The 57671-nt window shown below is 44.8% G+C and carries 54 protein-coding genes (1 of these 54 running past the window's edge); 48 read left to right on the top strand and 6 right to left on the bottom strand.

All coding sequences use genetic code 11. The features are described from left to right. From PCH02S_RS05875 to PCH02S_RS05745, 27 genes are all read left to right on the top strand, one after another. Nucleotides 1–2513, top strand: the 3' portion of a protein-coding gene (locus PCH02S_RS05875; RefSeq protein ID WP_127450974.1) for an FtsK/SpoIIIE family DNA translocase. Its footprint begins 52 nt before the window's first position; only the last 2513 of its 2565 coding nucleotides appear in the window; the start codon falls outside the window, past its left edge; its stop codon occupies nucleotides 2511–2513. A 140-nt stretch (nucleotides 2514–2653) separates the two neighbouring features. Continuing rightward, entirely contained in the window at nucleotides 2654–3475 is an 822-nt protein-coding gene (gene sleB / locus PCH02S_RS05870) for a spore cortex-lytic enzyme (protein ID WP_127450972.1), read from the top strand. 99 nt (nucleotides 3476–3574) lie between these two features. Then, complete coding sequence (gene yfmF / locus PCH02S_RS05865) at nucleotides 3575–4855, top strand: EF-P 5-aminopentanol modification-associated protein YfmF (RefSeq protein WP_127450970.1); 1281 nt, start codon at nucleotides 3575–3577, stop codon at nucleotides 4853–4855. Between the two features lie 3 nt (nucleotides 4856–4858). After that, nucleotides 4859–6148, top strand: a complete 1290-nt coding sequence (yfmH, locus tag PCH02S_RS05860) for an EF-P 5-aminopentanol modification-associated protein YfmH (RefSeq protein ID WP_127450968.1) — start codon at nucleotides 4859–4861, stop codon at nucleotides 6146–6148. Further along, nucleotides 6145–6900, top strand: coding sequence for an elongation factor P 5-aminopentanone reductase (gene ymfI, locus PCH02S_RS05855; protein WP_127450966.1), 756 nt, complete (start codon nucleotides 6145–6147; stop codon nucleotides 6898–6900). Before yfmH ends, ymfI begins: the two co-directional genes overlap by 4 nt. Before the next feature lie 93 nt (nucleotides 6901–6993). Beyond that, nucleotides 6994–7245, top strand: a complete 252-nt coding sequence (locus tag PCH02S_RS05850) for a DUF3243 domain-containing protein (protein WP_127450964.1) — start codon at nucleotides 6994–6996, stop codon at nucleotides 7243–7245. A gap of 92 nt (nucleotides 7246–7337) precedes the next feature. After that, entirely contained in the window at nucleotides 7338–8189 is an 852-nt protein-coding gene (locus PCH02S_RS05845) for a hypothetical protein (protein WP_127450962.1), read from the top strand. Between the two features lie 120 nt (nucleotides 8190–8309). Next, on the top strand, nucleotides 8310–9053 hold the full coding sequence (locus PCH02S_RS05840) for a DUF3388 domain-containing protein (protein ID WP_379171917.1): 744 nt from the start codon (nucleotides 8310–8312) through the stop codon (nucleotides 9051–9053). 49 nt (nucleotides 9054–9102) lie between these two features. Beyond that, nucleotides 9103–9981, top strand: a complete 879-nt coding sequence (locus PCH02S_RS05835) for a helix-turn-helix domain-containing protein (RefSeq protein WP_127450958.1) — start codon at nucleotides 9103–9105, stop codon at nucleotides 9979–9981. Nucleotides 9982–10127: 146 nt separating this feature from the next. After that, complete coding sequence (locus tag PCH02S_RS05830) at nucleotides 10128–10619, top strand: YajQ family cyclic di-GMP-binding protein (RefSeq protein WP_127450956.1); 492 nt, start codon at nucleotides 10128–10130, stop codon at nucleotides 10617–10619. A 127-nt stretch (nucleotides 10620–10746) separates the two neighbouring features. Then, nucleotides 10747–12075 (top strand): 30S ribosomal protein S12 methylthiotransferase RimO, encoded by a 1329-nt coding sequence (rimO, locus tag PCH02S_RS05825; protein WP_127450954.1) that lies wholly within the window; start codon nucleotides 10747–10749, stop codon nucleotides 12073–12075. Then, complete coding sequence (gene pgsA / locus PCH02S_RS05820; protein ID WP_127450952.1) at nucleotides 12072–12659, top strand: CDP-diacylglycerol--glycerol-3-phosphate 3-phosphatidyltransferase; 588 nt, start codon at nucleotides 12072–12074, stop codon at nucleotides 12657–12659. Before rimO ends, pgsA begins: the two co-directional genes overlap by 4 nt. Before the next feature lie 41 nt (nucleotides 12660–12700). Next, nucleotides 12701–13951 carry a competence/damage-inducible protein A gene (locus PCH02S_RS05815; RefSeq protein WP_127450950.1) on the top strand — a complete coding sequence of 417 codons (1251 nt, stop codon included), beginning with the start codon at nucleotides 12701–12703 and terminating at the stop codon, nucleotides 13949–13951. A gap of 171 nt (nucleotides 13952–14122) precedes the next feature. Next, complete coding sequence (recA, locus tag PCH02S_RS05810) at nucleotides 14123–15166, top strand: recombinase RecA (protein WP_127450948.1); 1044 nt, start codon at nucleotides 14123–14125, stop codon at nucleotides 15164–15166. An 80-nt stretch (nucleotides 15167–15246) separates the two neighbouring features. Then, nucleotides 15247–15936, top strand: coding sequence for a regulatory protein RecX (locus PCH02S_RS05805; RefSeq protein WP_127450946.1), 690 nt, complete (start codon nucleotides 15247–15249; stop codon nucleotides 15934–15936). Between the two features lie 387 nt (nucleotides 15937–16323). After that, complete coding sequence (rny, locus tag PCH02S_RS05800; protein ID WP_127450944.1) at nucleotides 16324–17865, top strand: ribonuclease Y; 1542 nt, start codon at nucleotides 16324–16326, stop codon at nucleotides 17863–17865. Nucleotides 17866–17982: 117 nt separating this feature from the next. Beyond that, entirely contained in the window at nucleotides 17983–18777 is a 795-nt protein-coding gene (locus PCH02S_RS05795; protein ID WP_127450942.1) for a TIGR00282 family metallophosphoesterase, read from the top strand. A gap of 113 nt (nucleotides 18778–18890) precedes the next feature. Then, nucleotides 18891–19151, top strand: coding sequence for a stage V sporulation protein S (locus PCH02S_RS05790; RefSeq protein ID WP_028558349.1), 261 nt, complete (start codon nucleotides 18891–18893; stop codon nucleotides 19149–19151). A 125-nt stretch (nucleotides 19152–19276) separates the two neighbouring features. Next, nucleotides 19277–20218: a dipeptidase gene (locus PCH02S_RS05785; protein ID WP_127450940.1), complete on the top strand. Its 942-nt coding sequence runs from the start codon at nucleotides 19277–19279 to the stop codon at nucleotides 20216–20218. 205 nt (nucleotides 20219–20423) lie between these two features. Beyond that, nucleotides 20424–22172 carry a 2-oxoacid:acceptor oxidoreductase subunit alpha gene (locus tag PCH02S_RS05780; protein WP_127450938.1) on the top strand — a complete coding sequence of 583 codons (1749 nt, stop codon included), beginning with the start codon at nucleotides 20424–20426 and terminating at the stop codon, nucleotides 22170–22172. Further along, on the top strand, nucleotides 22160–23026 hold the full coding sequence (locus PCH02S_RS05775; RefSeq protein WP_127450936.1) for a 2-oxoacid:ferredoxin oxidoreductase subunit beta: 867 nt from the start codon (nucleotides 22160–22162) through the stop codon (nucleotides 23024–23026). Before PCH02S_RS05780 ends, PCH02S_RS05775 begins: the two co-directional genes overlap by 13 nt. 96 nt (nucleotides 23027–23122) lie before the next feature. After that, nucleotides 23123–23692, top strand: coding sequence for a phosphate propanoyltransferase (gene pduL / locus PCH02S_RS05770; protein ID WP_127450934.1), 570 nt, complete (start codon nucleotides 23123–23125; stop codon nucleotides 23690–23692). Between the two features lie 147 nt (nucleotides 23693–23839). After that, nucleotides 23840–25309 (top strand): tRNA (N6-isopentenyl adenosine(37)-C2)-methylthiotransferase MiaB, encoded by a 1470-nt coding sequence (miaB, locus tag PCH02S_RS05765; RefSeq protein WP_407670032.1) that lies wholly within the window; start codon nucleotides 23840–23842, stop codon nucleotides 25307–25309. Between the two features lie 29 nt (nucleotides 25310–25338). Continuing rightward, a complete protein-coding gene (locus PCH02S_RS05760; protein ID WP_127450930.1) occupies nucleotides 25339–25806 on the top strand; it encodes a RicAFT regulatory complex protein RicA family protein in 468 nt (155 codons plus the stop codon). A 116-nt stretch (nucleotides 25807–25922) separates the two neighbouring features. Continuing rightward, nucleotides 25923–26657 carry a phosphonate ABC transporter ATP-binding protein gene (locus tag PCH02S_RS05755; RefSeq protein ID WP_127450928.1) on the top strand — a complete coding sequence of 245 codons (735 nt, stop codon included), beginning with the start codon at nucleotides 25923–25925 and terminating at the stop codon, nucleotides 26655–26657. Continuing rightward, nucleotides 26654–27139 (top strand): low molecular weight protein-tyrosine-phosphatase, encoded by a 486-nt coding sequence (locus PCH02S_RS05750; protein ID WP_127450926.1) that lies wholly within the window; start codon nucleotides 26654–26656, stop codon nucleotides 27137–27139. Before PCH02S_RS05755 ends, PCH02S_RS05750 begins: the two co-directional genes overlap by 4 nt. Nucleotides 27140–27336: 197 nt before the next feature. Continuing rightward, complete coding sequence (locus PCH02S_RS05745) at nucleotides 27337–32283, top strand: family 43 glycosylhydrolase (RefSeq protein WP_127450918.1); 4947 nt, start codon at nucleotides 27337–27339, stop codon at nucleotides 32281–32283. 49 nt (nucleotides 32284–32332) lie between these two features. On the opposite strand, the gene PCH02S_RS05740 is transcribed toward PCH02S_RS05745, so the two are convergent. Both PCH02S_RS05740 and PCH02S_RS05735 read right to left on the bottom strand, forming a co-directional pair. Beyond that, nucleotides 32333–32731: a hypothetical protein gene (locus PCH02S_RS05740; protein WP_127450916.1), complete on the bottom strand. Its 399-nt coding sequence runs from the start codon at nucleotides 32729–32731 to the stop codon at nucleotides 32333–32335. A gap of 90 nt (nucleotides 32732–32821) precedes the next feature. Continuing rightward, complete coding sequence (locus PCH02S_RS05735) at nucleotides 32822–34069, bottom strand: sensor histidine kinase (RefSeq protein WP_127450914.1); 1248 nt, start codon at nucleotides 34067–34069, stop codon at nucleotides 32822–32824. A 225-nt stretch (nucleotides 34070–34294) separates the two neighbouring features. Here PCH02S_RS05735 and PCH02S_RS05730 point away from each other — a divergent pair, with 225 nt between their 5' ends. The 9 genes from PCH02S_RS05730 (at nucleotide 34295) to mgrA (ending at nucleotide 43360) form a co-directional block, all read left to right on the top strand. After that, nucleotides 34295–34474, top strand: coding sequence for a hypothetical protein (locus PCH02S_RS05730; protein ID WP_127450912.1), 180 nt, complete (start codon nucleotides 34295–34297; stop codon nucleotides 34472–34474). Nucleotides 34475–34589: 115 nt separating this feature from the next. After that, entirely contained in the window at nucleotides 34590–35600 is a 1011-nt protein-coding gene (locus PCH02S_RS05725; protein WP_127450910.1) for a 2-oxoacid:acceptor oxidoreductase family protein, read from the top strand. 35 nt (nucleotides 35601–35635) lie between these two features. Beyond that, nucleotides 35636–37939 (top strand): thiamine pyrophosphate-dependent enzyme, encoded by a 2304-nt coding sequence (locus PCH02S_RS05720; RefSeq protein ID WP_127450909.1) that lies wholly within the window; start codon nucleotides 35636–35638, stop codon nucleotides 37937–37939. Nucleotides 37940–38009: 70 nt separating this feature from the next. Further along, nucleotides 38010–38303 carry a hypothetical protein gene (locus PCH02S_RS05715; protein ID WP_127450907.1) on the top strand — a complete coding sequence of 98 codons (294 nt, stop codon included), beginning with the start codon at nucleotides 38010–38012 and terminating at the stop codon, nucleotides 38301–38303. A 148-nt stretch (nucleotides 38304–38451) separates the two neighbouring features. Continuing rightward, complete coding sequence (locus PCH02S_RS05710; protein ID WP_127450905.1) at nucleotides 38452–39405, top strand: C40 family peptidase; 954 nt, start codon at nucleotides 38452–38454, stop codon at nucleotides 39403–39405. A 171-nt stretch (nucleotides 39406–39576) separates the two neighbouring features. Continuing rightward, a complete protein-coding gene (locus PCH02S_RS05705; protein WP_246068962.1) occupies nucleotides 39577–40107 on the top strand; it encodes a ribonuclease H-like YkuK family protein in 531 nt (176 codons plus the stop codon). 170 nt (nucleotides 40108–40277) lie between these two features. Beyond that, entirely contained in the window at nucleotides 40278–40784 is a 507-nt protein-coding gene (locus PCH02S_RS05700) for an ADP-heptose synthase (protein ID WP_127450904.1), read from the top strand. 24 nt (nucleotides 40785–40808) lie between these two features. Continuing rightward, a complete protein-coding gene (locus PCH02S_RS05695; protein ID WP_127450902.1) occupies nucleotides 40809–41849 on the top strand; it encodes a phosphotransferase enzyme family protein in 1041 nt (346 codons plus the stop codon). 521 nt (nucleotides 41850–42370) lie between these two features. Continuing rightward, nucleotides 42371–43360, top strand: a complete 990-nt coding sequence (mgrA, locus tag PCH02S_RS05690) for an L-glyceraldehyde 3-phosphate reductase (protein WP_127450901.1) — start codon at nucleotides 42371–42373, stop codon at nucleotides 43358–43360. Between the two features lie 3 nt (nucleotides 43361–43363). On the opposite strand, the gene xerS is transcribed toward mgrA, so the two are convergent. Further along, complete coding sequence (gene xerS / locus PCH02S_RS05685) at nucleotides 43364–44446, bottom strand: tyrosine recombinase XerS (protein ID WP_127450899.1); 1083 nt, start codon at nucleotides 44444–44446, stop codon at nucleotides 43364–43366. A 196-nt stretch (nucleotides 44447–44642) separates the two neighbouring features. Between xerS and PCH02S_RS05680 the strand changes: the two genes are divergently transcribed. The 8 genes from PCH02S_RS05680 (at nucleotide 44643) to PCH02S_RS05645 (ending at nucleotide 51038) form a co-directional block, all read left to right on the top strand. Next, nucleotides 44643–45152, top strand: a complete 510-nt coding sequence (locus PCH02S_RS05680; protein ID WP_127450897.1) for an RNA polymerase sigma factor — start codon at nucleotides 44643–44645, stop codon at nucleotides 45150–45152. Nucleotide 45153: 1 nt separating this feature from the next. After that, complete coding sequence (locus PCH02S_RS05675) at nucleotides 45154–46038, top strand: DUF3298 and DUF4163 domain-containing protein (RefSeq protein WP_127450895.1); 885 nt, start codon at nucleotides 45154–45156, stop codon at nucleotides 46036–46038. Nucleotides 46039–46125: 87 nt separating this feature from the next. After that, on the top strand, nucleotides 46126–46383 hold the full coding sequence (locus PCH02S_RS05670) for a hypothetical protein (RefSeq protein ID WP_127450894.1): 258 nt from the start codon (nucleotides 46126–46128) through the stop codon (nucleotides 46381–46383). Between the two features lie 229 nt (nucleotides 46384–46612). Continuing rightward, nucleotides 46613–47632 (top strand): ABC transporter ATP-binding protein, encoded by a 1020-nt coding sequence (locus tag PCH02S_RS05665; protein WP_127450892.1) that lies wholly within the window; start codon nucleotides 46613–46615, stop codon nucleotides 47630–47632. Further along, a complete protein-coding gene (locus PCH02S_RS05660; protein ID WP_127450890.1) occupies nucleotides 47607–48410 on the top strand; it encodes an ABC transporter permease in 804 nt (267 codons plus the stop codon). Before PCH02S_RS05665 ends, PCH02S_RS05660 begins: the two co-directional genes overlap by 26 nt. Further along, nucleotides 48394–49239: an ABC transporter permease gene (locus PCH02S_RS05655; protein ID WP_127450888.1), complete on the top strand. Its 846-nt coding sequence runs from the start codon at nucleotides 48394–48396 to the stop codon at nucleotides 49237–49239. Before PCH02S_RS05660 ends, PCH02S_RS05655 begins: the two co-directional genes overlap by 17 nt. 77 nt (nucleotides 49240–49316) lie before the next feature. Next, nucleotides 49317–49907 carry a DUF3892 domain-containing protein gene (locus PCH02S_RS36325; RefSeq protein ID WP_246068961.1) on the top strand — a complete coding sequence of 197 codons (591 nt, stop codon included), beginning with the start codon at nucleotides 49317–49319 and terminating at the stop codon, nucleotides 49905–49907. Nucleotides 49908–50126: 219 nt separating this feature from the next. Continuing rightward, entirely contained in the window at nucleotides 50127–51038 is a 912-nt protein-coding gene (locus PCH02S_RS05645; RefSeq protein ID WP_246068960.1) for an RNA polymerase sigma-70 factor, read from the top strand. A gap of 43 nt (nucleotides 51039–51081) precedes the next feature. Here the strand turns inward: PCH02S_RS05645 and PCH02S_RS05640 are convergent, their stop codons facing one another. From PCH02S_RS05640 to PCH02S_RS05630, 3 genes are read right to left on the bottom strand one after another with little or no spacing between them, the layout of a single operon-like run. Further along, the gene (locus tag PCH02S_RS05640; RefSeq protein WP_164819457.1) at nucleotides 51082–52101 is read right to left on the bottom strand and encodes a GerAB/ArcD/ProY family transporter; all 1020 of its coding nucleotides are present in this window, start codon (nucleotides 52099–52101) and stop codon (nucleotides 51082–51084) included. Next, the gene (locus PCH02S_RS05635; protein ID WP_127450884.1) at nucleotides 52038–53096 is read right to left on the bottom strand and encodes a Ger(x)C family spore germination protein; all 1059 of its coding nucleotides are present in this window, start codon (nucleotides 53094–53096) and stop codon (nucleotides 52038–52040) included. Before PCH02S_RS05635 ends, PCH02S_RS05640 begins: the two co-directional genes overlap by 64 nt. After that, nucleotides 53093–54541: a spore germination protein gene (locus PCH02S_RS05630; protein ID WP_127450882.1), complete on the bottom strand. Its 1449-nt coding sequence runs from the start codon at nucleotides 54539–54541 to the stop codon at nucleotides 53093–53095. Before PCH02S_RS05630 ends, PCH02S_RS05635 begins: the two co-directional genes overlap by 4 nt. A gap of 144 nt (nucleotides 54542–54685) precedes the next feature. Between PCH02S_RS05630 and PCH02S_RS05625 the strand changes: the two genes are divergently transcribed. The 4 genes from PCH02S_RS05625 (at nucleotide 54686) to PCH02S_RS05610 (ending at nucleotide 57572) form a co-directional block, all read left to right on the top strand. Beyond that, nucleotides 54686–55165 carry a carboxymuconolactone decarboxylase family protein gene (locus tag PCH02S_RS05625; protein ID WP_127450880.1) on the top strand — a complete coding sequence of 160 codons (480 nt, stop codon included), beginning with the start codon at nucleotides 54686–54688 and terminating at the stop codon, nucleotides 55163–55165. 29 nt (nucleotides 55166–55194) lie between these two features. After that, a complete protein-coding gene (locus PCH02S_RS05620; RefSeq protein WP_127450879.1) occupies nucleotides 55195–55947 on the top strand; it encodes an SDR family oxidoreductase in 753 nt (250 codons plus the stop codon). Between the two features lie 97 nt (nucleotides 55948–56044). Continuing rightward, nucleotides 56045–57040, top strand: coding sequence for an oxidoreductase (locus PCH02S_RS05615; RefSeq protein ID WP_127450877.1), 996 nt, complete (start codon nucleotides 56045–56047; stop codon nucleotides 57038–57040). Nucleotides 57041–57128: 88 nt separating this feature from the next. Beyond that, nucleotides 57129–57572 carry a hypothetical protein gene (locus tag PCH02S_RS05610; RefSeq protein WP_127450876.1) on the top strand — a complete coding sequence of 148 codons (444 nt, stop codon included), beginning with the start codon at nucleotides 57129–57131 and terminating at the stop codon, nucleotides 57570–57572. Nucleotides 57573–57671 lie beyond the last annotated feature (99 nt).

The raw sequence follows: 57671 nt of genomic DNA, 5'->3' as shown, positions 1-57671 counted from the left end.
AATTGTACGGGATTCTCATTTTGATTTTTTCCGTCATTGCCCTTGCCCATCAAGGACATGTCGGAAACTCATTGATTTACCTTTTCCGTTTTTTTGTTGGAACGTGGTATTCGTTAGTGCCTCTCATTTTCATATATGTGGCCTTATATGCCATGATCAAACGAGCCTGGCCACAGATGGTGACGCCTAAGAAAGCAGGCATTTTGCTGTTTATTCTTGGACTGTTGATAAAAAATCACATTGATTTATTTGCTCAATTGTACCCGGATGACGGATTTACGTCAGGCAAAATCATTTCGTCGACATGGAACGCCATGTTGGAAGGGCTGCATCCGACGGAAGCAGGACAGGCTGCGCTTGAGCACGGGATTGGCGGCGGCATGATTGGCGCTGTACTGTATAGTATCTTGTACTTCTTATTTGACTACTTAGGTGCAAGATTAATCCAGTACGCCTTATTTGTAATTGGTTTTATTCTGGCTACCGGCATCTCTTATGTGGATATCGGGAACGTAATCCGCGGACGGTTCAGCAATGTCGGGCAAAATTTCAAAGACAGAATGAAAGAATGGCTTCAGGATCGAGAAGGGCGACAACCCGCACAAGTTGCAACAGCCACAGCCTCTGGTGCCAACGACAAGAAAGTAAAGAGGCAGGCTTATGTCCCTGTTGACGATGAGTTCGATGAAGAAGTATTCCAGCCTGTGAAACGGAAGAAATCACCGCTTATCATGGAGTTGCTGCGTCCTATTAAAGAAGGGCGCAAGAAAGCAACTGCAGCGGCAAGTGATGAGAATGATGATGAATTTGTACATAATGCAGAAGAAACGGAAGCTTCTGAGGAAGTGGTTTATAAATCGAATGAAGTGCGACCGGCTGAAGAGATTCCACCGGAAGATCAGCCTGTCACACCGATTATCCGCGATTTTCAGGAGCAAGTGTTTCAAGAAGCCCAACAATCGGTTAAACCTGTTTCGGCTTCATCAACAACGGCGTTGCCTAAGACTAAACCAGCTTCAGCGAGTGATGAACCTGGGGATGATGAACCTGTTACTTTAGAGTTTCAAGATCATGTACCGGCCGTTCAAACCCGTCCTTATGAGATGCCTGCGCTCGACCTGCTGGCGAAGCCGGCTGTCGGCAAAGGCAGTGAGATGTCGGACTACAAAGCGAATGCCCGAAAGCTGGAGGCCACCTTGGAAAGCTTCGGTGTGCGTGCCAAAGTGCTCGAGGTTGTCAGGGGACCTGCTGTTACACGGTATGAGATTCAACCTGACGTAGGCGTGAAGGTAAGTCGAATTGTTTCCTTAACGGACGATATTGCGTTAGCGCTTGCCGCTAAGGATATTCGGATGGAAGCTCCGATTCCGGGTAAATCGGCAATTGGGATTGAGGTTCCGAATCTTGAGGTTTCCGTTGTAACAATGAGAGAAGTGATGGAAACATCAGCTTTTCAAGAATCGAGTTCTCGCCTGTCTGTTGTACTCGGGAGGGATATATCCGGACAACCTATCGTCGGGAATTTGGCTAGAATGCCTCACTTACTCGTAGCTGGTGCTACTGGTTCAGGTAAATCCGTTTGTATTAACGGGATCATTACGAGTATCTTGTACAAAGCTAAACCGAATGAAGTCAAGTTTTTGATGATTGACCCCAAGATGGTTGAGTTAAATGTCTACAATGGAATTCCGCATCTTCTCGCACCGGTTGTAACTGATCCACGAAGAGCATCTCTGGCTCTTAAGAAAATCGTTGTCGAGATGGAGAAACGCTACGAGTTATTTTCAAAGAGCGGAACGCGAAATATTGAAGGTTACAATGCTATGTTGACGGAAAGCGGCACAGCGGCTCCATTGCCTTATTACGTTGTCATTGTAGACGAGTTGGCGGATTTAATGATGGTTGCAGCTAATGACGTAGAAGATTCGATCTGCCGATTAGCGCAGATGGCTCGCGCAGCAGGTATTCACTTGATTATTGCTACGCAAAGGCCATCCGTTGATGTCATCACGGGTGTTATCAAAGCCAATATCCCTTCGCGTATTGCATTTGGAGTTTCATCCCAAGTCGATTCACGGACCATTTTGGATATGGTAGGCGCCGAGAAGCTGCTAGGCCGAGGCGATATGCTTTATTTACCTGTTGGCGCATCCAAGCCGGTACGTGTACAAGGGGCCTTTTTATCTGACCAAGAGGTCGAGCATGTCGTCACGTTCGTCCGTACGCAAGAACAAGCCAATTACCAAGAAGAATTGGTACCGCAAGTGGAAGAAATGCCGGAACAACAAAATGAATTCGAGGACGAGCTGTATGATCAAGCCGTTCAAATCGTTTTGGAAGCGAAACAAGCTTCCGTTTCCTTGCTTCAAAGACGCATGAGAGTTGGCTATACACGTGCAGCAAGGCTTGTTGACGCCATGGAAGCCAAAGGCGTTGTCGGCCCTTATGAGGGAAGCAAACCCCGCGAGGTACTGATGTCAATTGAGCAATACCAACACAATCGAATTAGTTGATAACGGATGCAGGATGATTACATGGAACACTCTCTTTCTAGAGAGTGTTTTTGTTTGCATAAACCAAGACCCCCTTTCTCATAATAAGCTAAGAAAAGTAAGAAAAGGCTCTTATTTGAAAAGTGAGGTTGAGAAGGGGAATGAATAAACGATTAATTGTATTAACCTTTTGCATTGTTTTCGTATTGGTTGTTGCCTTCCAATTGAAAGGAAAGTTCAACCCGCCGGCGGAAGAAACGTTCAGTAAAAATGAGATACGTTATGGAGCTACGGGTGCAGACGTCAATGAGTTGCAAGGACGTTTGAAATTCATCGGTTTTTATGGCGGCAATATAGACGGTGATTATGGGTATAAGACTTTAACAGCCGTGAAACGTTTCCAAGGCGAATTTGGGATGATCGTAGATGGTATTGTTGGGCCAAAAACAAAACTTAAACTATGGGAAGCAACGAAGAATTGGAAACCTACTGCTCCTGCGACTGGAGGAAACACAGGTGGTGGCAGTGGAACTGCTGGTGGAACTGCTGGTGGAACTGCTGGTGGAACGGAGAATGCTGCTTCGGATCAAAAGCCGGCCAATCTTACTCCATCTAATAACCTTGGCCTCTCGGAGCAGGATATTAACTTGATGGCGAATGCTGTGAATGGTGAAGCACGCGGCGAGCCCTATGTTGGACAAGTAGCAGTGGCCGCAGTTATTTTGAATCGCGTCAAAAACCCGAGCTTCCCCAATACGGTTTCGGGCGTTATCTTTCAACCAGGAGCTTTCACTGCTGTAGCTGATGGTCAAATTTGGCTTACACCTAGCGAATCAACGAAAAAAGCGGTTAAGGATGCATTAAGCGGCTGGGATCCTACAGGTGGGTGTATCTATTATTTTAACCCGGAAACCGCAACATCCAAGTGGATTTGGAGTCGACCACAAGTTAAGAATATTGGCAAGCATATTTTTTGTAAATAATTTCGAAATGGACAAGGAGAAGGAACCGGCATTGGTTGCTTCTCCTCTTCGTATAGGAATATAATGGTACTATTACGATCTTAGAAGGGAGACAGACCTTTGAAGCATATACAATTTGAGCGCAGTACATTAAATCATATTCGTTTGCATGTGCTGCCGACAGATCGGTTCAAAACGTTTGCAATTTCCGTGTACATAGGCCGTCCCTTAGATGAAGATACGGTCACGAATACCGCCCTTACTCCTTTTGTATTACGCAGAGGAACAGAATTACGTCCGGAAACGAAGCAATTTCGAGAGTATTTGGATGATCTGTACGGTGCAGGTTTTGGTTTTGATATTTACAAAAGAGGCGATTATCAAATTGTGCAGTTGCGGATGGATATCATTAATGACCGTTTCGTAAAGTCGGCGCAATCACTCTTGAAGCAAGGGCTTGATTTTGTTGGAGAAACATTGACACGCCCTGCTCTGGAAGGTAATCATTTTCGCAGCAAATATGTAGATTCCGAGAAGCAAACGCTTCAGAAGCGTATTGAATCCGTTATTAACGATAAAATCCGCTATGCCGCTGAGCGCTGTATCGAAGAAATGTGCAGTGACGATCCGTATCGTCTTCACCCATTGGGTAAAATAGCGGATCTTGACCGCATTAATTCCGAGCAGCTTTACGAACAGTATAGACAGTGGCTTCAATCACAGCCGATAGATATTTATGTAGTAGGTAACACTACGCTCGCTGAGGTTGAAGGAATTGTCGCTTCCGCCTTCAAGATTGAACGCAAGCAAGATGTTGGTTACGTAGCTTCGGCTCCGCGGGGCGCTTCAGGTGAAGTGAAAACGGTTGTCGAGCGATTAGACGTTAATCAAGGTAAATTGAACATGGGACTGCGCACGAATATTTCCTATGGGGATGAACTTTATCCTGTAGCTCTTATGTATAATGGGGTTCTAGGCGGATATCCGCATTCCAAGTTGTTTATTAACGTCCGTGAGAAAGCAAGTTTAGCTTATTATGCATCATCTCGATTTGATGGGCACAAAGGCATATTAACGATCCAATCCGGAATTGAAATGGCTAATTATGAGAAAGCGGTTGATATTATCCGCAAGCAGCTAACGGCAATGGAGCAGGGAGATATTAATGATATCGAACTAAGCCAGACGCGAGCGATGATTGCGAATCAGCTCCGCGAAATTCAAGATTCCGCTTTTGAATTAATTTCTTTTGATTTTAATGCGATTTTGTCTGGTAAAGAGCGCACAGTAGCGGGGTTAATCGAGTCCGTGGAACAAATCGACATTCCGGCGATTGCTGAAGCTGCTAAGCGAGTTCAACTGGATACGATTTACTTTTTACGGGATCGGGAGGGAGAGTAGGCCATGAAAGTTATTCCTTATCCACACCTGGGTGAAACGATTTATCACGAAGTGCTCGATAATGGGCTTCATGTGTTTGTTCTGCCCAAAGAAGGTTTCCAGAAAACCTATGCGACGTTCACGACGCAGTATGGTTCTATCGATAACGATTTTCAAGTTGAAGGGAAAGCGGCTGTTCAAGTTCCGGACGGTATTGCCCATTTCCTGGAGCACAAAATGTTTGAGGAGCCTGAGGGTGATATTTTCGCAACTTTTGCTTCGAACGGGGCATCAGCGAACGCTTTCACAAGTTTTGACCGGACCGCGTATTTGTTCTCGTCAACGGACAATTATTTAACCAATTTAACGACATTAATTAATTTCGTGCAAAATCCTTATTTTACAGATGAAAATGTGGAAAAAGAAAAAGGGATTATCGGGCAAGAGATTAAAATGTACGAAGATAATGCGGACTGGAGAAGCTATTACGGTTTAATTGAATCCTTATACGCCAAGCATCCCATTCATATTGATATCGCGGGGACTGTTGCCTCGATTTCCAAGATTACAAAGGAGACTTTGTATGAGTGCTACAACACCTTCTACCACCCGAGCAATATGAGCTTGTTTGTTGTAGGCGGGGTGAATGCGGAAGAGGTAATCAAACTAGTCAAGGAGAACCAAGCTGCCAAAACATTTCCGCCGCAAGGAGAAATCAAAAGATTTTTCCCGGAAGAGCCGGTAGAGGTGAAGGAAGCACGCAGAGTTACCTTGCTTCCAGTATCGATGCCGAAGTGTTTAATTGGCTTCAAGGAGCAAGCACCGGCTGTGAATGGCAAAGATTTGCTAGTTAGAGAGTTGACAACGAAACTAATGCTGGATGTCTTGTTCAGCTCAAGCTCAGATATTTATCAAGCGCTTTATGATGAACAGCTCATCTCTGATAATTTCGGACATGAATATAATTGCAGTGATGGATATGCCTTCTCTATCCTTGGCGGTGACACCAAAGATCCTGATCAGCTTATTGCTCGTATCCGTGAAGAAGTTGAAAAAAGGAAGAGTTCAGGGCTTGATGAGGTTACCTTTGAACGCAGCCGGAAGAAGAAAATCGGCAATTTCTTGCGGATGATGAATTCCCCGGAATCGATTGCAAATGAGTTTACGAAATATCGGTTTAAAGGCATTGATTTGTTTGACATTTTGCCTGTATATGAGCAAATTTCGCTTGAGGATGTTAATCGACGCTTCAGAGAGCATTTCGATTGGAGTAAGCTTGCTGTTTCGATTGTCCAAAGTCGTGAGAAGTCGTGACCTTTTCCAAGCCATTTAGTGAGCAAACGGTTCTTATTACGGGCGCCAGCCGGGGGATTGGAGCAGCGATTGCTGAGCGCTTTGCCGCGGTAGGAATGAAAGTGGTCATCCACTACCGCGATTCTCATGAAGCGGCGAATGAAGTTGCCCGAACTTGCATGAAGCATGGCGCGAAGGTGCTCACCGTATCTGCGGATGTCAAATCCCGAGAACAAATTCTTTTGATGAAGGAAAAGCTGGAGCAAAAAGATATGGTTCCTGATATCATCGTGAATAATGCCGGCATCGCTCATTACGGGCTGCTGTCAGATGTTAGCGAAGAAGAATGGGATTCTGTCATGGACGTTAATTTAAAGGGAGCATTTCTTTGTTCGCAAACCTTTATGCAAGCGATGATTTCCCAGAAGTATGGTCGAATCATTAATGTATCCTCGATCTGGGGGATATCAGGAGCATCTTGTGAAGTGGTTTATTCCACGGCAAAAGGTGGGCTGAATGCGTTCACCAAGGCATTAGCTAAAGAACTTGCTCCATCCGGCGTTACCGTAAACGCAGTTGCACCGGGTGCTGTTGAAACCGACATGATGTCCGGGTTTCAAACGGAGGAGCGGGATGCGATTGCCAGTGAAATTCCGGCAGGCCGCTTTGCAATGCCTTATGAAGTGGCTTCGCTCGTTTATTTCCTGGCATTGCCCGAATCCGGCTATATCACAGGTCAAATCATTAGCCCTAATGGCGGATGGTTAACTTAATGTCATTGTAAGAAGCGCGAATAATTCTAGTGGGAGAAGTGAATATTACTTATGTAATGACCATCTCTCATAACTCAAAGGAGGCTTCTTACAATGGCTACAGTACTTAAAGTATTTGACAAATGGAAAGAGTTTCTGGCTGAACGCGTTAGTCAAGCTGGACATGCGGGGATGAGTGATGAAACCATCTCGAAGCTCGCTTTTCAAATTGGCGAATTCCTAGCTGATAAAGTTGATCCGGAAAATGAGCAGGAACGTGTGCTCAAAGAGCTGTGGGATGCCGGGGATGAGCAGGACAAACGTACGCTTGCCCGCCTCATGGTAAAATTAGTAGACAAAGGTTAATAACCGTTTTACAATTCAATAGGGTACTATGTGAAAGCCTCCTCTTTCGGAGGCTTTTGCACGCTTTCTTAGGTAGAAAGGAATCGAATTTCATGATGATCAAACGTTCTATGCTTATGATTTTGCTCTTATCTTTTATTGTTGCAGGGTGTGGAAATCGAGGTATTCCTGTTATCAAACAGGAGTTATTGGATAAGAAATTGTCTGTCTTGATGCTTTCCAGCGTTAATTTATCTCAAACCGCTAAGGACTCCATTGGGAGTGCGCTTCAAAAGTGGAGAGACGCCAATTTTATCGCCTATGATTGGATTAACGATTTGAGCGCAGTGGATGATCGTGCGCTCACGAAATTGAAAGCAAGCTCGTACGATTACATATATGTTATCGGCAACGATTTGTTCCCATCGGCAAATGCAGTGATTCAGCAAGGGTTAAATCCGGGTAAATGGACATTATTACAGAGCCAGTTGGATGTTAACGGGAGTGCGAGCACAACCCTTGAGCAAGCTGCTTTATTGCAAATTGATTCTCAACAAATTGATAACTTGAAGAATCAGTGGATTCAAAATCTCATGGCTCAGAATGTTACGGTGGAATGGGTAACGAGAAGCGATCGTCCGATTCCTTCGGCATGGGCACCTTCGGAAGAAGCGGACCACATTGTTTTGCTTGACAATAATGAGCAATGGTTTCAGCAGTTAGCTTTCCAAACGAGACAGCACTATGCGACTTGGATTATTTTCTACTCTCCAGCGACAGAAGCGCAGCTGCAAAAAGCAAAAACGCTAGGAACCTCTGTCATTGATGTTTCAAACTCATTATCAGCCGAGCTGAACTGGCCGCAAATTCTCGATGACCGGCTTCTTGCCATGACAAGTAAGTCATGGCAGAAAGGCGCTTTGAATTACAATGAAAAAGAGCTTACTGAACTCAAAATGAAATAAATTCGTGTCTCTTTATAGAAGGAAATTGGCGAAAATTGTAGAATTTATTTGAAGAGCTAACAAAAGGAACGTTACAGATATAGTGATGAGGTGGAAGGATTGGACGTTAAAGAATGGTATATGGAGTATAAGATTCACAAAAACCGTCCCGGGTTATTAGGGGATATCGCTTCCTTAATGGGGATGTTGGATATTAATATTGTAACCATTAATGGGGTTGAAGATCGTACGCGTGGTATGCTTCTTCAAACTAACGATGAAGAAAAAATTGACTTGATGGGTAAAATGCTGAAAAAAGTAGATAATATTACTATTACAGCATTACGTCCACCTAAGCTCGTGGATATTTTGGCTGTGCGTCATGGTCGTTATATCGAACGCGATTCGGATGATCGCAAAACATTCCGGTTTACCCGTGACGAGTTAGGGTTATTGGTTGACTTCCTTGGCGAGGTATTCAAACGTGAAGGCAATCATGTGATCGGGCTTCGCGGTATGCCTAGGGTTGGTAAGACGGAATCGATTATTGCAGGAAGTGTATGTGCAAATAAACGCTGGACTTTCGTTTCTTCCACGTTGCTTCGTCAGACGGTTCGCAGCCAATTATCCGAAGATGAGATGACTCCTAACAATGTGTTCATTATTGACGGAATCGTTTCCACGATTCGTTCGAATGAGAAGCATCATAGTCTTTTACAGGATATCATGGCCATGCCATCTACGAAGGTAATCGAGCATCCGGATATATTTATTCGCGAATCTGAATACACTTATAATCACTTTGATTATATTATTGAGCTTCGTAACAGCCCGGATGAAGAAATCAATTATGATTCGTTTACGTATACGTCCGAACCATTTTAAGGTTTGTAACGTCATTAACTAATGAGATTCCCGTGAGGAGGTGACCATTATGTCTGATCTTGGATACATTTTACGCAAGACACGATTGGAAAGAAAGATTTCGCTAGATGATTTGCAGGAAGTTACAAAAATTCGTAAACGCTACCTTGAAGCCATTGAAGAAGGAAACTATAAAGTGCTGCCAGGAAGCTTTTATGTACGAGCTTTCATCAAAAGCTATGCCGAAGCGGTAGGCTTGGATCCAACTGAAGTGTTGAATATGTACGAGACAACGAATCCTTCTCCAGTCGTGGAAAAACCGGTAGTAGAAACAATTCGTAAAAATCGGACGAGCGTTCGTAATACGGAGAAAATGAGCCGTTGGGCGTCAAGCGTGATGTTTATATGTTTCATTTTGCTCATTTTCGGAATTGTGTACTATTATACATATAAGAACTATAAGGGAACACCGGCAGGGGAAAAGCCTTCTCAAACACAGTCTCCGCGAATTACGGATACCACGAATCCCGGGGCAGGAACGACTCCGACAACTTCAACGAATGCCTCCAGTGAAGGTAAAGTGGAGCCTCTTCCGACCCCAACACCGGCACCGACACCAACGCCACCAGCGGTCCAAGTTAAATTTAGCAGCAACGAAAAAGGTGTAGATAACTACACGATTACCGGCACCGCGAATTTAAACATACAAATGAAAATAAACGGTTCTTGCTGGATTCGTATTGATGCCCTTACAGAGGGTGGCGGTAAAGACATGTTAAGACAAAAGCTTTACAAAGCTGGCGATACCGACGCCTTTGATTTGACAAGTTCCGCCTATCTGAATGTAGGAGCAGCAAGTGCGCTAGAGCTTACTGTGAACGGCACCGTGGTACCTGTTGGTGATACGCCTAATCCAAAGCGTGTACAGCTGAACTTGCAAAAAAACTAGCATTTTGGCATTTCCTGCGCTTTCCCGGGTAATGAAATTATTTCCTCAAGAAACATCCTAGGCCGTTGGGCTGCGGGATGTTTCTTTTTATTAGACTTCTTGCTATAATGCTATTGTAATTTGATGGAAAGGGTGTTATGTCTAAGATGAGTTCAGAAAGTTCGTTCGATATTGTATCCAAGGTGGATATGCAGGAGTTAAATAACGCCATTCAACAGGCTGAAAAAGAGATTGCAACCCGCTTTGATTTTAAGGGCAGTAAAAGCAGCATTAAATTAGAAAAAGATCAATTAGTCGTTACTTCGGATGACGAGTTCAAGCTTCAGAATGTTCTAGATATCCTGCATGCCAAAATGACAAAACGCGGGATTTCGATCAAAAATCTCGATTACAGCAAGGTAGAACCAGCGGCCAGCTCGACCGTAAGACAGAAAATCAGTATGAAACAAGGTGTTGATCAAGAAAATTCGAAAAAGATCAACGTCCTGATTCGTGATTCGAAACTTAAGGTGAAAACGCAAGTACAAGGAGATCAAATTCGGGTAACGGGCAAGAGCCGTGATGATTTGCAGGCTGTTATCGCTCTGCTTCGCAAGGCGGATATTCCTCTTGATCTACAATTTGTAAACTTAAAATAGGCATACATACCCTGTTATTGAAAGAGAAGCCCCCTGCTGCGAGGGGGTTTTTACATTTTGACACCCTATAGGGCTTGTATTATACTTGTAGGGAGCGTTTTTAGGACTATTGGAGGTTGTTTCTTTCATGACAGAAAAGGTTAAAGTAGTAACCCTCGGATGCGAGAAGAATATGGTCGATTCCGAGATTATGGCTGGATTAATACATGGGCGTGGTTTTCAGCTTGTAGATAACAAGGAAGATGCCACTGTCATTATCGTGAACACTTGCGGGTTCATTGATGCAGCGAAAGAAGAATCCGTAAATACAATTTTGGATATGGCAGAACTCAAAGAGACAGCGAATTTGAAGGCGCTTATCGTTTCAGGTTGCTTAACCCAGCGTTACAAAAAGCAGCTCCTCGATGAAATGCCGGAGATTGACGGGATCGTGGGAACGGGAGATTTTGACAAAATCAATGATATCGTTGATGAGGCTCTGCGCGGGAAAAGACCGATTCTTGTTGGGAATCCGGTATTTAACTATGATGCGGACCTGCCGAGGCTTGTTACAACGCCTAGATATACAGCGTATGTAAAAATCGCCGAAGGCTGCGATAATGCTTGCACATTCTGCAGTATTCCGATCATGCGCGGCAGCTTCAAGAGCAGAAGTATGGAGTCCATTGTAGCGGAAGTAGCTAACTTGGCTTCCCAAGGCGTGAAGGAAATTAGCTTAATTGCACAGGATTCTACGAACTACGGGACAGATTTGTATGATAGCTTTATGCTGCCTACGCTTCTGAATAAAGTAAGTGAGGTAGAAGGCATTGAGTGGGTACGTCTGCACTATGCATATCCTGGTTTCTTTAGCGATGAATTAATTGAAGTGATGGCGACAAACCCGAAAGTGTGTAAATACATCGATATGCCGCTTCAACACAGCGAAGATTCCATTCTTAAACGTATGCGTAGACCTGGCCGTCAAAAGGATACCCGTGAGCTGGTTCGCAAAATTCGCGAATCGATCCCGGATGTTGCGCTTCGGACTTCCCTTATTGTAGGGTTCCCGGGAGAAACGGAAGAAGATTTCGAGAACTTGAAACAATTTGTTCGTGATGTACAGTTCGATCGCCTTGGCGTTTTTGCTTATTCCAAAGAAGATGATACGCCGGCGGCACGTTTGCCGAATCAAGTGCCTGATGAAGTGAAAGAGTATCGTGCGAATGCGATTATGGAAATCCAGAGAGAAATTTCGAATATCCGCGGCGGACGCCGTATCGGTCAAGAAATTGATGTACTGATTGAGCGGTACGATGGCAGAAGTGATGTGTATATTGGACGTTCTCAATTTGATGCTCCCGAGATCGATGGGGAAGTATTTGTTTCGAATGGTAAACTGACGATCGGTGAACTTGCCAAAGTTCGTATTACCCACTCTTATGAGTTTGACTTATCTGGGGAGGTAATTGCATGAACCTGGCCAACCGCATCACCGTGGCGAGGATTTTACTAGTACCGATCATCATGTTTTTTCTGTTGATTAAGGTAAAATTCCCTCATATACGGATTGAGGAATTTAGCATTACGTATAATCAAATTATTGCTGCTACTATTTTCATTATTGCAGCGAGCACAGATAGTTTAGATGGTTATATTGCCAGAAAACGCAATTTAGTAACCAATTTAGGCAAGCTGCTTGATCCCTTGGCGGATAAGCTGCTTGTTACGGCTGTGCTCGTTTCTCTAGTGGAAATGGGTAAAGTAGATGCTTGGATCGTCATTGTTATTATCAGTAGAGAATGGGCTGTAACTGGTCTTCGCCAGATTGCTCTGCTGGAAGGCACAGTGATGGCGGCTAGTAAGTGGGGAAAAGCAAAGACGGCAGCTCAGATTACAGCCATCATAGCGCTACTTATCAATAATTTTCCGTTTACGTTTGTGGATTTCCCTTTTGATGTTATAGCAAGTTGGGCAGCGGCCATCATAACGGTCTACTCAGGTATTGAGTATTTTGTAAAAAATAAACATGTCATAGACTTTTCAGAAAAGACACAATAGGGCTTCCTATTGGTTTTTTTCTATTCTAGGAGGATGCTGGGATGAAAGCAGAAATCGTTGCTGTTGGAACAGAGCTCTTGCTTGGACAAATTGTTAATACGAACGCTCAATTTCTTTCCAGGGAGTGCGCCGCAATTGGTGTGGACATCTATTTCCAGACCGTGGTGGGCGATAATGAGCAGAGATTGCTGGAAAGCCTTAAATTAGCCGCCTCCAGAGCCGATGTGGTCATCTGCACAGGTGGTTTGGGTCCTACACAGGATGACCTTACAAAAGATGTCCTAGCGGCTTACGTAGGCCGTCAGTTAATCATTCATGAGCCGTCGATGAACGCAATCACCCAGATGTTTCAATCACGCGGCATACATATGGTAGAAAGCAACAGGCGCCAAGCGTTAATGCTTGAGGGCAGTGATCCATTACATAACGAAACAGGATTGGCCGTAGGTGTTGCCTTCACGTTTGAAGGAACTCATTTCATACTTCTGCCTGGGCCGCCCAAAGAAATGAAGCCCATGTTTACCAATTATGCGATTCCTTGGCTGCGTGCGGTTATGCATGATGAAGTTCCGCTGTATTCCAAAATGCTCAAATTTGCCGGCATCGGTGAATCTAATTTAGAGCATCAACTAATTGATTTGATTCAAGCACAATCGGACCCAACCATTGCTCCATATGCCAAAGAAGGCGAAGTGACGATTCGTCTGACGACCCGTGCACAAACGGCGGAAGAGGGCGAACGCAAGCTGTTTGCGACGGAACAAGAAATTAGAAGCCGTCTAGGCCAGCATATTTACGCGGATCAAGACGTACCGATTGAAACAATGGTTTTGAAAATGCTGGATGAACGCAAACTGTCGCTTGCGGTTGCTGAGAGCTGCACAGGCGGTTTGCTCAGTGATTTAATAACTTCAATCCCCGGGAGTTCGAACTCGTTCCTAGGGGGCATTATCTGTTATTCCAATGCGCTGAAACATAAGCTTCTCGGTGTTCCTATGGAGGTGCTGGAAGGCGAGGGTGCGCCAGGTGCTGTTAGCAGTGAAACAGCGGTTATCCTAGCAGAGAATTTGCTCACGACTACGGGAAGTGACTTTGGCATTTCCGTAACCGGTGTAGCCGGTCCTGGCTCGTCTGAAGGCAAGCCTGTCGGGCTTGTATATATTGGATTTGCGCAAAAAAATGCGGAGACACAAGTCATTACGCTGCAGCTTTCCGGCAATCGGGAATCGATTAAACACAGATCCGCGAAGAGCGCGCTCTACCACCTTTGGAAACAGTTGAAAGAAAGCTAGAGTTCGCATATAATCAAAGAAGTGTTAACGGAAGAACCGTAACAAAGCGATAACTTTGTTGCGGTTTTTTGTTTGTTCGCGAAAAAAACGAATGTATGTTCGAAAAAGTACTTGGCAAACACCCCGAAACAAGTTATCATATACCTATAATGATAGAAGGAAGTGAGTGTTTTGACAGACCGTCGCGCAGCACTTGATAATGCATTACGACAAATTGAGAAACAGTTCGGTAAAGGCTCCATTATGAAGCTTGGAGAATCAACGCATATGCAAGTTGAAACAATTTCAAGCGGGGCGTTAGCCCTTGATATTGCTCTAGGAATAGGTGGATTCCCACGCGGAAGAATTATTGAAGTATATGGACCTGAATCCTCAGGTAAAACAACAGTAGCGTTACATGCGATCGCTGAAGTCCAAAAGGTCGGCGGACAAGCTGCATTTATCGATGCAGAGCACGCGTTGGATCCTTCTTATGCAAGTAAGCTCGGCATTAACATAGATGAGTTGTTGCTCTCTCAACCTGATACGGGTGAGCAAGCTCTAGAGATCGCAGAAGCGCTTGTAAGAAGCGGCGCGGTAGATATTATCGTTATTGACTCGGTAGCGGCGCTAGTGCCTAAAGCAGAGATCGAAGGCGAAATGGGAGACTCTCACGTGGGTCTGCAAGCCCGTCTGATGTCTCAAGCACTTCGTAAGCTGTCTGGTGCAATTAACAAATCAAAGGTTATCGCGATTTTCATTAACCAATTGCGTGAGAAAGTCGGCGTTATGTTTGGAAACCCGGAGACAACTCCTGGCGGCCGTGCACTGAAGTTCTACTCCTCCGTCCGATTGGATGTTCGTCGCGTAGAAACGATCAAGCAAGGTAATGATATGGTCGGTAACCGGACGAGAATTAAGGTCGTTAAGAATAAAGTAGCTCCTCCGTTCAAACAAGCGGAAGTAGATATTATGTACGGCGAAGGCATTTCACGTGAAGGCAGTATTATTGATATCGCAACTGAAATGGATATCGTGAATAAGAGCGGAGCCTGGTATTCCTACGAAGGCGAGCGTTTAGGCCAAGGTCGTGAAAATGCCAAGCAATTCTTGAAAGATAACAAGGCAATCGCCGAAACGATCGAACAAAAAATCCGTGAAAACAGCAATTTAATTATTGCCGTCGGACCTAATGTGGACGAGGAAGACGATGAGTTAGAAGCGGCTTTCGAGTAAGATTCGATTATATATCATACCGTGAAAGCACCTTAAACCTTAGGTTAGGGTGCTTTCGTGCATGAAAGGGGCTAGAAAGCTTGGAGCAGGAAGAACAACAAATTTCTATCATCACATTAGTGGAGAAACAGAAGCGGGGGAAGCACCGCTATAACATATTTTTGAATGAAGAGTATGCGTTTTCCGTTCACGAAGACATTCTGATTAAGCATCGACTAGTCAAAGGAGAGAGCGTAGATCTCCAAGATATTGAGAGAATCATTCAAGATGAAGAACGGAATAATGCGTACATGAAAGCTTTACGAGCGATTGGCCGGAGACCGCATTCATCGAGCGAGTTGAAACGCAAGCTCAAAGAATCAGGTTATGAACCACCCATTATCGAATGGGTGATTGAGAAGTTAGCTTCGCAAAATTATCTGAATGATGAAGAATTTGCCAAAATGTGGACGGACAGCCGGATTATTTCTCAAAAGAAAGGCCGCAACCTCGTCCGTCAAGAGCTGCAGCAAAAAGGCATTGATAAAGAGTTGGTTAAACATGCAATGGAGAATATCAATCAAGAAGATGAGATAGCTGGAGCCATGAAACTTGCTCAAACGAAATGGAAGCAAACCTCTGGCGAGGTTTTTGATAAGAAGAGAAAGACGGCAGCATTTCTAATGCGCAGAGGGTACACGGGTGCCGTAGTGACGAAGGTACTTGGGCAGTTGAGCAGCGAGCCAAGTGAAGATGATTTTGAAATCCATGATGATTCTTTCGATGATTAATGTTGTTAAATAATAACTGAAATTACTTAACAATATGAATGAATAAAAGGGGACGCAGTTGGGCATGATGATCTTCTCATGGACTATCGCTTGACAAGCTTCTTCGACAAAAGATAAAATAACAGTGTATATTTTCATAATGTGTTCAAAATCATACTTATTTCATTGATTTTGAGGGGACAGATGTAAAAACCGCCAATTTTTACTCTGTTGATTATGGATTATTAGCACTATAGTGCCTCTTACGCACAGTGCGCATTCATTTAAAAGCCATACTCTTTTTACTTTAGGGTATGTATGACTAGTCAAACAATTAAAAATCGGATTAAAAAACCGAACGGAATCCCAGGCTAACACCTTGGAGAAACCAACGAGGAGGTGAACAAGATGATGACTTTCATCTGGATCGCGATCATTCTCATTGTTGGAGCTGCATGCTTAGGGATTGGTTATTTTATCCGTAAATCTCTTGCAGAAGCGAAAATTTCCAGTGCTGAAACAGCCGCTGAGCAGATTAGAGAAGCTGCTAAGAAAGAAGCAGAAGCACTGAAAAAAGAAACGGTTCTGGAAGCAAAGGACGAAGTGCATAAACTTAGGTCCGAAGCTGAAAAAGACATTCGTGAGCGTCGGAATGAAATTCAACGACAAGAAAGACGATTGTTGCAAAAAGAGGAATCGCTGGATAAAAAATTAGAATCTCTCGAGCGTAAAGAAGAGCAAGTTGCCAACAAAGAGAAGCGGATCGAGGATACCCAAAATCAAATTGATCAGCTTTATAAAAGCCAGGTTTCGGAGTTAGAGCGTATCTCAGGACTTACAATGGAAGAAGCGAAAAGCATCATTCTTACCAATGTGGAGCAGGAAGTACGACACGAGACCGCACAGCTTATTAAAGAAATCGAACAACAGGCCAAAGAAGACGGCGATAAAAAAGCCCGTGAAATCATCACGCTTGCTATCCAACGTTGTGCCGCAGATCATGTTGCTGAAACGACCGTTTCAGTTGTCTCATTGCCAAATGAAGAAATGAAAGGCCGGATTATCGGTCGTGAGGGACGTAATATCCGTGCACTGGAAACATTAACGGGTATTGACCTTATTATTGATGACACGCCTGAAGCAGTTATTTTATCAGGATTTGATCCAATTCGTCGCGAAATTGCTCGTACATCCCTAGAGAAGCTTGTTGCCGATGGACGTATTCATCCAGCACGTATTGAAGAGATGGTTGAGAAATCCCGTAAAGAAGTGGATGAACGTATCCGCGAGTATGGGGAGCAAGCCACGTTTGAAGTTGGAGTTCACGGATTGCATCCTGACTTGATCAAGATTTTGGGTCGTCTGAAATTTAGAACAAGTTATGGTCAAAACGTATTGAAGCATTCCATGGAGGTAGCTTATCTGGCTGGTCTGATGGCCGGGGAGCTCGGGGTAGACGTAACTTTGGCGAAACGTGCCGGGCTGCTTCATGACATCGGTAAGGCGCTTGACCACGAGGTTGAAGGATCTCATGTCGAGATTGGTGTTGAGATTGGTAAGAAGTACAAGGAGCATCCAGTCGTCATTAACAGTATTGCATCACATCATGGCGATGTAGAGGCAACATCCGTTATTGCGATGTTAGTCGGAGCAGCAGATGCCTTATCCGCGGCGAGACCTGGAGCACGCAGGGAAACGCTCGAAACATATATTAAGCGTTTGGAGAAGCTCGAAGAAATTTCGGAATCTTTTGAAGGTGTTGAGAAATCATACGCCATTCAAGCAGGCCGTGAAGTACGTGTTATGGTTCAACCTGAGAAAGTGGATGACACCGAAGCGTTCCGTCTGGCCCGCGATATTACCAAAAAAATCGAGGGTGAACTCGATTATCCAGGACATATTAAGGTTACCGTCATTCGTGAAACACGAGCTGTTGAATACGCTAAATAAGAGTAACCAATGCGAAAAGTGGCTGATACAGCCACTTTTCCTTATTTTATAGGGGGACGTTTCATTGTATGACTACCCTCCATGCATCTATGTTAATAAAGGAGCTACAAAATTGTTATGAAAATTGTATTTATTGGAGATATTGTTGGATCCGTTGGACGCAAAGCACTAAAAAATATTATGCCTCGTTTAAAGCAAGCGCACCCTCACGCCGTGTTCATCGCTAACGGAGAGAACGCTGCAGCGGGGAAAGGGATTACTTCAGCCATCGCGAAAGAAATCTATGAGATGGGCATTCAGGCGCTTACAATGGGCAATCATACATGGGATCAAAAAGAAATTTTCGACTTTATCGATCGGGATGAGAAAATGGTTCGTCCAGCCAACTTTCCGCCGGGTACGCCGGGTAGGGGACATACTGTCATTAAAGTGAAAGATCAGGAGCTGCTGATCATCAATTTACAAGGGCGCACATTCTTGCCGCCAATTGATTGTCCATTCCGGAAAGTGGATGAGATCCTTGAAGCAGATAAGAAAAAACACAAATTTATATTTGTTGATTTCCATGCTGAAGCGACATCTGAGAAAATTGCGATGGGTTGGCATTTGGACGGGAGAGTATCGGCAGTTGTCGGCACGCATACTCATGTGCAAACAAATGATAACCGCGTATTGCCGCAGGGCACAGCTTATGTGACAGATGTGGGAATGGTTGGTCCTCGTGATGGCATTCTTGGTGTGGAGCGAAATGCTGTGCTTCAGAAATTCAAAACACAATTGCCTGTGAGATTCGTAACAGATGAAGGAAAATGGCACTTCCACGCTGTCGTTATCGAGTTGAATGATCAAACAGGTCAAGCGAAAGCCATACAGCTAATTCGCTACGATGAAGACCAAGTTTTCATGGATTAATGGTTATTTCAGAAAATTTAGAGAATTAGAAAGAAATAGAAAGTCATGTTTGTGCGGCCTCGGGAATATGATGATTAATGGAACTATCCATCATTCCCGAGGAGGTACTATTCATGGATGTATTAAAAGTTTCAGCAAAATCCAATCCAAACTCCGTTGCAGGTGCGTTGGCAGGTGTGTTGCGTGAGCGCGGGGCAGCTGAGCTCCAAGCGATCGGTGCAGGCGCCTTGAACCAAGCCATCAAAGCAGTAGCGATCGCAAGAGGATTTGTGGCGCCTAGCGGAGTTGACTTAATTTGTGTACCAGCCTTCACAGATATCGTGATTGACGGGGAAGATCGGACGGCCATTAAATTAATTGTTGAGCCGAGGTAATGAACGTCACCATACATAGGAATACTTGTAGCCTGTTTACCATGTAGACAGGTTTTTTATTCTACGCCAAAACCTCTGTTAAGGGGTTTTTGTCTTGTTTAGCGATAAATAAGGAGGCTGGATGGATGAAGATCATGGATGGCCATTGCGATGCGTTAACGAAGTTGTATGTGAACCCAAAGCTCGATTTTGGGAAGGAAGATCAGGAACTGGATGTCAGTTATCCGAGACTAAAGCATGCGGGCGTTAAGGTGCAGTGTTTTGCCATTTATTTATCCGACTCTATCCAACAGCCGACATTTGAGCATATTTTGCAGATGGTTGATATTTTTCATCGGAAAATTGTGAGTCATTCGGGTATGAAAGTCATTCATAATGTGCAGGATTGGCACGAAGTAGAAGCAGGAGATCAAATTGGCGCAATTCTGACACTTGAAGGTGTGGATGCTTTAGCAGGCAATTTAACCCACCTAAGGATCCTGTACCACCTCGGTGTACGAAGCATAGGACTCACTTGGAACTACGCGAATTGGGCCGCAGACGGCGTAATGGAGCCTAGAAAAGGCGGTTTCACAAGAAAAGGCAAACTCATGTTAAGAGAATTAGAAACTATGGGTATAATAGCAGATGTGTCACACTTATCGACTGCGGCATTTTGGGAAATGGTCGAAGGTTATAACAACCCTTTTATTGCTTCCCACTCCAATGCTCAGAAAATATGTCCCCATCCAAGAAATTTATCAGACGATCAAATCAAAGCTATCATTCAATGTCAGGGACAAATTGGCCTTACGTTTGTTCCCTACTTCGTTGATAGCGTGAATCTGGCTGTTCCAATTGCAGGTTTACTTAAACACATTGATCACGTTTGCTCGCTGGGGGGAGAGAAGCAGATTGGGTTTGGATCGGATTTTGACGGCATTGAACAATGGATCAAAGGATTAAGACATGTTGGCCAATACGAAAATTTAATAGAGGCTCTTTGTAAAAACTATAAGGCAACACAAGTAGAGGCATTTTTGTTTGGAAATTGGCGGAATTTCATGTTGACGAATCTTCCGAAATGAAAATTGAAAACCGATCTAAAATTGATATGGATTCGATCTAAAAACTCTATCTTTTAGAATCGTTGGTACCCCTTGCATTTTGCTTCATAAAGGCATAGAATTTGGTTGACAGTGAAAGGTTTTTTTTATTGCATTATCTTATCTTACTAAACAATTGAGCTTTTAATGTCTTCGAGCAGCTACAATCAAAAGGAGTGGACGTACGGTGATTAGTCAGTTATCTTGGAAAATCGGAGGTCAACAGGGTGAAGGGGTCGAAAGTACAGACCGTATCTTCTCTACTGCATTGAACCGTCTCGGTTACTATTTGTATGGGTACCGTCATTTCTCTTCACGGATTAAGGGGGGACATACAAATAACAAGATTCGCATCAGCACCAAGCCGATTCGCGCAATTTCAGATGATTTGGACATTCTGGTTGCATTTGACCAGGAAAGTATCGATTTCAACGCTCACGAGCTTCGTGACAATGGGGTCATCGTTGCAGATGCCAAATTTAACCCTGTTTTACCTGAAGGAATTAAAGCACGTTTGTTTCCAGTTCCGATTACTGCAATTGCAGAAGAACTAGGAACATCTCTATTTAAGAACATGGCCGCATCGGGAGCTTCTTGGGCATTGCTCGGTTTGCCGCTTGATGTGTTTAATAAAGCTGTTGAAGAAGAGTTCGGTCGTAAAGGCGCAGCTGTCGTTGAGAAAAACGTTGAAGCAGTTCGCAAAGGTGCTGAATCCGTGCTTGAATTGGCAGGCGGCCCAATCGCTGACTTCCAATTAGAGCCGGCTGACGGCAAGCAAAAATTGTTCATGATCGGTAACGATGCGATCGCTCTGGGAGCTGTAGCTGCTGGCTGCCGTTTCATGCCTGCATATCCGATTACGCCTGCTTCCGAGGTTATGGAATACTTGATTAAAGCTCTTCCTAAATTCGGCGGTACTGTTATCCAAACCGAAGATGAGATCGCAGCTTGCACAATGGCAATCGGCGCTAACTACGCGGGTGCACGTGCACTGACAGCTTCCGCTGGTCCTGGTCTTTCCTTGATGATGGAAGCTATTGGCCTCGCTGGTATGACGGAAACGCCAGTTGTTATCGTTGATACACAACGCGGCGGTCCAAGTACAGGTCTTCCAACGAAACAAGAGCAATCTGACTTGAACGCTATGGTCTACGGAACACACGGTGAAATCCCGAAAATCGTTCTGTCCCCAAGTACAATTGAAGAGTGCTTCTATGATACAATCGAAGCTTTCAACTTGGCTGAGAAATACCAATGCCCAGTCATTCTGATGACAGATCTTCAGCTTTCCTTGGGTAAACAATCCGCTGAAATGCTGGACTACAACCGTATCGTCATCGATCGCGGTGCTCTGGTAACAGAAGCTCCTGAGCTAGAAGCAAATCAATTGTTCAAACGTTATGAGTTCACAGAAAATGGCGTTTCTCCACGCGTCATTCCAGGCGTTAAACATGGTCTTCACCATGTAACTGGGGTAGAGCATGACCAAACAGGTCGTCCTTCCGAGAGCACAGAGAATCGTCAAAAAATGATGGATAAACGTCTTGAGAAATTGAAACACATTCAAGTAACAGATGCGATCAAAGCAGATGCTCCTCATGAGAACCCAGATCTTTTGATCATCGGTATGGGATCCACTGGTGGAACAATTGATGAAGCTAGACGCCGCGTTGAACAAGAAGGCATCAAAACGAACCACGCGACTGTACGCTTGATTCATCCGTTCCCAGCTGAACAGCTGAGACCGCTTGTTGAGAAAGCAAAAACAGTTATCGTTGTTGAGAACAACGCGACTGGTCAATTGGCTGATCAAATTAAACTGCATGTTGGTCATGCAGATAAAATTAAAAACGTTCTGAAGTACAACGGTAATCCGTTCCTTCCTGCAGAAATCGAACAAAAATGTAAGGAGTTGACTTTAGCATGGCAACATTAAAAGACTTTCGTAACAATGTAAAGCCAAACTGGTGTCCAGGATGCGGAGACTTCTCCGTACAAGCAGCCATTCAACGTGCAGCGGCTAATGTTGGTTTGGAGCCTGAAGGTTTAGCAATCGTATCCGGTATCGGCTGTTCCGGACGTATCTCCGGTTACATCAATGCTTATGGTTTCCACGGTATTCATGGTAGATCTTTGCCAATCGCACAAGGTGTGAAAATGGCTAACCGCGACCTCACAGTTATCGCTTCCGGCGGTGACGGAGACGGCTTCGCAATCGGTATGGGTCACACGGTTCACGCGATTCGTCGTAACATCGACGTTACTTATATCGTTATGGATAACCAAATCTACGGTTTGACAAAAGGTCAAGCATCTCCACGAAGTGCGGAAGGCTTCAAAACGAAAAGTACACCACTAGGTACAATCGAGTCTGCTATTTCTCCGTTAGAAGTAGCGATGGCTGCTGGTGCAACATTCGTAGCACAATCTTTCTCCAGCAACTTGAAACAGTTAACAGCTGTTATCGAAGCTGGTTTGAATCACAAAGGGTTCTCCTTGATCAACGTATTCAGCCCATGCGTAACTTTCAACAAAGTAAACACGTATGATTGGTTCAAAGAAAACATTGTTGATCTGGATGAAATTCCGGATTACGATTACACAAACCGCGTAATGGCAATGACCAAAATCATGGAAACTAACTCCATGTTGACGGGTATCATTTACCAAAACAAAGACAAAAAGAGCTATGAAGATTCCATCCCTAGCTTTGCAAAAGAAGGACTTTCGAAACAAGATCTTCAAATTTCAGAAGCAGACTTCAACAAAATGCTCACTGAATTCAAATAATGGCTTGACCTTGAGGGCATATGGAGATAATCCGTATGCCCTTTTTGCTGAGCGGCAATACTGACAACTATACCTAAATTAAAGGATGATACCCTAATGAAAACAGTTCCCGTTGGCGTTTCGGCTAGACATATTCACTTATCAGAGGCGCATATTGCCATATTATTTGGAGAAGGGTATGAGCTCAAAGTATTTAAAGATCTTTCACAGCCTGGACAATTTGCAGCTCAAGAAACAGTGACCATCGTCGGACCGAAATCCAGGATGGATAAAGTGAGAATCCTGGGTCCAGCACGCCCATTTACGCAAATCGAAATTTCGCGCACGGATGCATTTTCTCTGGGAGTTAACCCGCCAGTACGCGAGTCAGGCCATATCGATCAAACACCAGGTTTGAAGGTGATAGGTCCGGCAGGCGAAGTAGAGCTTGATCAAGGTGTGATTGTAGCAGCCAGACATATTCATTTTCACACGTCAGACGCAGATCAATGGGGAATTCAGGATAAACAATTGCTCCGTGTCAAAGTAAATGGTGAAAGACCGTTGATTTTTGAAAATGTCATTGCACGAGTATCCGATCAATTTGCTTTGGACATGCATATTGACACCGATGAGGGGAACGCGGCTGGGGTTAAAACAGGGGATATCGCCGAGATTCTTGACTAGCTCAAAAAGAGCAATTTTCACCGTTATACCAATTTCTTTTTGTACTAAATAGGCATGTGATGTTATAATAAAAGTTGCGTAATTATTTGTGAATTACGTAAGTTTTACCAACGTAAACACGTAGGAGGAACGAAAGTGGCTAACCAAGTGAAATCCGATAAGGATTATTCTCAATATTTTCAGCCTCCTTCACTGTCAGATGCTAAGAAGCGCGGAAAAGAAGAAATCGCCGTTCACTATGATTTCCATATCCCTGAGGACATGCAGGGGTTCGGCAAAGATAAATATTATTTGATTCGCACTTACGGATGTCAGATGAATGAGCATGATACAGAAGTAATGAGGGGCTTGCTTGAACAAATGGGTTATCAGTCGACGGAAGACAAGTACCAAGCAGATGTCATTTTGTTGAATACTTGTGCAATCCGTGAAAATGCGGAGGATAAAGTGTTCGGTGAGCTTGGACACCTGAAGGCGCTTAAAGCACAGAAGCCAGGACTTGTTCTTGGGGTTTGTGGCTGTATGTCACAGGAAGAAGCTGTCGTCAATCGGATTATGCAAAAGCATGCTTTTGTTGATTTGATTTTTGGAACACACAACATTCATCGTTTGCCTGGTTTGTTGAAGGATGCTTTTTATAACAAAGAAATGGTTGTTGAAGTATGGTCCAAAGAAGGCGACATTGTTGAGAATTTACCGAAGAAGCGGGAAGGGATCCGCGCTTGGGTGAACATCATGTTCGGATGCGATAAATTCTGTACATACTGCATCGTTCCGTATACACGCGGCAAAGAGAGAAGCCGCAGACCGCAGGATGTGCTTGCTGAAGTAAGAGACCTGGCACGACAAGGGTTTCAAGAAATTACGCTGCTTGGACAAAACGTCAATGCTTACGGCAAAGACTTTGAAGATATTACTTATTCCTTCGCTAATTTGATGGATGATATCCGTAAAATTGACGTTCCGAGGATTCGTTTCACAACCTCGCATCCACGGGATTTTGATGACGACTTGATTGAAGTTTTAGGCAAACGCGGTAATTTGGTTGAGCATATTCATCTGCCCGTACAAGCGGGGAATACCGAAGTGCTGAAACGGATGAGCAGGAAATATTCCAGAGAGCATTATTTGGAACTTGCCCGCAAAATTAAAGCTACCATGCCGGATGTTGTGCTAACGACGGATATTATCGTTGGTTTCCCAGGTGAGACAGACGAGCAATTCGATGAAACGATGTCTTTATATGAGGAAGTAGGATTCGATTTCGCGTTTACATTCATTTATTCACCGCGCGAAGGTACACCTGCTGCTGGAATGGAAGACAATGTTCCGAAGGAAGTGAAGAAACAGCGCTTGTATCGCTTGAATGAGCTTGTGAATGCTCACAGTAAAGCGAGTAATGAGAAATTGCTGGGCCAAACGGTCGAAGTACTCGTTGAAGGCGAAAGTAAAAATAACGCCGATGTACTTGCCGGGCGCACACGAACGAATAAGCTGATCCATTTTACCGGCTCCAAAGAGCTAATCGGTCAAATGATCGACGTCAAAGTGACGCATGCGCAAACATGGATTTTGAAGGGCGAAATTGTTCAAAAACCTTTGAAAGTATCCATTTAATCCGCTTGTTATTATAGATAGGAGTGTGAATGAAAGTGTCCCAATGTGATCACCAACATGATAACCAGCCTCACGCTTTTAAAGTGGAGGAATTTACGAATACGGAAATGATCGTTCGCGAAGATATTTTAGACAAAGCCAAAGAACTGGCGAATTTGCTGACGACTTCGAATGAAGTGCAATTTTATCAAAAAGCAGAGAAGCAAATTGCTACAAACCCGGATATTCAAGTTTTAATTAACTCCATTAAAAAGAAGCAAAAAGAAATTGTTGCGTTCCAGACATTTAAGAACGAGAAAATGGTTCAAAAGATCGAAAATGAAATCGAAGTTCTGCAAGATGAACTAGACGGAATTCCCATTGTGAGTGAGTTTAAACAAACACAAGACGATATCAACTATTTGCTACAACTGGTGATGTCGGTCATTCGCGATACGATTTCCGATAAAATCAATGTAGAAGCAGGAACTTCAGAAGCACCGACATCTTGTGACTAAGATGAAAGATGACTTCCCGTGGGTTAGCGAGAATCGCCCTCTATTCAGGCCATAGCTTGATGTGAGTGGCGATTTTTTCCAAAGGGACCAATAGGAAACATGAAGGAGAGATTGTCATGCTTACCGTACGTAATCTAAGTAAAGTATATCCGCCAGACAATCAAGTGCTTTCTCAAGTTAGCTTTCAAGTGGATCAAGGCGAATTTATCGCCGTGATAGGGAGTAGCGGGAGTGGGAAAACAACATTACTGCGCTGCATTAGCCATCAAGAAAAGTGGACAAGCGGCCAGCTAATTTATAACTCCAATGATATTTCTCAGCCGGGACCTTGGGAACGCTTTAAATTAGGCAAGGATTTCGCTTACTTAGAAGAGAAACCTGCGCTGAATCGAAATAAAAGCGCTGTCAAGAATGTCATGATGGGCAGAGTGTTTCAAGCGCCAATACGAGTCCTTACAGGCATGACGTCCAGGGATGAGCATGTAGATAGCATGGATTATTTGGAAAAGGTAGGCCTGCTGGATAAAGGGGACAAGAAAGTTGGCCAGCTTAGTGGCGGTGAGCAGCAGCGTGTAGCCATTGCAAAGGCTCTAATACTTGGACCTAAAGTGCTCGTTGCGGATGAGCCTGTTTCTGGTTTAGATCCGAAATCCACGGAGTATATTCTTCAGGATTTGAAGTCATTATGCAAAGATAGGAATATGAGTGTAATCGCTACGTTGCATAAGGTGGAATTAGCAGAGCGATTCGCAACACGTATTTGGGGTCTTTCAGAGGGCAGAATCGTGCTCGACATCCCCGCTAGACAATTAACGATGCGTGAGAAAAAGCTTGTATTTGGTGAAGTATGATCCAGGTCTTATTCGTTTGTTTAGGTAATATTTGTCGCTCTCCCATGGCAGAGGCTGTTTTCCGTCATCAGGTCAAACAAGCCGGTCTTGATCATGTCATTGCCATTGATTCCGCAGGCACAGGTGATTGGCATATCGGTCATCCGCCGCACCAAGGAACACGGGACATTTTAGATAAAAATCAGATTGATTACAAAGGCATGCTAGCTAGACAGGTAACCTCCGATGATTTCGTGCAATTTACCTATATCATCGCGATGGATGAGAGTAATGTAAAGAATCTAGCTGGGTTTGCTCCTGAACCGGCAGATGGTGAGAATCGCGCATCCATTCATAAATTGTTGGATTTTGCCCCCGGGCGCAAGGATAAAAATGTGCCGGATCCGTATTATACGGGGAATTTCCAAGAAGTTTACGAGATGGTTGAAGAGAGCTGCGCAAGATTATTGACGTATATCAGGGATAAGGAACAACTTATATAAAACGTTATTAGAAAACGGAGCTCGCAAACCCGCGAGGCTCCGTTTTTGTCGTTGATATGCCTTATTGTGTACGCATTTGTACGAATAAATTGTAAAAATAAACAAAAAGACGGGAAAACGCAAATACAATTCCGCTTTTTTGCTACATAATGTATCTTGTACTTGAAGAAATATATGTAGTGACTGGAGGAAGAAACTTGAAGAAAAGGTTAAATTGCATATCCAACAAGATTCAAACGATCGTATCTTCTGCCTTGATTGCCAGCATGGTTTTAACATTCACAGCAACCGCGCAGGATGGCGGAGCTACGGCATCTGAGGATGTGACGGTTCAAGAGTCCACTTCTTTTAAAAATCCGATCGTTCCTGTTTCCAACAGCAGCGGCGGTTCAGCAGATCCGAGCATCGTATTTAGAGATGGCTACTACTACTATGTAAAATCCAACAGAGATGCATCTATCTCAATTTCGAAGGCGAAAAGATTGCAGGATATCGGCTCAGTCCCCAGAGTGACTGTTTATTCGCCGCCAAGCGGCCAAGCCTATTCCAAGGAACTGTGGGCGCCTGAGCTTCAATACTTGGATGGCAAGTGGTACATCTACTTCGCTGCTGATGACGGGGCGAATGAAAATCACAGGATGTATGTACTGGAAGGGGACTCGCAGGATCCGCAAGGATCATATACGTTGAAAGGGAAAATTTCGGACAGTACCAACAAATGGGCAATTGACGGAACCGTTCTGGTTAAAGATGACAACTCCAAATATTTCGTATGGTCGGGTTGGGAAGGCGATGTCAATGTGAAGCAAAGCATTTATATCGCTCCAATGAGCAATCCTTGGACGATCAGTGGTCCGAGAGTTCAAATCTCTACGCCGGACCAAGATTGGGAGCGTAAAGGTACGCCTTATATCAACGAAGGACCGGAGATTTTGAAGAAAAACGGTAAAATATTTGTGGTTTATTCGGCTAGCGGCAGTTGGACGGACGATTATACGCTTGGGATGTTAAGCAACACGGATGGCAATGTATTGAATCCTGCTTCCTGGAGCAAATCCGGCCCTGTTTTCAGTAAAGTTCCTACCGCTTACGGTCCAGGCCATAATACGTTTACCACTTCTCCAGACGGAAAAGAGGACTGGATCGTGTATCACGCCGATCAATTCTCAGGCGGAAGCTGGGGAAATCGCAGTATCCGGGCGCAAAAATTCACGTGGAATGAAGATGGTACCCCGAATTTCGGAACACCTGCCGCTTACGGCGCTTCTTTGGAGGAGCCCTCAGGTACTCCAAGTGTAACAAGATACAAATATGAAGCTGAAAGCGCTTTTATTAGCGGCACAGCGGCCATCACTTCATCCGATAATGCATCGGGAGATAAAGTAGTCGGTCATTTGGATCAGCCTGGAAAAGATTATGTAGAGTTCACAGTTGACGTTAAGGAAGCGGGCGAGTACTCACTCCTTGCCATGGCTGACAACGGAACTGCCGGAGGCGCCTCTGCGCAGCAAGAAGTTTCCGTAAATGGCGGTCCAGGCCAGTCGATCACTTATAAAAACTTTGGCTGGAAAGGATTTAACCCCGTATCGATGGATGTTAGCCTGAATGCCGGGATCAACAAGATCCGTTTTACCAGCAAACTGAATTTCGCGCAACTGGATTACATCGTTCTTGAACCACTAGAGAAGAGTAACGTTTTAACGCCGGTTGATAGTATTGCATTGGATAATCAAACTATGTCATTGGCGGCTGGGGAATCCGCATCCTTAATTGCCTCTGTGAAACCGCTGGTCGGAACAAACAAGAACGTCGTCGTGACTTCATCGGCGCCTGAAGTGGCGACGGTGACCCAAGATAGCAAGGATACAGCTACAGGAAGCACGATGCTGACGGTAAAGGGACTGAAAGCGGGCAGCGCAACAATTCGAGTTGCAAGTGCCGATAATGGCGCAGTCATTAGTGAATGCAACGTCACCGTCCGTCAAACGCCTGGAGAACCAGACTTATCGAAGTTCACCGTTGATTCCTTTGATAGCGAGGTGCTCGCCCCGGCATGGTCCATTTTCCAGGAAAGCAAAGGCAATTGGACTTTGACTCAAACGCCGGGTTCAATGACGATTCACACGACGCCCACGGATGTTTATCAGGATAACAATAGCCAAAACAATGTGTTTTTGAGAAATGTGCCCGCCAACGGCGATTTTGAAATTGTCACGAAAGTTACGGCACCTGTTACGTTAAATCACCAGCAAGGCGGTCTGTTCGTCTGGCAGGATGCGGATAATTTCGTGAAACTCGGGCATGTATATGCGAACGGAAAAATTATCGAAACCGCTTATGAACTTGGCGGCAGTTATAAAAAACCAGGCAATGAGGTGGCTCATCCCGGAGGTGATACACTGACACTCAAAATCAAGAAGATGGGGAATGTCTATACAACCTATTATTGGGATGGATATGCGTGGATACAGGCGTCTAACCCCGTCACTGCAAATTTGAAAAATATCAAAGTCGGTTTCTACGCTAACAATATCGTTGCTACAAACAATCGGATTGATGCCCGATTCGATTATTTCGCTGTCAGATCCATTCAAGGCGGTGTTGATCTTGATCAGAAGAAGCTGACACTTGAAGCAGGGAAGACAGCTCAGCTTCACAACGTGGGAGCAAGCGGAGATGAAGTGACTTGGGTTTCCAGCAATCCAGAAATCGCTACGGTCAGCAGCAGCGGATTAGTCACGGCATTAGCGCCAGGCAGAGCGGTCATTGAAGCGGTATCTACGAGCGGTGATTTCCGTTCGCAAGCAACAATCACCGTTCCGAATTCCGCCCCTGTGCCGGAGATCTTGTACACGAACGACTTTAGCGGCACATCAGCGGAAGGATGGTCTACATACGAAGGAAATTGGACCGTGTCGAACGGGCAATATGCGGTTAACAGCGGTCCCGGCTATAAAGCGGTGCTTAACAGCAAAAGCTTCACAGACTTCGTGCTTGAGGGCGATGTGCAAATAACGAGCGGGAACGAAGCTGGATTTATTTTCAGGGCATCGAATGTTGCGAGTGGCGCCGATAATTTAAACGGATATTACGTAGGCATTAACGCTTCGGCACAATCGGCCGTTCTCGGCCATATGTCGAAAGGCCAGTGGCAAGAGCTTGCTTCCAAAAAGCTGCCGATTCTGGTAAATGAGCGATACCATATTAAGGTCGTTGCGAACGAAGATCACATTCAGGTTTACGTGAACGATAATCCGTTAAATGTCAACGGATATCCGAAATTCGACTTGTTGGATGCATCGCATATGGCGACCGGAGCAATCGGATTGCGAACATGGAATGCCGATGCCAAATTCGACAACATCAAAGTATCTTCGTACCATGATCCGATAACGGGGCCAACGTATACCAATTCGGTGCTGCCAAACATTGCGGATCCATTCGTACTGCAGCATGACGGCAAATATTATCTGTACGGGACGAATACGGATCCCAATAAAACGCAATTGGGATTCAAGGTATACACTTCAACGGATTTGGTGACTTGGTCGGAACAAAATGAACTAGCGTTAAAGCAGTCCGACTCTTGGGGGACTAGCGGTTTTTGGGCACCGGAGGTCGTGGAAAAGGACGGAACCTTCTACATGTACTATGTAGTTAACGAGCGGCTTGCGGTTGCAACAAGCAGTTCTCCATTAGGGCCGTTCGTTCAAGACGTCAAGCAACCGATGCATCTGAATACGCCGGAAATCGATGCGCATATTTTTAAAGACGATAACGGCAAAAGGTACATTTACTTCGTCAGATTCAATCAAGGCAATGAACTTTGGATGGCCGAGTTAAATGATGACATGAAGACCATGAAGGAAGATACGGTGCAATTCGTGTTCCGGGCCACCCAAGAATGGGAACGCAGTCAAAAGCAGCCGGTTGCAAGTATTAACGAGGGGCCGTTTATGATCAAGCATAAGGGTACCTACTACTTAACCTATTCCGGCAACCACTTCGAAAGCCCGGATTATGGCGTGGGTTATGCCACGGCTCCGACGCCAATGGGGCCTTGGACGAAATACACGTATAATCCGATTATGAAATCCAACACGATTGTGCCCGGAGCGGGACATCATTCCTTAATCTACTCGCCGGACGGTACAGAATTGTTCATGGTGTACCATACTCATTACAAGGCAGGTACAACAGAACCGCGTAAGCTTGCGATTGATCGTGTTCATTTTGTGCCGCAAGCCAGCGGTATCGATGCAATGGAAGTGTGGGGCCCGACGATCACTCCTCAGCTTAAGCCTTCGGCTGAGCAGTCGACAGAACCGACGGCTACATTAAATGGAGCGAGCAGCGTGCAAGCCGGACAGTCCTTCGAGCTTTTGTACGGCCTCAACCATCTTAGTGTTACACAAAGTATATATGCACAAGACATTACGGTCACGTTCGATCCAGCACAAATAGAGTTTGTTAATGCAGAGCCTATTCAGAAGGGACTAACCATCGCCGGTAAAAACGTAATGGCCGGGCGCGTGCGCATCCTGCTGGCAAGTATAGGAGCCGACAATGCCGTTCATACTAACGGCGATCAGCTGACGCTTCATTTTAAAGCGAAATCTTCCTCACAACCGGCCGTAATCGGGCTAGCTAATGTGGTGATTTCCAATGGGCTAGGAGAAGAAACCGCACTTGGCAATGTGTCCAAGAGCGTAGAAATCCAAACAGGTGATCGAGCTAATCTTAGCGCCGCTATAACATCAGCCCAAGCGAAGTATGATAGCGCAGTGGAAGGAACGGAAGTGAATCAATATCCGTTGGGATCCAAGGCCGTCTTGCTGTTAGCGATCGAGAAAGCAAAATCGGTGCTGAACGACCTGAATGCTTCGGGGCAACAGATCGATCAAGCAGCAATAGAGCTTAACCAGGCGCTTCAAGCGTTCATCGATTCGGTCAACACAGCGCATTCCACGGATGTCAACAGCGATGGACACGTTACAGTCGGTGATCTAGCTATCGTGGCTGCTGCTTATGGAAAAACCTTCAATGATCCAAATTGGAGCGAATACAAAAAGGCAGATATGAATGGTGACGGGACAGTTGATATTAAAGACTTGGCAGCGGTAGCTCGGATGATCTTGAATTAAAGTAAAAAGGCGTGCAATTGGATAACCCATTTGCACGCCTTTTTACAATTTATAAAGAGATTAACCCTGTACGCGTGAGGCATTCGGAGATAGCGCCGAGCATGACTGGATAAATAGGAATAACGATGTTAATAGGACCAAGTTCAAACAATCCGCTTCTGTTATGGACTGTTGCTCCTTGCACATAAATACGGAAGTGATCGGAGCCCGGAGCTAAATGCGTGGTCTCCTGGTTACCCGATCGAGCATTGACGAAAGACATAGCTTTCGTTGAAGAAATCTCATAGGGAACAATACTGATGATTTTCTCCAATTTAAAATAATAATTCATATGTGGCTTGTGAAGAATCAGTTCTTTGGTCGTGATGGTTAAACCATAATCCTTCTTCTTATGAGACATCTTCAAGTCGCCTTCCAGCGATTTTATCTGAATGAAATCTGAACTCATGGCAAAGCCCTCCTTCACGAGTCATGATGATCGCTTGTCTTAACAGAATAACACAGATCATCATCCTTGTTAAATGGAGGGACTTGGTTTCTATTTTTGCTGGAAAAGGATCGAGCATTGTGTCCCCTGGTTTAAAACGCTGCTAAAGGAAATTTTCCCGTTCATCATTTTAATAATGCTCATAACGACGACAAGCCCAAGTCCGGTCCCTTGTTCTTTGGTTGTATAAAACGGCATCCCGAGTGAATCTAATTGTGATTGGCTCATCCCAACCCCTGTATCGGTAATGGAAATTTGAACACCGTCCGGCAGCTTGCAGGTGCGCAGTACAATGTGGCCTCCATCAGGCATGGACTCAATGGCATTTTTGACCAAATTCATCAAGCACTGCCGAAGCTTCTTGGACTCACCCAGGATAAACAGGGGGTCATCGGTCTCATGAATGATTTCGATGTTAACCTGATGATCCGTAGCAAGTGGAGTAATGAATCGAAGCGTGGCTTCCAATTCCTCCTTAATATCCAGCTGCTCCTGCAACCCGTTGGATGGCTTGGCATAGTTTAAATAGTCATTAATGATGGTATTCGCCTGGTCTACACCGGATAGCGCCAGCTCAATATATCTCTTCTGATCATGGAGTGGCAGCTCCTTCTGATCTAATAGCTGCAGGAACCCGCGAATGGAGGTTAATGGATTGCGAATTTCATGAGAGATCGTGGCAGCCAATTGTCCAATCATGCGGTCTTTTTCAATAGCGATAATGCGTTGTCTATGTAATTCATGTTTCTTCATATGGAAAATTAAAAAAGTAATGAGCAGTAGTGAAATAAAAGTAAACAATATGGTGTATAGAACATACATAGAAAAGTAAGATTGTATGTAAGACGCAAGCAGTGCATACAATACTTCGTACACAACCAGTAAGGCCAATGCGTATTTTAATTTGTATTTAAGATTAAGCTGATTAATTTTTTTTCTAATATAATAACTGCCAAGCAAGATAAAAGCACTGCTTAGCAATGCCGGCTGCCAGTAGTAATGAAGCACGAAAATACAGCCTATATTAAAACTGATCCAAGTCATTGCAGCAGGAATAAATCCAGCAAATAGAATGACCGTTGTTAAACTCAAAGGGAGAAAGTGAAGCGAATAGATGAAGGGATCAATATCTTCATAATTCCAATAAAAGATAAGTAGAATGATGAGCAGAATACCAAATAACAGATTGCGGTGCTGCTCTTTGTAGATGAATAAAGGTGTGAGAACCTGATGGATTAATGTAGCGCTCATGAGGTAGAAGAGACCATGCAGTTCATGGGAAATGATTGAATGGAGCAAACGATTGCCATCCTTTCCATGTGTACGACATTATCTTAGCTATTTCTACATTATCTCACAGAATTAGACCTTATCAAGAGAAAGGGTCTATTTTGGATGCTAAAGATTTGCTAAAGATTTAATAAAGACTTATGGTGTTTACGCTATTAGCCGCTGTATAATAAGAGTTAACATCAATGCAAGCGTTTACAAATTCACGGGATTTGAAAACGAGGAGAGATGAGGATGCGGGCGTGCTCACAGGTTTGCGGTGTTGTCTTTAATCCGATTGACGAAGATTATTTGAATGTTTGTGACGAGTGTGAGCATGTCGGGAAGCTTGAATCTGAAACAGCGAGTGAGAGGCTAGAAGAAACAAGTTACTATTTGGGAAAATGCGGCCTTATTATCGATTATTTGCTCTAAAAAGGCGTTGTCTAAAAAAAGGTTGATTACCAGCAATTTCTTGTTACAATGTAAGTAGATTTACTATTCATACTATTTATTCTTTATGCTGTTCATTTTTGAAAGGAGACCTTGCATGGTAACTTTACCTAAATTGAACGATCTCGGATTTTTCGAGATAAGACTGGAATCCATCGGCGGTCTCGGCGCAAATCTGGCTGGTAAAATGCTGGCGGAAGCGGGCGTAGTCGGGGTGGGCTTGAACGGGGTTAGTTTTTCTTCTTATGGTTCTGAGAAGAAAGGATCAGCAGTGAAAGCGCACATCAGGTTTTGTGACATGGATACGAAAATACGGGATACATCGCCTGTAGAACGACCGCATGTTGTAGGTGTTTTTCACGAATCGCTTTCCAAAACTGTAAACGTTATCAGTGGCATTTATGAAGACAGTACAGTATTAGTAAACTCAACGAAAACGCCTGATGAACTCAAGGAGAAGATGAAGCTAAGAGGCGGCACAATTGCGGTTATCGATGCCATCGGAATTTCACTGGAGGAGAAAAACCGTGTAAACATGGCAATGCTTGGCGCTTTGTTCCGGTTATGTGATTTCCTTGATCCGGATGTCATGAGAGGTGTTATCCGGAAATCATTGGAGAAGAAGTATCCGCAGGCTGTTGCACCAGCCTTACGAACGTTCGACCGCGGATACAACGAAGTTAAGTTCCAAACGTATGCGCTTCCAGAAGGGGAGACAATGCCTGATTTCGTGCGCTTTGATACCCCTGTACTCGGATATGAAACGCAGACGATCGGCGGCGTGATTTCAAATCCCGGGAACAGTATTCTTAAGGATCTAAGCATCTCACGCGCGGGCATGATGCCGCATTTCCATGAAGATAAATGTATTCACTGTGCTTCTTGCGATAATGCATGTCCGGATTTCTGTTTTGTATGGGATGAGCTCCCTGATAAAAAAGGGCGTCCGCAGATGTTTTTGCAGGGCATTGACTATCAATACTGTAAAGGTTGCCTTAAATGTGTACAGGCTTGTCCGACCGAAGCGCTCACTGATGAGCGGGAAGAAGACGGTTATGCCGATATTCACCGTATGCCACATCGCTTCAATCTAGCTATAAACTCTTAGAGAGTATTTATGGGAGAAGGGTGGAACTACTCGTTATGTCCATTGATATTAAAAAGGAATTAGGGCAGGCCAAGGTTGAACAACGCATTGTATATGAATCAGGCAACGAGATGGCGGCGTATGCAGCCCATCAAATTAATTATCACATTATGGGATATTTTCCGATTTCTCCATCGACAGAAGTAGCCCAATTCCTGGATCTGATGAAGTCCAACGGACAACATGATATTGTGCTCATTCCGGCAGACGGAGAGCATGGATCTGCAGGTATATGTTATGGAGCCTCAACTGCTGGCGGCCGCGTATTTAACGCGACAAGCGCCAACGGTTATTTGTATATGTTGGAACAAATGCCGGTGCAGTCCGGCACACGCTTTCCCATGGTGATGAACTTGGTATGTAGATCTGTCTCCGGTCCCTTGAACATCCATGGGGATCATTCGGATCTGTATTATGCCTTAAATACGGGATGGCCGATTGTGATGTGCCGTGATCCGCAAGCGGTTTACGATATGAATATCCTTGCTTTGAAATTGGCTGAAGATCCAGCGGTGCGCTTGCCGGTTCTGGTAGCCTCGGACGGATATTTCACGTCCCATCAGAAACGCAGAGTGCAAACGTTTGCAAATCGGGAAGACGTGCATGCATTTATCGGTGAGAAGCCGCAGGGTTTCCCTGATACGTTAGATCGGAATAACCCGATCACGGTTGGCCCTTATATGAATGAACCGGATTACATTAATAACTGTTACCAGCAATCTATGGCGATGTACAATGCCGAAGAGGTGTACGATCGCATTCGGCAGGAATATGCCGAATTGACGGGCCGTGACTATCCGATTCTAGAGCTGTATCGGATGGAGGACGCGGAAGTCGCGGTGTTCCTGATGAATTCGGCTTCCGAAATCATCAAGGACGTCGTCGATCAGCTCCGCGAAAAGGGCATTAAAGCCGGATCAATCGCACCGAATATGATCCGTCCTTTCCCTGCCAAGCAAATTGCCGAAGCTTTGCAGCATGTGAAGGCGATCACGGTTGGCGATCGCGCGGATTCCTATGGCGGCCATGGCGGCAATATGGTCAACGAAATTAAAGCGGCGCTGTTCACGCACGGGAACAGAGATACGCTTGTCATAAGCCGCATCTACGGCTTAGGTGGCAAGGACTTTTATGCCGAAGACGGGCATAACCTGTTCCAATTTGCCATTGACGCTGTGCAAAACGGCAAGGTGGAAGTGCCCTTCGATTACTACGGTCACACGCCAGGTGATCCGGCGAAAGCGCCGAAGCGGGTACTGACACCGATGAAATATGAGGATTTGAAGACGGGGCTCATTACAGTAACACCGGATGAGGCCTCCGGCAAGCTGAATGTTCGGATCCCGCCACTACGCGCCCTAACCAAGAAGCCGAAGCGAATTGCTCCTGGCCATGGCGCATGTCCGGGCTGCGGCATTTTCTCGGGCTTGGAGCTGTTCTTCAAGGGAATCGAAGGCGATATCGTTTCGATCTTCCACACAGGCTGTGCGATGGTTGTCACGACAGGTTACCCATACTCGGCTCATAAAGCGACGTATATTCATAACCTGTTCCAGAACGGCGCTGCAACGCTGTCAGGTGTTGTGGAAATGTTCTGGGAGCGCAAGCGCCGTGGAGAACTCGATCATTTGGGACTGAAGGACGATTTCACCTTCGTCATGATTACAGGCGATGGCGGCATGGATATCGGCATGGGGCCGGCTATTGGCGCTGCGCTGCGCAATCATAAAATGATTATCCTCGAGTATGATAACGAGGGTTACATGAATACAGGTGCGCAGCTGTCCTATTCAACGCCGATGGGGCATCGCACGTCGACTTCGAACGTTGGGAAGCACCAAGGCGGGAAAGTGTTCCACCATAAAGATACGGCGCAAATTATGGCGGCTACGCATATCCCATATGTCTTCACAGGATCAGAGGCGTATCCGCAGGATCTCGTGAAAAAGGCAGCGAAAGCACAATGGTACGCTCAGAATGAAGGCCTTGTGTATGGGAAGATCCTGATTGCCTGCCCTCTCAACTGGCTGTCTGACGACCAAGAGGGATCCAACATTGTAGGCGCTGCGGTAGATTCCTGTTTCTTCCCGCTGTACGAAGTCGAACACGGCATTACGAGCATCACGTATAACCCCGAAGATAAAAACAAGAAAATTCCTTTATCGGATTGGCTTAAGACGATGGGGAAAACGAAGCATATGACGAAGCCGGAATATGAAGGCTCGCTCAAATCTTTCGAAGTCGAAGTTGAACGCCGATGGAATCGTTTAAAAGCAAAACACGAGAACGCTTATTTGTAATAGCCATCATATGAACGAGGCACGTTCACCCTGTTGCGGTGAATGTGCCTTTTTAGTGGAGGAAGATTATATGCCCTATGTACTGCAAAATAAAAACACAGAACAGCTCCTTACCTGCATGCTGGTCAATCATTATGGACTTGCTTACTATGGTGTGAAATTTTGGCCTGAGCAGGAGGAGGCGAATGAGCATTCGCGGGATTTTCTCCATTCCATAACGGGAGTTGTACCGGAAGATTGGCAGGTGATCGAGCTTGAAGACGGGGAAATGAAACTCTGCAACGTGAAATTGAAAAATGACCCTAACCTCTCGATCTGCTGGCTGCCAACAAGAAAACCCGAGCTTCGAAAGTTGGAAAATTAAACCTTGCCGTCAATAGGCATGCAGCCATGCGACATTTACATAAAAACGACAAAAATCGCAACCTTTCGCCTATATTCGCTCTTCAGCCCCTGAAACTATAATAAGGGTATGTAAGTAAAATATGACATCATGAAGTGAGGTTGAGGCGATGAAAAAATGGTCGTTGGTTGTTAGCTTGATTGTTTTGGCGCTTACTTTTGTTTTACCGGCAGCGATTTCAGCCGATGTAGGTGCTTCGACGAAAGCACAGATCGTATCGGGGGTAAGTTTTCGAGATCAGCCGAGCACGTCAAGTAATGTGATCCGGTTGCTGAAAACGAACGAAATCGTCACGGTAACGGATTATGTGACAACCAATTGGTACAAAGTCAAGGATGCACAAGGCGTGAGCGGCTATGTATCGACAAACAGCAAGTACATAAAAATTGTCAGCAATGCAGCAATCATTTATGGCGTTAACTTTCGTACGCTTCCTTCATCAGATAGTAGCTCCAAAGTGATTCGCATGCTTAATAAAGGTGAAGAAGTTTTAATTACGGATAAGGTTAATGACAGTTGGTACAAAATTGTGGATGCAAACGGCACAAGCGGCTACGTAAGCACAGGCAGCAAATACATGGTCACTGATTTCTCCGTGATCGTTCCTAATATGCCACTTGCGGATGAGATCGAAGCGGTCATTTCAGCCGGGAATGTCTACTTGGGCACACCTTATGAGTTTGGTTCCGTTCGAAATGATCCTACTACGTTTGACTGCTCTGATTTCGTACAAACGATGTTCTGGGATGCGCTTCGCTTCTCGGTTCCAAGTGATTCCGCTGCACAAGGCAATTTTGTGCGTTCTTTAGGACCTGTTAGTACGGATTGGACGAAATTAAAACGTGGAGATTTGATGTTCTTCAGCTCCTATAAAGGAAGCAAACCTTCTGATTATGTGGGTGTTGATCCGTTCAAAGAGCCGATTACCCATGTAGGGCTTTACCTGGGGAATGGATCTATCCTGCATACGTACTCCGTTGAATCCGGCGGTGTTCGTGTCGATACAATCGATGGCAAGCAATGGGAGAACCGCTTTTTGTATGGCGGAAGTGTTTTACGATAAGTGATGGTTCGATCATTGGAGTTTTGCTATATACTATAGATAGGGGCGGATGCAGCTGGCCAGCATCCGCTTCTTCCTGATTCTAAGGAGAAAGGAAGAACCTTATCTTTGAAACCTTCGAGAGCAAATCACCCACTGGAATTTCGGAACACGACGGAAAGAGGACTGAACTTGGATACGGTTCATGAGAGGATCCTGCATTTCATGCGTCTTGAGCCGGCAGGTACCTACAAGTTTATCATTGGAACGGATTGTCAGGTGCACTCAGGCCACACCAAATTCATCACAGGTGTAGTGATTCAGCGGCTTGGAAAAGGAGCGTGGGCATGCTATCGTCAAGTGATTGTCCATCGGGCTTTGCATTCAATTAAGGAAAAGCTTTCGATGGAAACAGCACTCAGTGAAGAGATTGCGACGTACTTTGACGAGGCGAAACGAGAGGATATGGAAAATATTGTTCTTCCTCATCTGTACCAAGGAGCCTCTTTCGATATGTACATCCATATTGATGCAGGTGATGATGAGAATAAGAACAGGACGGCCAAATACGTCCAAGAGATGGTGCGGCGAGTGGAGTCTGTCGGTATGGTGCCTGTCATTAAACCGGACTGTTATGTGGCATCAGCCTACGCGAACCGGTTCTCTAAGAAACCTTATCTTCCCTTGTATGAAGATCGTGAGGTAAAGGATGGCAGTTTATAAGAGAAGATTGAACCGTTAGTTCTATATGATCACTGCGATCATTTGAGCCGGCGGTTTTTTGTTGTCTCATCGTGAGCTCCGGGTTAAAATGTCCAGTGAAAAAAGGGTTTTCAAAGCTTATTAGCGAAATAAATGCTGATACACCCATAGAGAGAGGAGACGGATAAGTCATGAGTAGAACATTTATCATAGAGGCCGTTATGCTCGCTGTGCATGGCCAGTTAATGCTGCCAGGCCAGCCGGTTACCTATATAATCCCTTATACAAGCATTCAAGAGTTATATGAATTACATGCAGGCAGTGAGCCGATCATGCTGGAGGAAGAGGATGATGGTTTCGTCAAACAAATGATTGGCGAGCTGATCGCATTCTTCGAGGAATCCTTTAATAAGAAAAAAATTGAAAAAGCACTTGTTGCGCCATGGCGGAAAAGTCCTCCGCTGCCGATTAATGAGCATGTCACCTTAATGGTTGTGTTAGCCATTGATACAGAGGCCTATGGCGAGCAATTTGATCCGATTGAAACGGAATTAATCCTCAGTTCCATGAAGGAACAAGCGCCCATTTTAACGGATCAATTCGATCTGATCGAAAGGCTGATTCAAGCCGAAATTCCTGTTCAAGCGTTTGATGTAGAAGACTTCGAATTCGCGGTGGAAGGCGACAATCAGGTTTAGTGAAAGGAGCTGGTGAATACAATTATGCGAGTTAAAGATTTTGAGGAGCAATTGGCCTTATTGCCTGCATACTGGTTCCCTGGTCAAAAGTGGACGATCCGCATAGGTGCGGGAGGTATGAATAATACAACAAGATTTGTTGATGTAGCGGGCACTTCCTATGTACTGCGGCTGTACGAAACTCATCGCGATATCGATAAAATCATTTTTGAGCATCGCATTCTGCTTGCATTGAACAAACGAAAAAATCAACTGCCTTACCGAATTCCAGTGCCAATTGAACTGCCGGATGGCGGAACGGTTGTTCAGCTGGATGATAGCCAAGGAAAACTCGCGGCGTTATTTACCTTTACGGACGGGATAAATCCCACGTGGGTGAATGCTCAACAATTGCTGCATTATGGAGAGGCTGTTGGTCAGTTATCTGCAGTTTTGGGAACGATAGCTGTCGATTTGAAGCCTGTATACCCACCTTACTACGAGATTGAAAATATTCATCCCCGCTGCACGCCGGATGCGATTCGCGAATTCTGTTTGCATCCACCGGATCCTTTTTTCGCGCAGCGCGAGGAGCTCCTATATATTTTTGAACGGTTTTCCGCGTTATATCAAGCGATTCCCTCTTTGCGCAAACTGCCTCATCAGCTTGTGCATGGCGATATTAACGGTTCTAACATGCTGGTGGATGAGGAGGGTCAAATTACCTCCGTACTGGATTTTGAATTTATCACGCGGGATCTCCGGGTTATGGAAATTGCGGTCTGCTTGTCCGACTTGATTGATCCTGCGCTGCCGAAAGCGGAGCTGAAGCGAAATTGTGCCGCTTTCTATCAAGGCTACCAGCAATTCGCCCAGTTAAAAGAAGTGGAAATTCAGGTGCTGCCGTTGTTGATAGAGCTGCGGAGGCTGGATGTCTTTATTCACTTTCTGGGACGATATGCGGATGGTGTTGATCCGCAAGGTGTGCTGATTGATATTATCCAGAATACATTTGATAAGACAAAATGGCTGCAGGAGCATAGCATGGAACTTGTACGTTCTATACAAAATAAGCAATTAGACTAGAGAAACTGTACAACCGTAAGCATCTTTGCGGGAATACCTTATAGTACCAAAGGAAAAGGTGGTGCTGGTGGTATGCCAAAAGGTGCTTATCTGGGAAATGTACGTGCAATACCAAATTGCGGCCGTTTTTGTACGAATGTCTGTACACGTTTGTTTGTAGTTGGCAGGAATCAATGCATTGCGGACTGTTTACGCTGTGCGGGAATTCGAGGAACTGCGAAGTCGAAAGCGTTGCTCATGAACAAAGAGATCTATAAACCAAAAGGCAAAGGGAAATGCGGCTGTGGTTGCGGCAAATGCAAGTAAGTCCTGAAGCTGTCGAGGTGACTCGGCAGTTTTTTTGTTGCCGGGAACGATTTGGAGAGAGCCTACTAACCTAAAGGTAAGTAAGACACGTTTTTTTCAGTTCTTTTTTTGTTGTCAGCGTTCGCCTATACTGTACTAAGAAACCAAACTTTGGTGAAACTTTAATAGATACTTACAACGTAAGTTTTCTATGGACATTTTGAAGGAGGACTCACATGGTTTATCAAGCAAGCTCAACACGTTATGCAGAAATGAAATATAATCGTTCCGGAAAATCCGGACTTAAACTGCCAGCGATTTCATTAGGCCTATGGCACAATTTCGGGGGATTGGACATTCACGAGAATGGACGAGCTATGCTGCTTCGTTCTTTTGACTTGGGGATTACACACTTCGATTTGGCTAATAACTACGGCCCGCCTCCAGGTTCGGCTGAAGAAATGTTCGGCAAAGTATTGAAAAGCGACCTTGGCGCGTACCGGGATGAGATGATCATCTCCACAAAAGCTGGTTACCACATGTGGGAAGGACCATACGGGGAGTGGGGTTCCAAGAAATATCTGATTTCTTCCCTGGATCAAAGCTTGAAACGCATGGGCCTTGATTATGTGGACATTTTCTACTCACACAGACCTGATCCGAACACACCTTTCGAAGAAACAATGGGCGCTCTTGATCAAATTGTTCGTCAAGGTAAAGCTTTGTATGTTGGTCTTTCCAACTACACGGCGGAACAAACGAGAGAAGCGGTGACCATTTTGAAAGATCTTGGTACACCACTGCTGATTCATCAACCTTCTTACAGCATGCTGAATCGTTGGATCGAAGGTGGTCTGCAGGATGTGCTGGATGAATTCGGAGTGGGCAGCATCGCGTTCTGTCCGCTTGCTCAAGGCTTGCTAACGAATAAATATGTGAGCGGAGTACCAAGTGATTCACGCGCAGGCGGGAAAAGCCAATTCCTGAACACGAAGGACATTACAGAAGAGAAGTTGAATCAAATTATTCAACTGAACGAACTGGCTGCTAGCCGTGGCCAAAGTTTGGCGCAAATGTCGCTGGCTTGGGTGCTGCGCGGCGGACGTGTTACTTCAGCGTTGATCGGCGCAAGCCGTGTATCGCAGATCGAAGAAAACGTTGCAGCTTTGAAAAACCTGGAGTTCGCTCCGGAAGAGCTGGAACAAATCGAAAAAATCCTGAAGTAAGCTTCAGGATTCCAATCGTTTATCAATCGCTTCGGACATGGTTCGATCGGTCAGATGCGCGTAAATTTGCGTCGTTTCCGGCGAAGCGTGCCCAAGCTGCTCTTGTGTTTTGTATAAATCGTTCTGCAAGTAATAATCCGTGGCGAATGAATGCCGCAGCTTATGAACGGACAAATACGGTTTGCCGAAACGCTTCGCATATTTGATAACGAGTTCTTGTATGGCCCGTTTGGTCATACGAACGCCTTCTTTTTTGCCATTCGCAATGGCAAGGAAGAGGGCTTTTTCTTTTTTTTGCGGCTTATATTGGGTTTGCCGAATAGCTAGATAATCCGTTAGCGCCTCAATGGCATCCTGACGGAAGTAGACAGGCGTTTTGAACGTATCATCATTTTTACCTTTGCGGTAGACATGCGTTAACTTCTTCTTCAGATCGATATCATCGACATTCAGATTAAACACTTCGGATACGCGCAGACCGGAATTCAAAATTAACGTAATGATGCAAAGATCTCTAATTTTGTTGCGTTCATAAGAGTAGATAGCCTGCTTGTTGGAGGCTACATCATGCTCGTACCCATTCTGGACATAGTCGATGAACTGGGCAATTTCCTCTTCCTGCAGAAGTTTGCCTTCCAGCTTGGCGGCACTATCCTTGGGCCTGTGAGACCTTTTGATTTCCACTTTTGCCATGACATTTCGCTTCAGCAGCGGGTAGAAATTCTCGTCTTCGGCTATTTGGCTTAAATAATGGAACAGGGATCGGAGTGCGGAAAGCTTCCGGTTAACGGTCGTTTTGACATTCGCATGTTCTCTCCGAACAGCAAGGAACATCCGGAAATTATCGACGCTGTCCATATGTAATACCTCTAAATCCTCGATAGGCACTTGATTGATCGTTGGGGCTGTGCTTAATCCTTCGGCCAGCATCCAGGATAAGAAAATTTCATAATCGCGCACGTACTCCAGCAAAGAGGAGGGGGAAAGATCGGGCAGCTTATAATTAATAAATTTCTCTATATACCAAGGCATGGAGGGGATTCTTTTCTCTAACTCTTGGCGGTCTTTGACTTTAATAATGTTCATAGGCTCTGGTCACCTCTTTAACGTATGCATGTTGTAAGTATAGCAGTGAGGGAGGGAAATTGGTAGAAGAAGGATGGCTCTGAGGCTTCACCCCCTATGTTATGATAGCTAGATCCAAACTTTATGACGCACTTATACGTCCTACCTCATAGAAGACACATAATACGCGCGTATTAAAAGGAGCGTTTTTACACTCATGAGCCTGCAACCCAATCTGGAGAAATTGTTAATTACCTGTATAACGGAACATAAAGATCACGTTTACCGTTTGGCATACAGTTATGTGAAAAATCAGGAAGACGCGCTTGATATTGTTCAAGAAGCGATCCATAAAGCGTTTGCCTCGGCGGAGTCGCTGAAAAACACAGCGTCGATGAAGAGTTGGTTTTATCGTATTGTTGTGAACACTTCGCTGGATTTCTTGCGGAAGCACAAAAACATGCAGGTCGTGGACGAAACGATGCTGGAAGCCATGGACTCTGGCAGTGAAGATGTATATGCCAATTTGGATCTGGAGATAGCACTGGATGAACTGCCAACCATGTATCGCAGCGTGATTACCCTTAGATATTTTGAGGATTTGAAAATCGACGAAATTGCCGAAGTGCTGAGTGAAAATATTTCGACGATCAAAACCCGATTATATCAAGCCCTGCGGCTGCTCCGTATTCGTATGACCGATGACAATCCAGAGGAGGCACTCTAAGATGGATAGGAAATTAGAAGAAATGAAACAACAATATACGGATGTCCCGATCCCCAAAGAGCTTGATTTTATCGTAACGAAAGCCATCCAACGTCATACGAAGAAAAAGAGAAGTTTCAAATGGTTGACAACTGCTGCTGCCGCGGTGATTATTTTTGTCGCTGGTATCAACACAAGTCCTGCTTTTGCTCATGCATTGTCGGAAGTGCCGCTGGTGGGGAATTTGATCAAGGTGCTCACGTTTAGAGAATATATGTTTAAGGACCAGACATATGAAGCCAAGTTGGAAGTGCCAGTGATTACGGACATGAAAAATAAGGAGCTTCAAGAATCGCTGAATCAAAAATATCAGGAAGAAGCGAAAAAGCAGTATCAAGATTTCATGGCGGAAATGGATAACATGAAAGCAGCTGGCAGCGGAGGGCATTTGGGCGTAAACAGCGGTTATGTCGTGAAGACCGATAACGATCGCATTTTGTCTGTGGGAAGATACGTGGTAAACATGGTGGGATCTTCTTCGACCACGTTTCAATACGACACGATAGATAAGAAGAAAGAGATTCTCATTACACTGCCCAGTTTGTTCACGGATGAGCGGTATATCGAGGTGATCAGCGAGAACATCAAGTCACAGATGAATGAGCAGATGAAATCGGATCAGGGAAAAGTGTATTGGGTGGAAGGTTCCACGGTACCGGTACAGATGAGCGAAATCTTCAAGTCCATTAAAAAAGATCAAAACTTTTACATTAATTCGGACGGTCAACTTGTGATTTCGTTTCAAAAGTATGAGGTTGCGCCAGGTTATATGGGTGTTCCTGAATTCGTCATTCCGACCGGTGTGATATCCGATCTTCTGGTCAGCAAAGACGAATATCTTCGATAATTCAAGCTGCTATGGCTGAGAGGAATAAGATCGGCTCATTTTACTAAAATTAATCGTGTATGGAAAATTCGAGCTGGGGGTTCTTTTATGTCACAACAAAACCAACAAGATCAGGATGACAATAAGCAAAACATTGAACAAATTAAACAGTTTGCCCAAAAAGCGGAGCAAGCTGCTGAACAAACCCTGCAGGTAGCTCAGGAGCTTCACTCCCAGGCTACCGCGGCTGCACTCTCGGAAGCGGAGCAGGAGATTCAGCAGCTGCAGTCTCAAATTAAGGATGCGCAGCAGAAATCGGCTACCCTCAAACAGGAGCTTGATTCCCTTGAACAATCTGGGAATTAATTGAAAAAGGGTATTGTCTGTACATGACATGATGTGTTAAGATGTGGAAAATAAACGGAAGGGCTTCTAGGGATCCGAATCCACGCGGATGGCGAACCAAGCGAAGCCGACACGGATGAAGACGTGTTACACCGTAAGGGATAAAAGACCTTCGGAAAGTTCCGCCTGCATAGGCGAAACGGACCGAGAGGTCTTTTTTGCTTTAGCGAATGAAAGGACGGTGGAGCTAATGGAGTCGATACGTGTTCAGCAGTTAGGAAAGTCATTTCGAATGAAGAAGAAAGAGGAAGGATTCATCGGCAGTGTTAAGGCGCTCGTTAAGCCGCAATACACCGAGAAAGTAGCCGTTGAAGGCATTACGTTCTCTGCGGCTGGAGGAGAAACGCTAGCCTTCCTCGGCCCGAACGGAGCGGGGAAGTCAACGACGATCAAGATGCTGACCGGGATCCTGCATCCCTCCACGGGTGAGGCGGAAGTACTTGGCTGTTGTCCTTGGAAGGAGCGAAACAAGCTTAGTTATCAGATCGGCTCTGTGTTCGGCCAAAAATCGCAGCTCTGGTACCATCTGCCGCCGATCGATACCTTTGAGCTGATGAGCCGTATTTATGAGCTGCGGCGAAGTGATTATATCAAGCGGCGTGACGACCTTATTGAGCGATTCGAGCTTGGTCCCTACTTGCAGACCACCGTTCGAAAGCTGTCTCTAGGCGAGAGGATGCGTTGTGAAATTGCAGCTTCCTTGCTGCATCGTCCCCAAGTGCTCTTCCTGGATGAACCGACTATCGGGTTAGACGTGGTTGTGAAGCAGCGCATCCGTGAGCTCATTCTGGAGCTGAAGCGGGAAGAGGGGACAACGATCTTCCTAACCTCTCACGATGCCGGCGACATTGAACGGCTATGCGATAGAGCCATTGTAATCAATCATGGACGAATTGTGTTCGATGATCGTGTTCAAGTGATGAAGCAGCGCTTCATGACTCACAAGACAGTACGCCTTGTGCTGGAGGACGAACCAGGCGAGATGGAACTCGAAGGCGTGACGTTACTGGAAAAAAACGGCGTGGGACTCTCCCTCTCGGTGGATACAGGGCGAACAACGATTGAAACAGCCTTATCTCAGATCATGGCGGCTCATAGAATTGTTGACGTCACGGTAGAAGATCCGCCTATGGAGGATATCATCACTCGCATGTACGGGGACTATGGCAAGGGAGGGACGGAACATGAACTCCTGGAGCAAATCGGTTAAGTATGTTTTTATTGGCAAAATCACTCTCCGGAATCAATTTGCCTATATGATTGATTTTCTCATTCGATCGATCTTTTTGCTTTTGATCTTATATATTTTCCTTCAGTTGTGGCAGACGACGTTCCATGGGGAAGGCACAGATACCATTGCCGGCTATAGTTTTAAACAGATTATGTGGTATCTGGTCATAACGGAATCGATGATTCTGTCTAGTCCCAGCTTGTGCACGCGTGTTGAAGAAGAAGTGAAAAGCGGCGATATTGTGTTTAAATTCGTTCGTCCGGTCAATTTTGTCGTGTTCCACTATGTCGAATACATGAGCGAAGCAGCCATCCGTTTTATCGTAAACGCTATTCTTGGCACCATTTTGGGGCTAATAATCATTGGGCCGCCGCATTTCGGCTATGGGTTGTTATGGCTTCCGCTTATTGCGCTTTGCGGTTTCACGGTCAATTTTTTACTGAATATGGTATTAGCTCTTTGCGCTTTCTGGGTGGAAGAGACTCGGGGTTTGGAATTTGTGTACAATAAATTTCTATTTACCATCGGCGGCATGCTGATGCCTCTGGAGCTATTTCCAGATGCGCTGCAGCAGGTAGGCCGCTGGCTCCCTTTTCAAACGATTGTTTATCTCCCAGCCAAAACAACGGTGGCTTTCGATGCTTCCAATCTGGCCGGAACGATTTCCACACAGCTAATTTGGATGCTGGTGATCGGTGTTCTCGTCTTCCTCGTGTATCGGAAAGGAGTGACAAAACTCAATGTTAACGGTGGATAGCAAGCGTTTGCCAACAATCAGCGAATACGGGCAGCCCGGGAAATTCAAGCGTTTGCTTCGATTTGTTTGGGCATGCTGGAAGCTCAATCTGGCGGGAGCCATGGAATTTCGTTTGAGTTTCCTGCTTACCGCCGGCATGATGATTATCAATAATGTGGTTTGGATCGTATTCTGGGGGATTTATTTTGGCCGATTCCATGTGTTGAATGGATGGGAGATGCAGGATGTGATGATGCTGTGGGCCGTAGCAGCCGGAGGTTTTGGGGTGATGGCCACATTCTTTGGCAATGCGACCCGGATATCGAATCTGATTGCAACCGGACAACTTGATATCTATTTAACACAGCCAAAGCCCGTACTGCTGCATGTTCTTATTAGCCGGATGTCGGTTAGCGCCATTGGTGACGTTTTATTTGCTCTTTTGATTTACGCTGCTTTTGGAGATAAGTCAGGGCTTGGTTTACTTAAATTTACACTGGCGATGGTATTGTCGACGCTGATTTTTATATTTTTCACGGTCATTGTAAATTGTCTCGCCTTCTGGCTGGGCAGCACGGAGGGACTTAGTTTGCAGTTGTATAATGCACTTCTAACTTTTACAACGTATCCGACCAGCATTTTTAAAGGTCTAGGTAAAATCGTTTTATTCACCGTACTGCCAGCGGGATTTATTAGTTACTTGCCGATTGGATTGTTACGCGAAATTGATTTGCCGTTTATTTTAGCAGCCATTGGTATTGCTCTATTCCTTTGCGTTGTCGCCATAAGCCTATTTTATGGAGGGTTAAAAAGGTATTCATCCGGCAACATGATGGGGCTGAGACGTTAAAAGGCATAGCATCCTTATGAGCTGCGCATACTACTCAGGTGGCAGACATATTACGTAAAACAAAGGAGTCGATAGGAATGTCAAGACGCCGGCGCGGTCCAGTACCGAATCCGAATATGCAAAGCCAACCTAACGGTATGATGCAGCCAACGTTTCAAGCAACGTCATCGTATCAACCAAGCATGCAGCAAAATTTTATGCCGCAAGCCCGTAATGATCAATATCAGTACCAGACCTACCAGGGCGGAATGCCTGTTCCGGGATCTTCCGGCGACATGAGTGCCCCGTATGGTCAACGAAATACTGGTATTAACCACGCGGACGCGCGCAATGTGGGGTTCCAAGGCGGATATACAGGCTATGGAGCGAATGGTCAACCTACACAGTACGGTACGTTTATGAGAGATGGAACGCAGTACGGGGCTGGACCTCATACGATCGATCCGAATAAAGCGATAATTCAAGCTGTTCATTATGGAGACGGCGGCATTCGCAGCGTGCAATTCCAAGATGGCCGAATCGTGGATATTGCGGATGCGATAGCGATGACGGAAGCTGGATTAATTGAAGATGTGAATACGGGGCGAAATCGTGAAGGGGAAAAGACGCTAAGGTCGTACCCGGATGGAGATCCAAGCAACAACTTATCGAATTTACCCCGGTTTTAAAAAGGGATGACATTAAGCAGTTTGCTGACAAGCAAGCTGCTTTTTTACTTTTTCAAGGTTTTTCTCGAAAAATATCATTTCTGATGTCACACAATCTCAATGCCAATTGTCTTATTAATGGATGGTACTGGGCTGTTTTTTCACAGAGAATGGTTTATTTGGATTTGTTTCATAATACTTAGAACAGATTGAATTTTAAGTCAAAGAGAAGAGGCTATTATGCAAAGTTATACCATGGACCCACAACTTCATAACATCGAAGATTTGTATAAAACCTATAAGTCTCATTTGTTTGCAATAGCTTACCGCATGCTTGGTTCTAGCTCCGATGCGGAGGATATGGTGCAAGATTTGTTCATCGGCATGCACGGTTATCTGAATGATAATATTAACAATATGAAATCATATTTAAGCAAAATGATGATCAATCGGTGTTTGAATGAATTGAAATCGGCGCGAAAAAAACGCATAAGTTACGTAGGCAATTGGCTTCCGGAACCATTGGTCCAATTGAGTGAGGATAATCCGCTCGATAGCATCGAGCGTCATGACACGATTTCCTATGCGTTTCTTGTACTGATGGAGAAACTAACCCCACTAGAGCGAGCGGTGTTTATCTTAAGAGAAGTTTTTGCCTATGAGCATAGCGAAATTGCAGAAATGTTTAATAAAACCGAAGTGAATTGCCGTAAGATTTATAGCCGGGTCAAGAAAAAAGTTGATTTATCTACGGAAAAAAATGATTACTTGATGATGCATCCCGCCCAGGAAAAGGAACTGGTGACGCGATTTATCTCTGCGCTTTCGAATGGCAACGTTCAATCCCTCGTGGACTTATTGACCGAGGATGTCATCTTGGTTGCGGATGGTGGTGGGAAAGTGTCGGCTGCAGCTGTGCCTGTTTACATGAAAGACCGTGTGCTTAAAATATTGCAGGCTCTTTCGTCAAAATTTCCGGAAACGGACGCTCATCTCGTCGAGGTTAATGATCAGCAAGGAATATTGTTAACAAAAGATGGCGTGCCAACTGGCGTCATTTCTTTTGAATGGGATGCCTATAAGCTGGCTGTGCAGCGAATTTTCATTATTTTGAATCCAGATAAGTTAAAACATATAGCCAGTTCCATGTAAAAAAACTCCGATCCCTGCCTTGAAGCGGGAATCGGAGTTTTGTCTATGGTACGGACAACTTGCGCCGTTTCTTAATACTGCCAATTGTCCATAAGGTTAAAGGAATGGCAAAATAAGCGGCTGGATAAAAGATACTAACAAGAAATTTGTTCTTGAGCGTATAAGAAATTTGAATATTGTAAGAGCTATAGATGAGAAATGCCAGTAAGATTACCGTCATGCCGCATGAAATATATTTCCAATTTCTGATGCCCGTCCACTCCGACAATCCGTAACTTAGAATGAATAAGCAGACCGCTAACTTAACGAAAGCACCAAATACCCATAATGGGATATAAAGCGCATCGATATTTTGAATGAAGTTGAGAATGGATATAAATTTGGTGAGAGAATAGACTGGAATTACCAATTGAGTAGCCACGTCGGGACCAGTTACGAATAGAAGCGCCAGAGCGGCTAAAACCCCCCATATCATCGAAACGGCCGTTCCCCAAAGGATTGCCCGCGAGGCGGTTTGCTTGTTTTCTGCGAAAAAGAACAACATAAAAATGATTGAAGGATCCACCATGTAGGTATACGAATGCAAGGCGCCTTTAACAATTTTCAACCAACCTGTATCCGAATAGATAGGTAAAACTCTTGTTACTTCCATGTCTTGAGGATTCAAAAATAATTGAATAAACAACGTGAAAACAAAGATTGGACCTATAACTTCTGCGCATCGGCTAACCGTCGTAATGCCCCCTTTATATACGGCATAAGCAACGAGAAACAACATAAAGAGTAAGATAATAATCATTGGTGTATTGTGCATCAAAACTAGATTCACAAACTCGGCATTCCCTTTTGCGATCGTTGACATTTGCAAAAACCACAACAGAAAATACACGATGGCGATTATTTTGCCAAAAAAAGTGTCTAATAAGTCCTTCATGAAGATGACGATGGTTTTATCCTTATTTTGCATACAAACACGGAGCATAACCCAAGTGACTGCCATCATAACCAATCCTCCAAGCAGAATGGAAAGCCAACAGTCTTGACGAGCATGCTCCGCGGCCAAATGGATAGGAAGGTAAAGGTAAGCTGCAATTCTTCACTAACTTTCTCATTGAGATAACGCTGAACTTCAAGCATGTTGCTGACTTCGGACATGTCAAGTTGCGTTGTGTTTTCAAGCAGATAAGCTTGTGCTCTCACAGTTACAGCTACTTGAGAAGGAGCAGGGCCGGCAGCTGATTTCATTGCGCGATTAAGATGGGTCAATCGGAAGGATAGATTGCCCTTGCCATCTTTCCATGGAATGGTCAGTACTCGCAACCCATCTTTCCCGGACATCCAGGCTTTTTTATTCCCCTCCAAATCGTCCAGAACCCCTCCGATTTTAAGGTCATTATTCAAGACAGCAAAGCCGGATAGTACAGCCAGTAGATCCTTTTTATTCTTGCTTGTTTGCGTATTTCTCATCTGTATAACCGGAATGAGTGGGCGATGATCCAGTGCAACACTATCGATAACGAATTGCCGTGTAGAATACTTTTTCATCCCATTGATAGTCATTTCTTTGCCAATCGCTATACTAGAGAGATTTTCCAAAGGATTTTTCGTCATCAGGAATTCTTTTGCGCTTTTCCCTTTAATCATTACGGTAATGTCCCTTTGATTGTTGGCAGGATCCCTTCCGAGTTTATCAAATAACTTGTCCACTTCGTTCTTCAGGAAAAAATCTTCACTAATGGCAACAATAATGCGATGGCTCGTCAGTAATTTTCTTGATATCTCTCTTTGTATTTTTTGATTAGCTTCAAGAACGTCTCTACCTTTGGCCGACATGACGAGGAAACTGTCCGAATCTCCGGATCCACTTCCTTTGGAAGCACCATTCATTTGGGAAGGGATAACAATTTGGTGGCTGATTTCGATGTTGCCATTCTCTACATGATCAATAGCTGTTCCCATTACGAAGGCCAATTGATTCGGTTCTACAAAATCTGTACAGCCTGAGACGAAGAACATAAAAATGAGGGATGCGCACATGATAATCTTAGCGCGAATCATGTTTGGCGTCCTTTCTTATTTTGAAGATTCTTGAACCTATAAGGATAACGGATAATCACATCTTTAAAGCGTTTAGCATTAAACGGCGCGAGCGGGCTCAAGAATGGCGTTCCAAAGGATTCAAGCGATACGAGATGAATCAGCAAAAAAATGATGCCAAACGCGAAACCGACAAAACCGAGCCACCCGGTTATGAACAACAAGAGGTAGCGGATGAAACGGAAGGGCAGGGTGGCACTGTACCTTGGAATGGTGTATGCCGCGACACCGGTTAAGGAAATTACGATAATAATCGGCGTGGATATAATGCCGGCTTCAACTGCGGCTTGTCCAATAACCAACGCACCAATAATGCTGACGACCGGTCCAAGTTGGTTAGGCAGGTGAACCCCCGCTTCTTGTAACCCGTCAAAAATAAACATCATCAGGAACACTTCGATGACGGTCGGAAACGGACTGCTTTCTCTTGCTGTTGCAATTTCAATCATGAGCGAGCTTGGGACCATTTCCGGGTGGAACGTCGATAAGGCAACATAGACTGCTGGTAATGCAAAGGAAGTAAAGGTAAGAACATATCTGATCATTCGTGTCAGAAAAACAAAAATGAACCTCTCGAAATAGTCATCTGCCGATTGAAGACCCGACCATAGGGTAACGGGCAGAATTAGGACAAAAGGGGTCCCATTGGTTATAATCGCGACTTTTCCCTCCAAAAGGCTTGCCGCCACAATATCAGGCCGTTCTGTATTCTGAATTTGTGAGAAAATGGAGAATGAGTTATTCTCAAGGCATTCTTCGAGATAAGCGGAGTCGATAACGCCTTCAAGCTCTATGGCATTCAACTTATCTCTTACCTCCGTTAATACTTTCTCATCTGCTAGTCCCTTCAAATAGGCTAGGACAACTTCCGTCTGCGTATAAGTCCCGACCGTAAAAGACTCCATTTTCAAATCTGCGTGAACGATTCTTCTCCGAATCAACGTTGTATTCGTGCGAATAGGTTCGACGAATCCTTCTTTGGATCCCCGTAAAGTTGCTTCTTTCCTAGGCTCTTGAATACCTCTTGTCTCATATCCTTGCACATGTGCAATTAGCGCGGTTGCCGCATCGTCTACTAATATTCCTAAGCTGCCTTGCAGGACGTGCTGGACAAGATCTTCTAGTGTACAGTCCGTCTTGACATCCGTCAAAGGAATCCATTCCTGGCTAAACATGTCGGCGAGGGATCGAATCCTATCCATACCTTGGGGGAGACCGTTGAAAATCAGCGGTTTGAGTACGTTGTCTTCGACACTTTGCATGCGAGTCATCCCGTCTAAGTAGACGAGGATGAGTTTGGTTTCATCTTTTAACATAAAAGATCTTATAACGACATCCGAGCAATCACGGAATTGTTCTCTAAGATAGGCTTCGTTCACTTCGATTGACCTGCTTATTTCACTCATCGAGGATCACCCCGTGCTTAATAGATGTTGGATATTATTAACAGAGTGTTATTTCGTTATGCAGGGTGGTGTAGGATGTCACACTTTGAAGACGCCAATTGTCTTAATAGTGTTATGAAATCAAAAACAGTGGAGGTAACAAAAATGACACAACGTATAAATTACATGCAGCAATCACCGGAATTCACCAAAAAAATGATGGACTTCAGCAACGCTGAGAAGGATAGCTCCATTGAGGAAACAATTCTGCATCTGGTTCACATCAGAGCTTCACAAATGAATGGATGTGGATTCTGCGTGGATATGCACGTCAAACAAGCCAAAATTCATGGTGAGAGCGAGCTTCGTCTCTATCACCTCCCAATTTGGCGCGAATCCACGTTGTTCTCACCGCGCGAACGCGCTGCACTAGCGTGGACTGAAATCTTGACCAAGCTTCCTGAACATGGTGTATCTGATGAAGTGTATGATCGAGTTCGGGGCCAGTTCTCGGAGAAAGAATTGTCAGATTTGAGCTTCTCCATCATGGCGATCAATGCTTGGAATCGAATCAACGTCGGGTTCAAGACAGTTCCAGGCTCGGCTGACGCTGCATTTGGTTTATCGAAAGCTGGACTCAAATAATTTCAATCATAAAACCAGGAGGAATTCATATGAAAATCGTTGTAATCGGTGGCAGCGGACTTATTGGGAAAAAACTTGTAAATAACTTGCGTGAACTTGGCCATGAAGTTGTGGCGGCATCACCTTCCTTGGGCATCAACTCCATTACGGGTGAGGGGCTTGCTGCGGCAATCAGCGGCGCACAAGTTGTCGTTGACGTTACGAACGCTCCTTCGTGGGAAGATCAAGCTGTATTAGACTTCTTTAAAACGTCAACACGAAATCTTCTTGATGCAGAAGTTGCTGCAGGCGTGCAGCATCACGTGGCTTTGTCGGTCGTAGGTACGGATGGCTTGCTAGAAAGTGGATATTTCCGTGCGAAAATGGCGCAAGAAGAGATGATTAAAGATTCTAAAGTGCCATATACAATCGTTCGCGCGGCGCAGTTCTTCGAATTCGTTGAAAGTATTGCTCAATTCTCCACGGAAGGGGAAACTGTTCGGATGCCATCAGCCTTTATTCAACCGATTGTATCCGACGATGTCGCTGCCGCGGTTGCAGATTATGCGCTTGCGTCGCCGGTTAATGGTATTGTGGACCTGGCTGGTCCGGAACGTATGGGTCTTGACGAACTCGTTCGTCGCTTCATGACCGCTAGAAAGGACACTCGGCAGGTAGTGACAGACGAAAACTCACGTTACTACGGCGTGCTATTGAACCAACATTCCCTTGTCCCTCTTGGGGATGCACGTATCGCTACGACACGTTTCGAAGATTGGTTAAAGAGCACTTCGAAAATTTAAAATTGACATCGAGTATAATCCAGGTACTATTCTTGGAACTAGGCGAAATGACTTCAGCCTATGCCCAAAAATTCAATGACTATGGAGGAATACACATATGCAAGAGAATAATAACGAAATAACGATACAAGCTCCAATTCAATCCGGATTTGGTCCAAGAACAACGGCGCAGGAAGCACTTGGGGGAGAAGATTTGAGCGGTAAACTCGCGATTGTGACAGGTGGCTACTCAGGTCTAGGTCTCGAAACCGCACGTGTGCTTGCGAATGCCGGAGCGACTGTTATTGTGCCCGCGCGAACGCCGGGGAAAGCTCAAGCATCCGTATCCCATATCCCTGGGGTTGAACTGGAATCTTTGGATCTTCTAGATCCTGATTCCATTGATGCATTCGCCGAGCGATTCCTTGCCTCGAACCGTCCTTTGCATATCCTTGTTGATAGCGCCGGGATCATGGCATCGCCGCTGGCTCGTGATCACCGCGGGTATGAAGCTCAGTTTGCAACAAACCACTTGGGACATTTTCAACTAGCGGCAAGATTATGGCCAGCTTTAGTGAAAGCCAGGGGAGCAAGAGTTGTATCGGTTTCATCGCGTGGTCATGCGATTAGCGGGATGGACTTCAACGATCCGCATTTTGAAACTCGCCCATATGAAAAATGGACAGCGTATGGACAATCCAAAACTGCAAATGCCTTATTTGCGGTAGAGTTGGACAAGCGAGGTAAATCCTATGGTGTTCGTGCTTTTTCCGTCCATCCAGGTTCGATTGTAACCGACTTGTCACGTAACCTGTCAGATGATGAAATGCATGCGATGGGGGCTTTGGACGAACAAGGGCAGCGGGTCTTCAGCGAATATAACGATGAGTTCAAAACAATTTCCGAAGGTGCGGCTACGATTGTCTGGTGTGCTGTGAATAAACAATTGGAAGGCAAGGGAGGCGTTTATTGCGAAAATGTGGATATTGCTCATGTCGTTCCTGCCGATAACCCTCGCGGTCCAGGCGTTAAACCATGGGCGACGAATCCGGAATTTGCGGAGCACCTCTGGTATATGAGTGAAGAACTTACCGGTATTAAGTTTCCAATATAAGCAAGTTTGATCTATCAACCGTCCTCGGGTTTTCGAAATCTTTGGGATCTATATTCCGATCCTGTTCCATGGCGTGTATGGACTCTATATGGCTTATCAGTCCAATTTCAACTCAGGACAATACGCTTACGGTCGCAATTGGGCGTTTACTTTACAACGTATAACGGGGGTAATTACGTTTATTTTCGTTTTCTGGCATTTTTTTAATACGCGCCTTCAAGTCTACCTAGGGACTATCACCCATGATGATCTTGGTTCTACGATGCATCAAATTGCTACGAATCCAACTTACTTCGTCCTCTATGTGATCGGGGTATTGTCAGCGGTATTCCACTTCAGCAATGGGTTATGGGCTTTTATGATTAGTTGGGGGATTACGATTTCGCCGCGTGCACAAAAAGTTTCTTCTAAAATTTGTATGGGAGTATTTGTTCTTGTTTCACTGCTGTTCCTTCTTTCGCTCATTGCGTTCACTGGCAAGGAATTTAAAGGAGCGGCGATCGGCATAGATTTGGCGGTTGGCACCATCTGACGGTCGAATAACCTCATAACGGGATAAAGTTGTTGTCGCGGCTTTTGACAGCAAACTTTATCCCGTTTTTGTTTCATATTCTCAGTTTATGAATTTTTA

Source organism: Paenibacillus chondroitinus NBRC 15376 (genome assembly GCF_004000765.1).
In the GTDB taxonomy this organism is placed as follows: domain Bacteria; phylum Bacillota; class Bacilli; order Paenibacillales; family NBRC-103111; genus Paenibacillus_E; species Paenibacillus_E chondroitinus.
The sequence above is the reverse complement of the archived record's forward strand: the minus strand, read 5'-3'. Positions and strand labels throughout refer to the sequence as shown.

Excerpts from the sequence above, each read along its gene's own strand:
- PCH02S_RS05835 (WP_127450958.1), top strand. The coding sequence starts at position 9,103 with ATGTCTGATCTTGGATACATTTTACGCAAGACACGATTGGAAAGAAAG.
- PCH02S_RS05795 (WP_127450942.1), top strand. The coding sequence starts at position 17,983 with ATGAAAATTGTATTTATTGGAGATATTGTTGGATCCGTTGGACGCAAA.
- PCH02S_RS05665 (WP_127450892.1), top strand. The coding sequence starts at position 46,613 with ATGGAGTCGATACGTGTTCAGCAGTTAGGAAAGTCATTTCGAATGAAG.
- rimO (WP_127450954.1), top strand. The coding sequence starts at position 10,747 with ATGACAGAAAAGGTTAAAGTAGTAACCCTCGGATGCGAGAAGAATATG.
- PCH02S_RS05670 (WP_127450894.1), top strand. The coding sequence starts at position 46,126 with ATGTCACAACAAAACCAACAAGATCAGGATGACAATAAGCAAAACATT.
- PCH02S_RS05645 (WP_246068960.1), top strand. The coding sequence starts at position 50,127 with ATGCAAAGTTATACCATGGACCCACAACTTCATAACATCGAAGATTTG.
- PCH02S_RS05850 (WP_127450964.1), top strand. The coding sequence starts at position 6,994 with ATGGCTACAGTACTTAAAGTATTTGACAAATGGAAAGAGTTTCTGGCT.
- PCH02S_RS05840 (WP_379171917.1), top strand. The coding sequence starts at position 8,310 with ATGGAGTATAAGATTCACAAAAACCGTCCCGGGTTATTAGGGGATATC.
- PCH02S_RS05720 (WP_127450909.1), top strand. The coding sequence starts at position 35,636 with ATGTCCATTGATATTAAAAAGGAATTAGGGCAGGCCAAGGTTGAACAA.
- PCH02S_RS05620 (WP_127450879.1), top strand. The coding sequence starts at position 55,195 with ATGAAAATCGTTGTAATCGGTGGCAGCGGACTTATTGGGAAAAAACTT.
- PCH02S_RS05790 (WP_028558349.1), top strand. The coding sequence starts at position 18,891 with ATGGATGTATTAAAAGTTTCAGCAAAATCCAATCCAAACTCCGTTGCA.
- PCH02S_RS05660 (WP_127450890.1), top strand. The coding sequence starts at position 47,607 with ATGAACTCCTGGAGCAAATCGGTTAAGTATGTTTTTATTGGCAAAATC.
- PCH02S_RS05630 (WP_127450882.1), bottom strand. The coding sequence starts at position 54,541 with ATGAGTGAAATAAGCAGGTCAATCGAAGTGAACGAAGCCTATCTTAGA.
- PCH02S_RS05830 (WP_127450956.1), top strand. The coding sequence starts at position 10,128 with ATGAGTTCAGAAAGTTCGTTCGATATTGTATCCAAGGTGGATATGCAG.
- yfmH (WP_127450968.1), top strand. The coding sequence starts at position 4,859 with ATGAAAGTTATTCCTTATCCACACCTGGGTGAAACGATTTATCACGAA.
- PCH02S_RS05680 (WP_127450897.1), top strand. The coding sequence starts at position 44,643 with ATGAGCCTGCAACCCAATCTGGAGAAATTGTTAATTACCTGTATAACG.
- mgrA (WP_127450901.1), top strand. The coding sequence starts at position 42,371 with ATGGTTTATCAAGCAAGCTCAACACGTTATGCAGAAATGAAATATAAT.
- PCH02S_RS05610 (WP_127450876.1), top strand. The coding sequence starts at position 57,129 with ATGGCTTATCAGTCCAATTTCAACTCAGGACAATACGCTTACGGTCGC.
- PCH02S_RS05755 (WP_127450928.1), top strand. The coding sequence starts at position 25,923 with ATGCTTACCGTACGTAATCTAAGTAAAGTATATCCGCCAGACAATCAA.
- PCH02S_RS05635 (WP_127450884.1), bottom strand. The coding sequence starts at position 53,096 with ATGATTCGCGCTAAGATTATCATGTGCGCATCCCTCATTTTTATGTTC.
- PCH02S_RS05700 (WP_127450904.1), top strand. The coding sequence starts at position 40,278 with ATGAGTAGAACATTTATCATAGAGGCCGTTATGCTCGCTGTGCATGGC.
- pgsA (WP_127450952.1), top strand. The coding sequence starts at position 12,072 with ATGAACCTGGCCAACCGCATCACCGTGGCGAGGATTTTACTAGTACCG.
- PCH02S_RS05750 (WP_127450926.1), top strand. The coding sequence starts at position 26,654 with ATGATCCAGGTCTTATTCGTTTGTTTAGGTAATATTTGTCGCTCTCCC.
- rny (WP_127450944.1), top strand. The coding sequence starts at position 16,324 with ATGATGACTTTCATCTGGATCGCGATCATTCTCATTGTTGGAGCTGCA.
- PCH02S_RS05725 (WP_127450910.1), top strand. The coding sequence starts at position 34,590 with ATGGTAACTTTACCTAAATTGAACGATCTCGGATTTTTCGAGATAAGA.
- xerS (WP_127450899.1), bottom strand. The coding sequence starts at position 44,446 with ATGAACATTATTAAAGTCAAAGACCGCCAAGAGTTAGAGAAAAGAATC.
- PCH02S_RS05740 (WP_127450916.1), bottom strand. The coding sequence starts at position 32,731 with ATGAGTTCAGATTTCATTCAGATAAAATCGCTGGAAGGCGACTTGAAG.
- PCH02S_RS05760 (WP_127450930.1), top strand. The coding sequence starts at position 25,339 with ATGAAAGTGTCCCAATGTGATCACCAACATGATAACCAGCCTCACGCT.
- pduL (WP_127450934.1), top strand. The coding sequence starts at position 23,123 with ATGAAAACAGTTCCCGTTGGCGTTTCGGCTAGACATATTCACTTATCA.
- PCH02S_RS05675 (WP_127450895.1), top strand. The coding sequence starts at position 45,154 with ATGGATAGGAAATTAGAAGAAATGAAACAACAATATACGGATGTCCCG.
- PCH02S_RS05625 (WP_127450880.1), top strand. The coding sequence starts at position 54,686 with ATGACACAACGTATAAATTACATGCAGCAATCACCGGAATTCACCAAA.
- PCH02S_RS05710 (WP_127450905.1), top strand. The coding sequence starts at position 38,452 with ATGAAAAAATGGTCGTTGGTTGTTAGCTTGATTGTTTTGGCGCTTACT.
- PCH02S_RS05815 (WP_127450950.1), top strand. The coding sequence starts at position 12,701 with ATGAAAGCAGAAATCGTTGCTGTTGGAACAGAGCTCTTGCTTGGACAA.
- PCH02S_RS05715 (WP_127450907.1), top strand. The coding sequence starts at position 38,010 with ATGCCCTATGTACTGCAAAATAAAAACACAGAACAGCTCCTTACCTGC.
- PCH02S_RS05695 (WP_127450902.1), top strand. The coding sequence starts at position 40,809 with ATGCGAGTTAAAGATTTTGAGGAGCAATTGGCCTTATTGCCTGCATAC.
- PCH02S_RS05615 (WP_127450877.1), top strand. The coding sequence starts at position 56,045 with ATGCAAGAGAATAATAACGAAATAACGATACAAGCTCCAATTCAATCC.
- PCH02S_RS36325 (WP_246068961.1), top strand. The coding sequence starts at position 49,317 with ATGTCAAGACGCCGGCGCGGTCCAGTACCGAATCCGAATATGCAAAGC.
- sleB (WP_127450972.1), top strand. The coding sequence starts at position 2,654 with ATGAATAAACGATTAATTGTATTAACCTTTTGCATTGTTTTCGTATTG.
- PCH02S_RS05845 (WP_127450962.1), top strand. The coding sequence starts at position 7,338 with ATGATGATCAAACGTTCTATGCTTATGATTTTGCTCTTATCTTTTATT.
- PCH02S_RS05785 (WP_127450940.1), top strand. The coding sequence starts at position 19,277 with ATGAAGATCATGGATGGCCATTGCGATGCGTTAACGAAGTTGTATGTG.
- PCH02S_RS05775 (WP_127450936.1), top strand. The coding sequence starts at position 22,160 with ATGGCAACATTAAAAGACTTTCGTAACAATGTAAAGCCAAACTGGTGT.
- PCH02S_RS05730 (WP_127450912.1), top strand. The coding sequence starts at position 34,295 with ATGCGGGCGTGCTCACAGGTTTGCGGTGTTGTCTTTAATCCGATTGAC.
- PCH02S_RS05655 (WP_127450888.1), top strand. The coding sequence starts at position 48,394 with ATGTTAACGGTGGATAGCAAGCGTTTGCCAACAATCAGCGAATACGGG.